The 57,671-nt window shown below is 61.2% G+C and carries 45 protein-coding genes and 7 pseudogenes (1 of these 52 running past the window's edge); 26 read left to right on the top strand and 26 right to left on the bottom strand.

Annotation, left to right across the window (positions count from 1 at the left end; genetic code table 11):
• The 4 genes and pseudogenes from BB934_RS02195 to BB934_RS02180 form a co-directional block, all read left to right on the top strand.
• Positions 1–592 carry the 3' portion of a CoA transferase subunit A gene (locus BB934_RS02195; protein ID WP_099508169.1) on the top strand. The gene continues 143 nt to the left of window position 1, outside the view, so only the last 592 of its 735 coding nucleotides appear in the window; its start codon lies beyond the left edge, outside the window; it ends in the stop codon at positions 590–592.
• A complete protein-coding gene (locus BB934_RS02190) occupies positions 592–1,284 on the top strand; it encodes a 3-oxoacid CoA-transferase subunit B (protein WP_099508168.1) in 693 nt (230 codons plus the stop codon). Before BB934_RS02195 ends, BB934_RS02190 begins: the two co-directional genes overlap by 1 nt.
• Before the next feature lie 47 nt (positions 1,285–1,331).
• Positions 1,332–2,051, top strand: a pseudogene (locus BB934_RS02185) (SDR family NAD(P)-dependent oxidoreductase).
• Between the two features lie 161 nt (positions 2,052–2,212).
• A complete protein-coding gene (locus BB934_RS02180) occupies positions 2,213–2,518 on the top strand; it encodes a Dabb family protein (RefSeq protein ID WP_099508167.1) in 306 nt (101 codons plus the stop codon).
• A 404-nt stretch (positions 2,519–2,922) separates the two neighbouring features.
• Here BB934_RS02180 and BB934_RS48915 read toward each other — a convergent pair whose 3' ends face one another.
• Together BB934_RS48915 and BB934_RS02175 are read right to left on the bottom strand one after the other, a co-directional pair.
• Positions 2,923–3,078 carry a hypothetical protein gene (locus BB934_RS48915; protein ID WP_237050143.1) on the bottom strand — a complete coding sequence of 52 codons (156 nt, stop codon included), beginning with the start codon at positions 3,076–3,078 and terminating at the stop codon, positions 2,923–2,925.
• A pseudogene (locus BB934_RS02175) lies at positions 3,075–3,550 on the bottom strand (SDR family NAD(P)-dependent oxidoreductase). Before BB934_RS02175 ends, BB934_RS48915 begins: the two are co-directional and overlap by 4 nt.
• Positions 3,551–3,924: 374 nt before the next feature.
• Here BB934_RS02175 and BB934_RS02170 point away from each other — a divergent pair.
• Both BB934_RS02170 and BB934_RS02160 read left to right on the top strand, forming a co-directional pair.
• Positions 3,925–4,221: a putative quinol monooxygenase gene (locus BB934_RS02170; protein WP_099508166.1), complete on the top strand. Its 297-nt coding sequence runs from the start codon at positions 3,925–3,927 to the stop codon at positions 4,219–4,221.
• Between the two features lie 1,124 nt (positions 4,222–5,345).
• On the top strand, positions 5,346–6,833 hold the full coding sequence (locus BB934_RS02160; RefSeq protein ID WP_099508164.1) for a DUF1254 domain-containing protein: 1,488 nt from the start codon (positions 5,346–5,348) through the stop codon (positions 6,831–6,833).
• Positions 6,834–7,427: 594 nt separating this feature from the next.
• On the opposite strand, the gene BB934_RS02155 is transcribed toward BB934_RS02160, so the two are convergent.
• Positions 7,428–8,624 carry an IS91 family transposase gene (locus tag BB934_RS02155; RefSeq protein WP_099512589.1) on the bottom strand — a complete coding sequence of 399 codons (1,197 nt, stop codon included), beginning with the start codon at positions 8,622–8,624 and terminating at the stop codon, positions 7,428–7,430.
• Positions 8,625–8,634: 10 nt separating this feature from the next.
• Positions 8,635–9,543 (bottom strand): tyrosine-type recombinase/integrase, encoded by a 909-nt coding sequence (locus tag BB934_RS02150; protein ID WP_099508163.1) that lies wholly within the window; start codon positions 9,541–9,543, stop codon positions 8,635–8,637.
• Positions 9,544–9,836: 293 nt separating this feature from the next.
• Between BB934_RS02150 and BB934_RS02145 the strand changes: the two genes are divergently transcribed.
• The gene (locus tag BB934_RS02145) at positions 9,837–11,276 is read left to right on the top strand and encodes an IS1182 family transposase (protein ID WP_099508162.1); all 1,440 of its coding nucleotides are present in this window, start codon (positions 9,837–9,839) and stop codon (positions 11,274–11,276) included.
• Between the two features lie 367 nt (positions 11,277–11,643).
• Here BB934_RS02145 and BB934_RS02140 read toward each other — a convergent pair whose 3' ends face one another.
• The gene (locus BB934_RS02140) at positions 11,644–13,125 is read right to left on the bottom strand and encodes an AAA family ATPase (RefSeq protein WP_210422126.1); all 1,482 of its coding nucleotides are present in this window, start codon (positions 13,123–13,125) and stop codon (positions 11,644–11,646) included.
• A 397-nt stretch (positions 13,126–13,522) separates the two neighbouring features.
• Here BB934_RS02140 and BB934_RS46755 point away from each other — a divergent pair, with 397 nt between their 5' ends.
• The 3 genes and pseudogenes from BB934_RS46755 (at position 13,523) to BB934_RS02130 (ending at position 15,710) form a co-directional block, all read left to right on the top strand.
• A complete protein-coding gene (locus tag BB934_RS46755; RefSeq protein ID WP_157933979.1) occupies positions 13,523–13,669 on the top strand; it encodes a hypothetical protein in 147 nt (48 codons plus the stop codon).
• Positions 13,670–13,761: 92 nt separating this feature from the next.
• Positions 13,762–13,852: pseudogene (locus BB934_RS02135) on the top strand (FAD-dependent oxidoreductase); the annotation flags it as partial.
• Positions 13,853–14,057: 205 nt separating this feature from the next.
• Entirely contained in the window at positions 14,058–15,710 is a 1,653-nt protein-coding gene (locus BB934_RS02130; RefSeq protein WP_157933978.1) for a M14 family metallopeptidase, read from the top strand.
• A gap of 105 nt (positions 15,711–15,815) precedes the next feature.
• On the opposite strand, the pseudogene tam reads toward BB934_RS02130, so the two are convergent.
• From tam to BB934_RS02105, 5 genes and pseudogenes are all read right to left on the bottom strand, one after another.
• Positions 15,816–16,583 (bottom strand): annotated as a pseudogene (gene tam, locus BB934_RS02125) (trans-aconitate 2-methyltransferase); the annotation flags it as partial.
• A gap of 127 nt (positions 16,584–16,710) precedes the next feature.
• Complete coding sequence (locus BB934_RS02120; RefSeq protein ID WP_099508160.1) at positions 16,711–17,097, bottom strand: acyl-CoA thioesterase; 387 nt, start codon at positions 17,095–17,097, stop codon at positions 16,711–16,713.
• Positions 17,098–17,106: 9 nt separating this feature from the next.
• Positions 17,107–17,760 (bottom strand): TerC family protein, encoded by a 654-nt coding sequence (locus BB934_RS02115; RefSeq protein ID WP_099508159.1) that lies wholly within the window; start codon positions 17,758–17,760, stop codon positions 17,107–17,109.
• A gap of 33 nt (positions 17,761–17,793) precedes the next feature.
• Complete coding sequence (locus BB934_RS02110) at positions 17,794–20,496, bottom strand: CoA-binding protein (protein WP_099508158.1); 2,703 nt, start codon at positions 20,494–20,496, stop codon at positions 17,794–17,796.
• A 35-nt stretch (positions 20,497–20,531) separates the two neighbouring features.
• Positions 20,532–21,818 (bottom strand): ATP citrate lyase citrate-binding domain-containing protein, encoded by a 1,287-nt coding sequence (locus BB934_RS02105; RefSeq protein WP_099508157.1) that lies wholly within the window; start codon positions 21,816–21,818, stop codon positions 20,532–20,534.
• Between the two features lie 222 nt (positions 21,819–22,040).
• On the opposite strand from BB934_RS02105, the gene BB934_RS02100 reads away from it, so the two are divergent.
• From BB934_RS02100 to BB934_RS02090, 3 genes are read left to right on the top strand one after another with little or no spacing between them, the layout of a single operon-like run.
• Positions 22,041–22,706 (top strand): response regulator transcription factor, encoded by a 666-nt coding sequence (locus BB934_RS02100; protein ID WP_099508156.1) that lies wholly within the window; start codon positions 22,041–22,043, stop codon positions 22,704–22,706.
• Positions 22,703–24,106, top strand: coding sequence for a sensor histidine kinase (locus tag BB934_RS02095; protein ID WP_099508155.1), 1,404 nt, complete (start codon positions 22,703–22,705; stop codon positions 24,104–24,106). Before BB934_RS02100 ends, BB934_RS02095 begins: the two co-directional genes overlap by 4 nt.
• The gene (locus BB934_RS02090; protein ID WP_237050142.1) at positions 24,103–25,194 is read left to right on the top strand and encodes an ABC transporter substrate-binding protein; all 1,092 of its coding nucleotides are present in this window, start codon (positions 24,103–24,105) and stop codon (positions 25,192–25,194) included. Before BB934_RS02095 ends, BB934_RS02090 begins: the two co-directional genes overlap by 4 nt.
• A 169-nt stretch (positions 25,195–25,363) precedes the next feature.
• Here the strand turns inward: BB934_RS02090 and BB934_RS02085 are convergent, their stop codons facing one another.
• From BB934_RS02085 to BB934_RS46750, 3 genes are all read right to left on the bottom strand, one after another.
• The gene (locus BB934_RS02085) at positions 25,364–26,863 is read right to left on the bottom strand and encodes a tripartite tricarboxylate transporter permease (RefSeq protein WP_099508154.1); all 1,500 of its coding nucleotides are present in this window, start codon (positions 26,861–26,863) and stop codon (positions 25,364–25,366) included.
• An 8-nt stretch (positions 26,864–26,871) separates the two neighbouring features.
• The gene (locus BB934_RS02080; RefSeq protein WP_237050141.1) at positions 26,872–27,348 is read right to left on the bottom strand and encodes a tripartite tricarboxylate transporter TctB family protein; all 477 of its coding nucleotides are present in this window, start codon (positions 27,346–27,348) and stop codon (positions 26,872–26,874) included.
• A gap of 80 nt (positions 27,349–27,428) precedes the next feature.
• On the bottom strand, positions 27,429–27,626 hold the full coding sequence (locus BB934_RS46750) for a hypothetical protein (protein ID WP_157933977.1): 198 nt from the start codon (positions 27,624–27,626) through the stop codon (positions 27,429–27,431).
• An 843-nt stretch (positions 27,627–28,469) separates the two neighbouring features.
• Between BB934_RS46750 and BB934_RS02070 the strand changes: the two genes are divergently transcribed.
• The 5 genes from BB934_RS02070 to BB934_RS02045 all read left to right on the top strand — a co-directional run bounded on the left by BB934_RS02070 (position 28,470) and on the right by BB934_RS02045 (position 32,444).
• Positions 28,470–28,796, top strand: a complete 327-nt coding sequence (locus tag BB934_RS02070) for a DUF1476 domain-containing protein (protein ID WP_099508151.1) — start codon at positions 28,470–28,472, stop codon at positions 28,794–28,796.
• 64 nt (positions 28,797–28,860) lie between these two features.
• The gene (locus tag BB934_RS02065; protein ID WP_099508150.1) at positions 28,861–29,832 is read left to right on the top strand and encodes a Bug family tripartite tricarboxylate transporter substrate binding protein; all 972 of its coding nucleotides are present in this window, start codon (positions 28,861–28,863) and stop codon (positions 29,830–29,832) included.
• Positions 29,833–30,156: 324 nt separating this feature from the next.
• Entirely contained in the window at positions 30,157–30,639 is a 483-nt protein-coding gene (locus BB934_RS02060; RefSeq protein ID WP_099508149.1) for a nuclear transport factor 2 family protein, read from the top strand.
• Positions 30,640–30,965: 326 nt separating this feature from the next.
• Positions 30,966–31,613: a hypothetical protein gene (locus BB934_RS46745; RefSeq protein ID WP_157933976.1), complete on the top strand. Its 648-nt coding sequence runs from the start codon at positions 30,966–30,968 to the stop codon at positions 31,611–31,613.
• 168 nt (positions 31,614–31,781) lie between these two features.
• A complete protein-coding gene (locus BB934_RS02045; protein ID WP_099508146.1) occupies positions 31,782–32,444 on the top strand; it encodes an IS6 family transposase in 663 nt (220 codons plus the stop codon).
• Between the two features lie 102 nt (positions 32,445–32,546).
• Here BB934_RS02045 and BB934_RS02040 read toward each other — a convergent pair.
• From BB934_RS02040 to BB934_RS02030, 3 genes and pseudogenes are all read right to left on the bottom strand, one after another.
• Positions 32,547–33,074 (bottom strand): annotated as a pseudogene (locus tag BB934_RS02040) (SDR family NAD(P)-dependent oxidoreductase); the annotation flags it as partial.
• Positions 33,075–33,229: 155 nt separating this feature from the next.
• A pseudogene (locus tag BB934_RS02035) lies at positions 33,230–33,798 on the bottom strand (carboxymuconolactone decarboxylase family protein).
• Positions 33,799–34,321: 523 nt separating this feature from the next.
• Positions 34,322–34,540: a hypothetical protein gene (locus BB934_RS02030; protein WP_099508145.1), complete on the bottom strand. Its 219-nt coding sequence runs from the start codon at positions 34,538–34,540 to the stop codon at positions 34,322–34,324.
• Between the two features lie 405 nt (positions 34,541–34,945).
• Between BB934_RS02030 and BB934_RS02025 the strand changes: the two genes are divergently transcribed.
• Together BB934_RS02025 and BB934_RS02020 are read left to right on the top strand one after the other, a co-directional pair.
• The gene (locus BB934_RS02025; RefSeq protein WP_099508144.1) at positions 34,946–35,413 is read left to right on the top strand and encodes a hypothetical protein; all 468 of its coding nucleotides are present in this window, start codon (positions 34,946–34,948) and stop codon (positions 35,411–35,413) included.
• Positions 35,414–37,330, top strand: a complete 1,917-nt coding sequence (locus BB934_RS02020) for a potassium transporter Kup (RefSeq protein ID WP_099508143.1) — start codon at positions 35,414–35,416, stop codon at positions 37,328–37,330.
• Between the two features lie 501 nt (positions 37,331–37,831).
• On the opposite strand, the gene BB934_RS02015 is transcribed toward BB934_RS02020, so the two are convergent.
• Positions 37,832–38,104, bottom strand: a complete 273-nt coding sequence (locus BB934_RS02015) for a hypothetical protein (RefSeq protein ID WP_175608875.1) — start codon at positions 38,102–38,104, stop codon at positions 37,832–37,834.
• Between the two features lie 119 nt (positions 38,105–38,223).
• Positions 38,224–38,984, bottom strand: a pseudogene (gene lepB / locus BB934_RS02010) (signal peptidase I).
• A 3,503-nt stretch (positions 38,985–42,487) separates the two neighbouring features.
• On the opposite strand from lepB, the gene BB934_RS02005 reads away from it, so the two are divergent.
• Positions 42,488–43,165 carry a hypothetical protein gene (locus BB934_RS02005; RefSeq protein ID WP_099508142.1) on the top strand — a complete coding sequence of 226 codons (678 nt, stop codon included), beginning with the start codon at positions 42,488–42,490 and terminating at the stop codon, positions 43,163–43,165.
• 953 nt (positions 43,166–44,118) lie between these two features.
• On the opposite strand, the gene BB934_RS51440 is transcribed toward BB934_RS02005, so the two are convergent.
• From BB934_RS51440 to BB934_RS48905, 4 genes are all read right to left on the bottom strand, one after another.
• Positions 44,119–44,508: a hypothetical protein gene (locus tag BB934_RS51440; RefSeq protein WP_157933975.1), complete on the bottom strand. Its 390-nt coding sequence runs from the start codon at positions 44,506–44,508 to the stop codon at positions 44,119–44,121.
• Between the two features lie 427 nt (positions 44,509–44,935).
• Positions 44,936–46,345, bottom strand: a complete 1,410-nt coding sequence (locus tag BB934_RS01990) for a virulence factor family protein (protein WP_157933974.1) — start codon at positions 46,343–46,345, stop codon at positions 44,936–44,938.
• Positions 46,342–49,005: a bifunctional lysylphosphatidylglycerol flippase/synthetase MprF gene (gene mprF / locus BB934_RS01985; protein WP_099508140.1), complete on the bottom strand. Its 2,664-nt coding sequence runs from the start codon at positions 49,003–49,005 to the stop codon at positions 46,342–46,344. Before mprF ends, BB934_RS01990 begins: the two co-directional genes overlap by 4 nt.
• A gap of 217 nt (positions 49,006–49,222) precedes the next feature.
• Complete coding sequence (locus BB934_RS48905; RefSeq protein ID WP_237050283.1) at positions 49,223–49,465, bottom strand: BA14K family protein; 243 nt, start codon at positions 49,463–49,465, stop codon at positions 49,223–49,225.
• Positions 49,466–50,625: 1,160 nt separating this feature from the next.
• Between BB934_RS48905 and BB934_RS01975 the strand changes: the two genes are divergently transcribed.
• The 5 genes from BB934_RS01975 to BB934_RS01955 all read left to right on the top strand — a co-directional run bounded on the left by BB934_RS01975 (position 50,626) and on the right by BB934_RS01955 (position 53,384).
• On the top strand, positions 50,626–51,249 hold the full coding sequence (locus tag BB934_RS01975) for a 2OG-Fe(II) oxygenase (protein WP_099508139.1): 624 nt from the start codon (positions 50,626–50,628) through the stop codon (positions 51,247–51,249).
• 159 nt (positions 51,250–51,408) lie between these two features.
• Positions 51,409–51,642, top strand: a complete 234-nt coding sequence (locus BB934_RS01970) for a hypothetical protein (RefSeq protein WP_099508138.1) — start codon at positions 51,409–51,411, stop codon at positions 51,640–51,642.
• A 27-nt stretch (positions 51,643–51,669) separates the two neighbouring features.
• Positions 51,670–52,287 (top strand): hypothetical protein, encoded by a 618-nt coding sequence (locus BB934_RS01965; protein WP_099508137.1) that lies wholly within the window; start codon positions 51,670–51,672, stop codon positions 52,285–52,287.
• A 403-nt stretch (positions 52,288–52,690) separates the two neighbouring features.
• On the top strand, positions 52,691–52,861 hold the full coding sequence (locus BB934_RS01960) for a CsbD family protein (RefSeq protein ID WP_099508136.1): 171 nt from the start codon (positions 52,691–52,693) through the stop codon (positions 52,859–52,861).
• A gap of 160 nt (positions 52,862–53,021) precedes the next feature.
• The gene (locus tag BB934_RS01955; protein WP_099508135.1) at positions 53,022–53,384 is read left to right on the top strand and encodes a response regulator; all 363 of its coding nucleotides are present in this window, start codon (positions 53,022–53,024) and stop codon (positions 53,382–53,384) included.
• Between the two features lie 329 nt (positions 53,385–53,713).
• Here the strand turns inward: BB934_RS01955 and mgtE are convergent, their stop codons facing one another.
• The 4 genes from mgtE to BB934_RS01935 form a co-directional block, all read right to left on the bottom strand.
• Positions 53,714–55,084, bottom strand: coding sequence for a magnesium transporter (mgtE, locus tag BB934_RS01950; protein WP_099508134.1), 1,371 nt, complete (start codon positions 55,082–55,084; stop codon positions 53,714–53,716).
• A 294-nt stretch (positions 55,085–55,378) separates the two neighbouring features.
• Positions 55,379–55,651, bottom strand: coding sequence for a response regulator (locus tag BB934_RS01945; RefSeq protein ID WP_335645597.1), 273 nt, complete (start codon positions 55,649–55,651; stop codon positions 55,379–55,381).
• Between the two features lie 526 nt (positions 55,652–56,177).
• A complete protein-coding gene (locus BB934_RS01940; protein ID WP_237050140.1) occupies positions 56,178–56,621 on the bottom strand; it encodes a transglutaminase-like cysteine peptidase in 444 nt (147 codons plus the stop codon).
• 609 nt (positions 56,622–57,230) lie between these two features.
• Positions 57,231–57,596, bottom strand: a complete 366-nt coding sequence (locus BB934_RS01935) for an SPW repeat protein (RefSeq protein ID WP_099508132.1) — start codon at positions 57,594–57,596, stop codon at positions 57,231–57,233.
• Positions 57,597–57,671: the final 75 nt, after the last annotated feature.

The following is a 57,671-nucleotide window of genomic DNA, read 5'->3' as shown; positions in this document are numbered from 1 at the left end:
CACCTTCATCTCCAACAATGCCGGCGTGGACGGGATCGGCCTCGGCCGGCTGCTGGAGACTCGCCAGATCCGCAAGATGATCAGTTCCTACGTGGGCGAGAACAAGCTCTTCGCCCAACAGTACCTCTCGGGCGAGCTGGAGCTCGAGTTCAACCCTCAAGGCACGCTGGCCGAGCGTATCCGCGCCGGCGGGGCGGGCATCCCGGCCTTCTACACCAAGACCGGCGTGGGCACCCTCATTGCCGAGGGCAAGGAGGTGCGTGAGTTCAATGGTGAGAAATACGTCATGGAGACGGGCCTTTTCGCCGACATTTCCATCGTCCATGCCTGGAAGGGCGACACGGAAGGCAACCTCGTCTACCGCAAGACCGCCCGCAACTTTAACCCGATGATGGCCACCGCCTCGCGGCTGACCATCGCCGAGGTGGAGCACCTGGTGCCGGCGGGCGAAATCGACCCGGACTGCATCCACACCGCAGGCATCTTCGTCAAGCGCATGGTGCATGTGCCGAACCCCGTCAAACACATCGAGCAACGCACGACCCGCAAGCGCGCTGAAGCCGCGCCCGCGGCCGCAGGGGAGGAAGTCTGATGGCCTGGACCCGTGAACAGATGGCTGAGCGCGCCGCCAAGGAACTGCGCGACGGCTTCTACGTGAATCTCGGCATCGGTATCCCGACGCTCGTGTCCAACTTCATCCCCAAGGGCATGCGCGTGCAGCTTCAGTCGGAGAACGGCATGCTGGGCATGGGCCCGTTCCCCTTCGAGGGCGAGGAGGACCCGGACTTGATCAATGCCGGCAAGCAGACGATCACCGAGCTGCCGACCACGAGCTATTTCTCAAGCGCGGATTCCTTCGGCATGATCCGCGGCGGCCATATCGACCTGTCGATCCTCGGCGCCATGCAGGTGGCCCAGAACGGCGATCTCGCCAACTGGATGATCCCGGGCAAGATGGTGAAGGGCATGGGCGGCGCTATGGACCTCGTGGCTGGCGTCAAGCGCGTGGTGGTGGTGATGGAGCACGTGGCCAAGGCCAAGGACGGCTCAGAGGACCCGAAGCTTCTGAAGGAGTGCAACCTGCCGCTGACCGGCACCGGCGTGGTGGATCTGGTGATCACGGATCTCGGCGTCTTCTCCATCGACAAAAAGGGTGGCTCCGGCATGACCCTGATCGAGCTGGCAGACGGCGTGACAGTCGAGGAGATCAAGGCCAAGACCCAGGCTGAGTTCACGGTCGCGTTAGAGACCCGCATTGAGCATTTGAATTTTAAGACGGCATAGGCCGGCCGGGACAAATCTAGATGCTGGTGAGTGGAGGAGATTGAGCAATGACACGTCTCAACGGAAAGGTCATCTTGGTGACCGGTGCAGCGCAAGGAATTGGCCTTGCCATCGCTAGCCTGTTTTCTAGGGAAGGTGGAACAGTCGTCGCCGGAGATGTGAAGGATTTTACCGGCAACAATGACTTCGAGACCGTTCATCTGGATGTATCATCAGAGGACGACTAGACAAGCGTGGTCCAGGGTATTCTCGACAAATATGGACGGATTGATGTCTTGGTCAACAATGCTGGGATTGTTGCCTGTTATGAGCCGGTCCTTGGAACCGACCGCGCAAGTTGGGACCGCGTGATTGCGGTGAACCTCACGGGAAGTTTCCTTGGTATGCAAGCTGTTCTTCCGAGCATGCGAAAGGCAGGCAAGGGCTCCATCATCAACTTCTCATCCATCTGGGGAAACGTGGGCGTTGGCGGAGCGGCCGCCTACAATGCAGCCAAGGGGGGCGTTCGAAATATGACGAAGAACGCTGCCGTTACCTATGCCGCAGAGAATATTCGCGTGAACTCCGTACATCCAGGTCTCATTCGCACGCCTCTTGTTGAAGGGCAGTCCAACGAGATGAATGCCGGAATTATCGCTCAGACTCCCATGCGTCGTATGGGGACACCCGAAGAGGTCGCCTATGGCTGTCTGTTTCTCGCAAGCGATGAGTCGTCGTTCGTAACAGGCAGCGAGCTGATCATTGATGGGGGCTACCTCGCTCAATAACTCTAACGTCGATCAGGTGGACCGGTGTGCTACCGGAAGTCGAACCTTCCGATAGCCTCTGTGATAGCGAGAACCTTTGTCATCGATCATGCCGAGTAGGTTCGTCGGACATGTACCAGTCTCGCAAGCGGCTATGACCTAAAACCCAGCGAGGGGATAACGTGATCAAACATATTGTTATGTGGGATGTCCGAGGTGAGACGTCGGAGCAGAAGCAGGAGGCAGCATCGCTCGTAAAGGCGAGCTTCGAACAGCTACGCGGCCAAGTACCCGGATTGGTCCACCTGGAGGTCGGTATTGATTTCAGCAACGAGTCGCACGCATGTGATGTGGTTCTATACTCGGAATTCAAAGATCGGGCCTCGCTGGATGCATACGCCCGTGATCCTGCTCACCTCAAAGTCCGCAGAGAGTTGGAAGGTGTACGGATCGCTCGTCACCAGGTCGATTATGTTCATGAAAAATGAGTCTGATAAATCTGAAGACTTGCGGGTGTTCGACGCTCCCCATTCCGGTCCGCTCTTACGACTCGCAGTTCCAGCAGCTGCCGTAAGGACGACTTCGGCGTCGTTGCAAGAGAACGCCGTTCTTTTTTACCCGCCCGCTCTTTTGGCAACAAGCCGTGCCAGACGAAGGCCCTATTCGCTGGAATCGCATGCGGCGTCCTGCACCACGTCTGCTACGTAGTTACAGATTTTTGGCCCAAACCCATTTACAGCCTTGCTGGGCCACTTTCTGCTGCAGGTAGGGAAGCATCAGGCGAGCTTAAATTGGGCCTGTCCTGACGGCTCTAACGCGGTCGGTCTTTTGCCAACCCGATTCTCATTTGGGGTGGGAACAAGAACAGCAGTTCTTGTTCCCACCCCTGGCCTCAGCTCATGTACCAGCCGCCATTCACGTTGATGGTCTGGTCGGTCACGTAGCCGTTGCGGGCCAGCATGACCGCCACCTGGGCGACCTCGTCGACGGCCCCAAACCGGCCCACCGGGATCAGGTCCGGGCGAACGTTCGGGTTGTCGCGGATCATGCCGTCTCGACCAGGGCTGGAGCAATGGCGTTGGCCGTGATGCCTTCCTTCGCGAACCGGGATGCATACGAGTGGGTGAGCCCGATCAACCCGGCCTTCGAGGCGGCATAATGCGGGCCGGCCACACCGCCGGTCTGAGCCGCGACGGAGGACAGATTGACGATCCGGCCCCAGCCCGCCGACCGCATCCGCGCAGCACGGCCTGCGTGACCAGAAAGGCGGAGGTGAGGTTGGCGAGCAGGATGTCGTTCCAGTCCGTCTCGGTGACGTCCTCGGTGGCTTGCGGCCGGGTGATCCCGGCGTTGTTGACCAGGATGGCGATGGGACCGAGAGCAGAGGAGCCTTGCTCGATGAGGTGGGTGACCTCTGGGGCCCGGGTCACGTCGGCCCGGATGGCCAGGGCCCGTCGCCCAAGTCCTTCAATCTCGGCGACCACGGCGGTGGCTTCGGCAGCGCTGGCCCGGTAGTTCATCACGACGTTAGAGTTTGACCCCAACCGGACCTTCCGGGATCAGTTCTCCCATTCAAGTCTATGGTCCATAACGTCCTATTATCCGTTTACACGCCTCGCGCACGCATGCGCCAATCAAGCAGCCGCCTGAGATGTCGGGCCGCCTGCGCCGCCGCGCAGTCGCTTGATATGCTCTAAGACCATGGCTTGGTCATAGGCTTTGCGAGATGAGGGCCTTCCTCGCAGAGGTCGCCTGCGGTTCACGCGCTTGTGAATCTGAAGCGGCCAGCCCATATGCCCCTGCGGAACAGGGGTTATCTCGGGTTCCTCCACGTATGTGGACAGGTGGCAGACCGGCGAGAAATTGCCTGCGGGTTTCAAAGGACAAGATTGTTATGAGCAAACAAATCACGACTATTGCTCGGCTCAAAGCTAAGCCGGGAGCCGAAGCGCGGCTTGAAGAAGTGTTAAAAAGCTTGATTGAGCCGACCAGAGCGGAAAGCGGCTGCATTGACTACACCATGCACCGCGATTTGGAAGAGCCGGGCGTTTATTACTTTTATGATAATTGGCACTCACAGGAGGATTTGGATGCACATTTTGAAATGCCGCACATGAAGCGCGTAATTGAAATCGCGCCCGACGTTTTAGCCGAACCGCTCAAACTTATTCGCCTCGAAAAGCTCGGTTAAACTGATCGTCGAAGAATGGGCATAACGACCTGACGTTCAGCTTCCGTTAGATATGTCCGCTATCATATCCCGCTCTGATTAGAAAAAGCCGCTCCCGCAAGGTTGAGCGGCTTTTTCATTTCCGCCCGTAGGCAATCTACGCGACGACCGATATCGGATCGTCGTTCGCGGCCCGCTGCTTCCACTTGTTCCGGTCGCGCTTGGGGACAAAGCCCACGTCGTTCCTTGCGGTGCGTCCAATGGAGGGGCTGACACTTGCCCGCCTGCCCCAGATACGCGTATTATCAGACTAACGCCCTCGCGTTCACAAGAATTCGCTCCCGTCACGCGAGCCATCTCGCATAGGCTTTAACATCGATCATTGCCACAGTGGCTGTCGCTTGGAGTCGGGCAATTAGCTCGCGCAAGAACGCGGTTGCGGGCTCGCCTTCATTCGTGAAGCTGTATTGCTTTCCATCCAAGGCGTAATGCCCGTGCGCTGCCACCTCGTATGCACGGAACGTCTGAAAATGGCACATCTCGGAAGATGCGCTTTGGTCTGCTCATTAGGCGGTGAGCGGACCTTTATTTCAATTGCTGTTCGTTACTCTTTGACCCAAAGGAGACCATCATCGAGGCTATATGAGCCATCATCGCGTCTGATAATGCCTCAGGTTTGAATTCCTCTCGCCCTTGGTGATGGCATGCACTAACCTCGGCATTCGATCACAGGGGCGAGGGGGCGACCCATGAAGCGAGGTCTGGCAGCTCTGGCGGCTCTGGCCCTGTCAGTCCGGGGGCGGAAGTCCAATTCGCGTTGTCCAATAATCCCGACCACGTCTACACGTCGACGGCCAGCGGCATCGTCAGCGGTGTTGGAGAAGGGCAGATTGTGTCTGGCGGAACTCTCACGAGTGTGACGGCGCTGCCGATGATGACGGAGTACCAGCGCTCATCAACACACCGGGAGATATGGATGCGGCTGCCTTGCGTCCCGGCATGTCGGGGACCGCGTCTGCCTATGCTCCAAATTCCGCGCCGTTCGATTTCTTCGGCTGGGTGCTGCTCTACGGAGGGCGCTCGCGCTTTATCTGTAACTCTGAAATCGCAGGAGAAGACCGATGAGAACGTCCTTGAGACCACCCATGGCTGTCGTGATTGCGACCGTGGCAGCTCAATTCGTGGGGTTCGACATGGCTCATGCGCAGCAGTACAAGACCGACATTCCGCCGGCCATCACCATCCCCGACAGCGTCGACACCCGGCTCGGAACGCTGAACTTCAAGGACGGCTTTCCGGACGACACCACGGCCCAGAAGGTCTACGACAATCTCGACTTCCAGCACGGCGTGCAGGCGTTCCTGACGGCGATGCCGGCGGCGTCGCTGGCTGCGCAACGCAAGGCCATACGCGCCTTCGGCCCCGACAACCAGACGGTCCTGATTTTCGAGAAGCTGATGGATTCGCGGTCGCTGTTCCTGACCGCCAACACCGAGAGCATCTACGCCCTCGCCTGGCTCGATCTGAGAAAAGGCCCGGTCGTTGTCGAAAGTCCGCCGAATACGTTGGGACTGGTCGACGACTTCTGGTTTCACTACGTCACCGATCTCGGCAACGCCGGACCGGACAAGGGCAAGGGCGGCAAGTTCCTCTTCCTGCCGCCGGACTATGCGGGGGCGGTGCCCGAGGGCTACCACGTCTTCAAATCGGCCACGTACGGCAATCTCCTGGGGACGCGCGGTTTCCAGGTGAACGGCGATCCGAAACCCGGGGTCGACAACATCAAGCAAAAACTGCGCATTTACCCGTTGGCCGAGGCGTCAAATCCGCCGGCGACACACTTCGTGGATGTCTCCGGCAAGAGCTTCAACACCATCCATGCGATGGACTTCTCCTACTTCGAGGAGGTCAACGAGGTCGTGCAGGAGGAGCCGGGCGCGGCGATCGATCCGGAGACGCTGGGCTTGCTCGCCTCCATCGGCATCGTCAAGGGAAAGCCTTTTGCGCCTGACGCGCGGATGAAGGCGATCCTGACCGAGGCGGCCTCGGTCGGCAACGCGACAGCGCGGACCCTGGCGTACAGGTCCCGCATCCAGGAGGCGCGTCTTTACCCGGACAGCGCCTGGGAGACGCCGTTCATCGGCGGCAGCTACGAATTCCTGAGCGGGGGCGCCAGGCTGCTCGACGCACGCTCGTTCTTCTTCTTCGTGGCCACCGGCATCACGCCGGCGATGTCCATCAAGATGGTCGGCGCGGGTTCGCAATATGCGGCTGCCTTCGCCGATTCCAAGAATCAGCGGCTCGACGGCGGCAAGACGTACCGGCTGCGGCTGCCGCCCAACATCCCGATCAAGGATTTCTGGTCGCTGGTGCTCTACGACAACCAGACCCGTTCGATGCTCCAGACCGACCAGCAGTTCCCGAGCATCGGCAGCCAGAAGAAGGGGGTCGTGGTCAATGCCGATACATCGGTGGACGTGTATTTCGGACCCAAGGCGCCCTCCGGCAAGGAGGCCAACTGGGTGCAGACCTGGCCCGGCAAAGGTTGGTTCGTGATCCTGCGCCTCTACGGCGCATTGGAGCCGTTCTTCGACAAGACCTGGAAGCCCGGCGAGATCGAGGAGGTCAATTGAGCGATCGACTTCCGCGCAGGGAGCAAACTGTTCTGGGGTCAACGCCTTCCGGCGATGGTCGAGTCAGCCCGCATCGGCCTGGTGCAGCAGTCATCGTGCGGTCGCCGGACGGTTACAGCGTCGTCGTTAGGCAGGACTTCAGCGATCTTGAAACCGGCTTCGTCGAGGAGGTCGGCCATTCCGCACACGGCCTTCTGCGCAATTTCGCTCATGTTCTGGGAACGTCTTCAAATGTGATGGGTTTCGGATGCCGGCCACCACAGACGCAGGCATGTGCACCGGGGCCGGCGTCCGAAAGCCTCCAGGGAACGAACCCGCGGGATGACGATCGCAGGTTCCGGGACTATGGGGATTTGACGGCTCCGCCTGGCCCGCTGTGGCCGGATAAACGCGTTTGGCGAGATGGACGTAAGTCTTCGGCCGGTGGCCAGGGCGCGTGAAGCCCGCGCCGTTTGCGATGCGGCCGTCGAAGGCCGGATGATTTCAGCGTTGCGACCTGTAGGACCGCGGTCCGCAGGCTCTGTTGCACGGAGCGATCGGGCTGCCGATGGTGGGCGCCTTCGGTAGCGGTGCAATCCGGTTTGTGGTTCGAGGTCATGGCGTTTGTGTCCAGGGCGGTGCGCGGGCATCGGGGCCGCGCGCGAATGTCTCGAGGACGATCATGCGGCCGCCGCAGCAGGGGCATCGCAACCTCGTGTCCATGGGTGCGGCGGGGCCGGCCTTGTCTGTGTCAGCGCAGTCCGTCTCAGGCTCCGGCACGGTGAGCAGTGCGCGGGCGCGCCTGATGTTCGCCTTGCGGCCGGCGCTGGCGAGAAGCCCGTAATGGCGAATGCGATGGAAGCCCTTGGGCAGCACGTGGAGCAGAAAACGCCGGATGAACTCGCCCGCATCGAGCGTCATGACCTGGTATCGGTCGGCGCCGTTGCGGCGATAGTCCTTGCAGCGGAAGGTGACACCCCTGTCGTCGAGCGAGATCAGCCGAGAGTTGGAGATGGCGACGCGGTGGGTATAGCGCGAGAGGTAGACCAGCACAGCCTCGGGTCCTGCGAAGGGAGGCTTGGCGTAGACGAACCAGTTCTTCCGGCGCAGGGGCGCCAGAACGGCGGCAAAGGCGCGCCGGTCGCTGAGGCCTTCCTGATCGCCGAAGAACTGGAGATGCCCGGCCGCATGGGCGTCGGCGAGCTTTGACAGGAACAGCCGCCGAAACAGCCGCGAGAGAACGCGCACGGGCAGGAGGAAGCCGGGCCGGCACGCCACCCATCGCTTGCCATCAAGCGAGAGGCCGCCACCGGGTACGATCATGTGGACATGCGGGTGGTGGGTCATGGCCGAGCCCCACGTATGGAGCACGGCGGTGAGGCCGATGCGGGCGCCGAGATGGCGCGGATCGGCGGCGATGGTCAGCATCGTCTCGGAGGCGGCGCGCAAGAGCAGATCATAGATCACCGCCTTGTTCTGCCAGGCGATGGCGGCCATCCGGGCCGGCAGCGTGAACACGACGTGGAAATAGCCCACCGGCAGCAGGTCGGCTTGGCGCGCGGCGAGCCAGTCCCGTGCCGCGGCGCCCTGACACTTGGGGCAGTGCCGATTGCGACAGGAATTGTAGGCGATGCGGACCTGGCCGCAATCCTCACAGGCCTCGACATGGCCGCCGAGGGCTGCGGTGCGGCAGGTCTCGATCGCCGCCATCACCTTGAGTTGGCCGAGACTGAGATGGCCGGCATGGGCCGCACGCCAGGCGGCGCCATGACGATGGAAGATATCGGCGACCTCCAGCGACGGACGGCTCACCGCCACCGTGTCACCCGTCCGGCCGCGCCTCGTCCTCCGGCACAAGCCAGATCCGGTCGAGGGGGCTCATGACAGTGCGGATCGTCGTGATGGCGACGCGGGCATAGAGCGCGGTGGTCTCGAGCTTGGCATGGCCGAGCAGGACCTGGATGACGCGAATGTCGATGTCCTGCTCCAGCAGATGCGTGGCGAAGCTGTGGCGCAGCGTGTGCGGCGTCACCCGCTTGCGGATCCCGGCGACTTGGGCCGCGGCGTGGACGGCGCGGTTCATCTGACGGGTGGATAACGGCATGACCGGATTGCGGCCCGGGAACAGCCAGCCCTGCGGCAGCATCAGGCCGCGGCGGCTCCCCTCGCGCCACCAGGCGCGCAGGAGCCCGAGCAGGTGCGGGGACAGCATGGCGTGGCGGTCCTTGCGGCCCTTTCCCTGCTCGACCCGGATCAGCATGCGGGTGCTGTCGATGTCGCTCACCTTGAGCGACACGATCTCGGAAACGCGCAGTCCGGCGCCGTAGGCCGTGCTCAGCGCGGCCCTGTACTTCGGACCCGGCGCCGCTTCGAGCAGCCGCGTCACCTCCTCGACACTCAGCACCAGCGGCAGTTTGCGCAGTTGGCGGACGAGCGCGAGACGGCGGGCGAGATCGGGCCGGTCCAGCGTCACGGTGAAGAAGAAGCGCAGCGCCGCGACGGCGCTGTTGATGCCCGGAGGCTGTAGACCCATCTGCGTCTGATGCAACTGGAACCGGCGCAGGTCCTCGGCTGTGGCCCTGTCGGGGGAGCGGCCGAGGAAGGCGGCGAAGGTCCTCACGTACCGGATGTAGTCGTGCTGCGTCTTCTCGGTGAAGCCGCGCACGGTCATGTCCTCGATCATGCGCTGGCGCAAGGCGCTGCCGGCCGGAGACGACGGGTGGACGATCATGGGGCGCTCCTCTCGAGCTGAAGGTTGACCCTTCATGCTCGGAGGCGGAGCAGCGTCCGTCACCTCTGATCGCTCACAGCCTCACTGACGCCAGAGGCTCAGCTTCAACCTTCAAACGCGCGCCCGCTCGCGCGAGCGGGTTCGTTCTCTGGCACGGGGCGGACCTAAGCCGAACTTCTGCAAAGGGAGAGTGAAGCAGACCTTCACAGGGCTGCGCTTAAAGACTGTACCTGACCCAGGCTGTGTCAAAACGCGGTTGGTGGTAGGATTACCCGCTCTGTTTGGGGGATCCGATGAGACGCTTTGTCGAAGGCGTGGATCGCGGCCAGACCACGCTGTTTCCCGAAAGCCTAGAGGACTGGGTCAGCGACGCTAACCCGGTCCGCGTCATCGATGCGTTTGTCGACGCGCTCGATCTGAGAGGCCTCGGCTTTGACGGTATTATACCCGAAGCCACAGGACGCCCGTCGTACCATCCCGCCATCCTGCTCAAGCTCTACATCTACGGCTACCTCAACCGGGTGCAGTCGAGCCGCAGATTGGAGCGCGAGGCTGGCCGCAATGTCGAGCTGATGTGGCTCACCGGACGCTTGGCTCCCGATCACAAGACCATCGCCAACTTTCGCAAGGATAGCGGTCGGGCCATCCGCCAAGTCTGTGCCCGGTTCGTTACCCTCTGCCGCAAGCTGGGCCTGCTGAATACCGCCAGCGTGGCGATTGACGGCTCCAAGTTCAAAGCCGTGAACAACCGCGATCGCAACTTCACGCGCGCCAAGGTCGAGCGCCGCCGCGCTCAGATTGAGGAGAGCGTGGCACGTTATCTCCAGCAACTCGACACGGCCGACCGGCACGAACCGACAGAGGCGCTCTCCGCCAGGACGACCCGGCTCAAGGAGAAGATCGCCCGGCTCGAACAGGAGATGCAGCGTCTGGCGGAATTGGAAGCCCAGATGCTGGCGTCTCCCGACCAGCAGATCTCGCTCACCGATCCGGATGCGCGCTCAATGGCGACCAGCGGGCGCGGCTCCGGGGTAGTGGGCTACAACGTGCAGGTGGCGGTCGAGACCAAACATCACCTCATCGTGGCGCATGAGGTCACCAACGATGGCTGCGACCTCGCCCAGCTTTCCGCCATGGGCAAGGAGGCGAACGCGGTTCTGGAGGTAGAGGAGCTCGAGGCGGTGGCTGATCGCGGCTACTGGGATAGTGAGGAAATCTTCGCCTGCGGCCAGGCGGGGATTACGGTGACTCTGCCCAAGCCGATGACGTCGAGTGCCAAATCCAAGGGCCGGTTCGGCAAGCAGGACTTCGTCTATCTGCCTGAAGAGGACGCCTATCGCTGCCCGGCCGGCGAGAAGCTCAGGTACTACTACAGCAACGTCGAGCGGGGGCTGACACTACGGCGCTACTGGACCACCGCCTGTCACACCTGCCCGCTGAGGAGCCGCTGCACGACTGCCAAGGAGCGGCGGATCACGCGCTGGGAGCACGAGGATGTGCTGGAGGCGGTGCAGCGCCGGCTTGATCTGAACCCGGGGGCCATGCGTCAGCGGCGCGAGGTGGTCGAGCATCCCTTCGGCACGATCAAGATGCGCATGGGTGCGGTCCACTTCCTGATGAAGCAGCTGCCGAAGGTGAGGGGCGAGATGGCGCTGCACGTGCTCGCCTACAATCTCACCCGGGTGCTGAACATCCTCGGGATCCAGCCCCTCATGGCGGTCCTCCGGGCGTAGGAGCGGGGCTTTGCCCGCGTCATCCACCCTATAAGCGTCGGACACACCGTCTACAGGGTTGAGAGCCTCGTTGTGTCAACAATCAGCCACTATGCGCTCGCCGATGATGGTGAAGGGCTTTGAAGTGTGGAAAGTCGCACTTCGACTTCTGCCGAAGCGTTTTGACACGACCAAGACCCGAAGGCGACCCTCCTGAAGCGCTGACCGAATAGCAGCTTTGCGCCCATCTCAGTCATCCCGATGACCGATCGCTATCACCAAAACCATCCTGTCAGCTCAGTGGAAGATGGTGGGAGGCATTAGGCAGTCGGCACCGGCTGATACGGGAGAGCGGCTAAGGTCGCGGTCTCCCGCTATCCCGCTTTGCTTATGCCGCGTTCCTGAAGATGACGTCGCTGACCATTTCCGCACCGAGGAAAGAAATCAGCATGTTCGAATTCGCGAGATCCTCGTTCCTTAGGGCTCCGATCGCCTGACCAACCACCACCTCCCAAGGCTTCTTGCACTCGAGCACGGCACAGACAAGTTGACGGATTTTTTTGATCTTCTTGTGCCGCAGCCGATCGTCCGATCCGGCAAGTTCCGTAATGAGGGTTCTGTCCGGGTGCTCCGGATTTTCCCCGACCCATTTCATTGCCGCAGCGACAAAACCCTCCCAAGTCGTGCCCATCACAGCAAGGCAGGGATCAGTCAGAAGGACATTTTCGATTGCATAGCATTGCAGGCGGTATCGCTTGATAGGTTGGCGATGTTCGAGCGGCTGATCGACCACGCCGTCGCCGTCACGAAGGGAAAATGCGACCGGGTTGTCGTAGAGCGTACCGAGCAGATCGACGCAGAAGGTCTCTAGTTCGCCCTGCTGGTCTACGCTGCCGGCCAGCACAGGAAAGACCTTGATCCGGCCCTGCGATGTTCGCGCAGCCTGCTGCCAAACGCGTTCGTCGTCCTCGCCTTCGAGGATTAGCGCCGCGTCTTCGCTCAGTGAAAGTGAAAGAGGGTGGCCGAAGAACGGGGCAACCTTGCGAAGCTCTGCGCTGGTCGGTTTGAGTTCAACCGTTTCGACCGCGAAGCTCTTGGTGCCGATCGACACATACTGCGAGTCCGCGAGAGAACAGACCAGCGGGCTGCTATGTGTAGAGAGGCATACAGCGATTCTGTCCGCGAGGTTCTTAAACTCATCGAGCATAGCGATGATCAGCTTACCGAGCCGTGCCTGAAGGTCGGGGTGAAGGTGCACGTCCGGCTCGTCAAGGAGCAGTATGTTGAACTTCGCCGGCTCAATTGTGTCGAAGAAATAGAGAATCTCGCTAGCCAGAGCCACGGCTTCTGATTCGCCGCTGCTGATAGCGTCCGGGCTCAGTGTCTGGCCGTCGGCGAGTGAGCGGAACACGAAATCGGCATTGCCCATCTCTAGCGAAATATTGGTGAGCAACTGATTGACCTTGCTCAGCCGGTCCGTCTCGAAGTTGCGAGTCGGGTCCATCCGGATTTCAGGCGTGCTGGCGAGTCGACGCAGGTAAAGTGTTTCGGCTTCGCGGAATAGCATCGCTGATGCGGCTTTGAAGTTGCTGGCCTGATTGACCGCGCGAGTTTGTCGAAGCCAGTCGGGGTTATCACTCATATTTGTGAGGACGTTACCATCGCGCTTGAACGACCCGGCCCGCTCGGGGCTTACGTACCGGACATAAAAGAGTTGTTTGCTCCGGCTGGCCATTTCCTCGATGTCACGAAGAAAACGGCTCTTTCCCGCGCCGTTGCGGCCCATGTTTATGTTGATGTTGTTCAGGTTGGTGAGGTGGGCGGTTTGCCCCTTCAGTTCGGTTACTTTCAACGTCGCCCCCGTTTTCATCGCCTATATGATATCGGACGCGGCAATGGAATAGGGCAGGCCAGTGGGAGCGGCGTAAACGCCTCTTATGAGGTCGCTCCCGAATTAAGCATCTAGCTGAACGAAGGTCCGCTAACCTAGCTTTGCTGCGTTAAAGTTGTCAGGCCGCTAGCGGCCCCAACTCGGTCGTTCAATGAGACGCGTTCCGATGGCCGCTCATGGCACGGGGCTGACCTTAGCGGTACTTCCGTACTGCGTGGATGAGCGGACTTTTGTTCGAACCCGTGCTCCTACAGAGTTTCACCCGAAGGCGACCTTTGATGTGCTCCGGCAGGCGGAAAGGTATGCTCTCTCTTGCTTGTCTGGGTGTGCAGCGATCAGCGCCCTGGCAGAGCAGCATCCTCAGACCAGGATGCCGATGGCGGCGGATCCGGAGCGACGCGACACCAAGCGCGGCGTTTCGAATGACGAGATCAAGAGCCCCATCCGGCCAGTGGATCACGTCGTCCCGCAACGGCGATACATCGAGATCAGCCCGGGGCATCTGGTCCGGGACGGCGAATGAGCAGCCAAGGCGGCAACCTCTGACGAGGATTCGGCGGGATAAATCCGACGAGGCCTCGCGGCTATCGCGACCTATGGAAGGGGAATGCTGTCATGGCCCGTGTCGCTGTCGTGGGGGCCGGTGTCGTCGGCGTCGCCTCGGCCTACCTGCTCAGCAGGGCCGGGCATGACGTCACGCTGGTGGGCCGCAATGCCGGCCCGGCCATTGGTGCGAGCCCCGCCAAATGTCCTCACCTTCTCAGCTTGGCAGCGCATGGCTTCGGTCAAGCATGCGATCGGCGGAACCGCCCTTGAACAATTCCTGCACTTACCTGTTAGTTTTAACATCGGCTGAGTTTGGCTCATTCGAAGGCAGCGCAAACTGCGTTTCATCTGTATCGGAGACGACAATGCTTGTCCTTTCCTGTCGCCGCACAGTCCTAAGAGGAGAGTCCTGCATCGCCGCCACGCTTGTAAGCTGCCTTGCCTTAGCGGCTCCAGCCTTGGGCCAGTATGATCCGCAAAAGGCCTATAAGGAGAGCGATGCCGTCGCAGCGCGGTATCCTGATCCGGCCGTCGAGTACAAGACCCCGGCTTTCACATTCGGCAAAGCCGATTTCACCGCTCATGCTGAGATGATGAGTTTTCTTACGGCTCTTGACCAGCGCTCCAATACAATGCGCCTGCGCATTGCCGGACAGTCGCAGGAAGGCCGCGACATCCCAGCTCTCCTCTTGACGGCCTCAGGCGGCGATGCCGAATTCAAGGATGCAGCTCGTCCAACCGTGCTTCTGATTGGGCAGCAGCATGGTGATGAGCCTGCTGGGGGTGAAGCGATGCTTGCCCTCGCGCAGCGGTTGGCAGAGGGAGACTTGGCTTATCTTCTTGAAAAGATCAACGTTGTCATCGTGCCCAGGGCCAATCCCGATGGAGCTGAGGCCTTCAAGCGAACCACAAAGAGCGGCATCGACGTGAACCGCGACCATACGCTTCAACGGACCCCGGAAGGGCAGGCACTGGGGGTGCTGTTCCGCGAATATGAACCTAACGTCGTCTTCGATGCTCATGAATTCTCGGTTGCGGGACGCTGGGTGACCGCCTTTGGCGGCTTGCAGCGGATCGACGCCATGATCCAATATGCCACTACAGCCAACATTCCCTCCGACCTGACCGGTCTTCAGGAAGACACATTCCGCCAGCCGCTCACCAAGGCTCTTGATGCCGCTGGCTTGATGCATGACTGGTACTACACCACAGATGCGAGCGGAAAGAGCAAGACCATTTCGATGGGCGGGATCGGCGCCGACACCGGACGCAACGTCGCCAGTCTGCGCAATGCAGTCAGTTTCCTTATGGAAACACGTGGTGTCGGGATGGGCCGACAGCACCTGAAAAGGCGGGTTCACACGCATGTTGTCGCCATTGAAGCGGTTCTGCGCTCCGCCGCCGATCATGCCCCTGAGGTGGTGCAAAGGACGGATGCCTTTGGCAAAATGATCGCCTCAATCCCCGCCGGATCGCCCTTTACAATCCTCTCGGCCCAGACACCTGAGAAGCGTCAGATTACATTCGTTGAACCGAACACAGGTGCGGATGTCGTGGTGGATGCCGATTGGCGCTCCGCGCTGACCATCGCGCCTGAGCTGACACGCCCCCGCCCCGCAGCCTATATACTCCCTCCCAGCGAAGCAGGGATTGCACAACGCCTTCGCGATCTGGGTGTTGAGGTTATCCAGACGACGGCTCAGGCCTCCATTCCTGTCGAGACCTATAAGGTTGTCGCTCTCAAGGAGGAAGCGAAGGCCGATGTGCGTGGTACGGATGAAGGCGCAGGCGACATCCTCAAGGGCCAGTATGCCCTCGAGGTCACCGAGGCAGATATTCCGCTCGGCAGCTATGTCGTACCCCTCGGCCAACCCTTGGCAAACTTGGCAGGGATTGTCATGGAGCCTGAGAGCACGGTCGGTTATATCGCAAACCGACTCATGGCCATTCCTCCATCAGGAGTTCTGCCGATCCTTCGGGTTCGCAACTCAGGAGATATTGCAAAGCTCAAAACGTGATACCGTCCCCTAGACCGTCGTTGGCTCCATTTCGATCGCACGTCCCGTCCGGCGTCCGGTTCCTGGATCCGAGGACCATGGAGCGATCGACTTCCTCGTTCGGCTGCGTTGAACAACGAAGAACACCCGGGGCATGCGCAACAGGACCTTTCCTTCAGTCTGAGCCGGATATGCTTTCGTGAGCGCTGCCTGGTAACGGCTCAAGAACTCCGGTCTTTCCTTGTCAGTGAGGAGTTTCAGGTAGCGCCGCAGATCCGAACCCTTGAACCAATCGACGATGGCACCGGGACCGGCGAGAGGATGAACGTAAGTGGTTTCCCAAAGATCGAATGTACAGCCCGTCTGTTGCAGGCAGGCGTAGTACTCGTCGATCGTTCCGGAGCTGTGCTTGCCAACGGATGCAGCCGACAACTTCCCTGCCCAGGGGCCATCGCTTGCCACCTGTTCCATCAACCGATGGGATGGCTCGTCGACGGTGTTGGGAACCTGAACGGCAAGGCAACCGCCATCATGAAGAAACGAGACAAGACAGGTCAAGATCCGCTGTTGGTCCGGCAGCCATTGCAGGACACCGCTCGCGAAGATCAGGTTGAAGCGCTCGTCCGGCCACCATGTTGTCAGGTCGGTTTCCTCGAAGGTCAGTCCTCCCAACCGTTCCCGCGCCTTGGACAGCATACCAGGAGAGCTGTCGAGGCCGGTGACAATGGCTTCCGGGAAGCGACCGAGGACGAGCTCGGTGCTGTTTCCCGGCCCGCATCCGATGTCGATGCATCGCCGTGCCTCGGTCAACGGCACACGCGCCAGGAGATCAGCCGATGGGCGTGTGCGCTCGGTTTCGAACTTCAGGTATTGATCGGCGTCCCATTCGGACAACGGGATGTCTTCGTTCATTGTGCTGCTGCTTTTCGCCGCCTCGATCACCGCAGCAATCAGGGACCGAGGGCCTCCCCAGGACGACTGACGTGCGCCCACGGCGTGGTGTAATGGCTTTCCCTCGGGTTCATCCGGTCGGCAATGGACGGGGCCGTGACCCGCTGTCGATGGCCACGAACGTGAAGACCGCTTCGGTCACCTTGATCCGCTCGTCTCCGTCGCGAGAGCGGCGCCAGGACTCGACCCGGAACTTCATCGATGTCCGCCCTGTCGAGATTAGCTCGGCATGGACCGAGACCTCATCCCCGACGTGGACAGGGCTGTGAAAGGTCATGCCGTCGACCGCAACGGTCACGCAGCGCCCGCGGGCACGCCGGGCCGCGGCGTTACCGGCGGCCAAGTCCATCTGCGCCATCAGCCATCCGCCGAAAATGTCGCCTGCCGGGTTGGTATCCGACGGCATTGCGATCGTGCGGATAACCGCCTCACGCAGCTCCATCTTACCGGTTTCCATGGTGCTCCCTCACGGCAGTATTGGCCAGACTTCCAACGCCCCGCGGTAGATCATCTCGACGGCCACGTAGAGAATGACGGCGAGGCCCACATAGGCGATCCAGTGGTGCTTCTGGAGCAGCCGGGCGATGAAGCTGGCAGCAATGCCCATCAGGGCGATCGATAGGCCAAGGCCGAAGACAAGGATGACCGGGTGGTCCTGCGCGGCGCCCGCCACGGCCAACACGTTGTCCAGCGACATCGACACGTCGGCGACCACGATCTGCCAGGCCGCCTGGGCGAAGGTCTTGCGCGGGGCATGTTCGGCGATCAGCCCGTCCCCGTCGAGGTCACGATCCTCCAAGGCCTCCTCGGCTTCGAGGTCCTTCTCGGCATGGCCCGCCCGCAGCTCGCGCCACATCTTCCAGCACACCCACAGCAGCAGGATGCCGCCGGCGAGGAGCAGACCAACGATCTGGAGAAGCTGGGTGGTGAGGAGCGCGAACACGATGCGCAACACCGTGGCGGCGATGATGCCGATCAGGATCGCCTTGTTGCGTTGCTCCTTCGGCAGTCCGGCCGCCGCGAGGCCGATCACGACGGCGTTGTCGCCGGCCAGCACCAGGTCGATCATGATCACCTGGAGAAAGGCCGAGAGGGCCTCGGTGGTCAGAAGCTCACTCATCCCGGGGCCTCCCTGTCATCCGCTCAGCTCTGGTCAGGATACGTACTGGCACTTGGACGCTGCCGTCCGCGTATCCATGTTGCGACCCCGGTTGAGGTGGTCGTCGATCTCGGATGCGCATCCGAGCATCCGGGCATAGAGGAAGATCGTGAACGCGCTCGTCTCGAGAGCCTCCTTCGTCAGATCGCCGTCCCGGTAGGGTTGCCACAGCATCTTGAGGAGCAGGGCTGCGATCACCGCATCGATATTAACGCAGTAGACGGTGCGCGAGACGCCGGTCTCGTACAGCGCTCTCACGAGTTCCTGGTAGTACTCATGGAAGACGTTGTATTCCTCGCGGCGCCCGAACAACTCGCGCACGAAGACCTCACGCGGGTCATGGTTCACGGGCTTGTCCTTGAAGACCGGATGGTTCACGCCCGGGATCTTCCGGATGTCCAGGCTGCCGGTTGTCTTCCTGTCAGCCTTGTAGGTCGCGTATTCGGCCGCATATCGGTGGGCGAGGGCCGAGAGGTCGATGCCATGATCCGGATCACCCGGATCGGCCAGATCGATGTCCTGGAACTGCTCGATCAGGAAGGCGATGCCTTCGTAGCCGTTGCCGCCATGGGCGTAACCGGAATGGGTCAGGAAGCCGACCAGCGCCTTGTTGAGCTGCACCCGCTCGGGCGTCTCAGGGCCGTCGGCCGAGACGGCGCCCTTGGCGCCCTGAGCCGAGATTGTGCCCGGTCCGTTCGAGAGCAGCAGGCCCACGAGGGTCTGGAACGCAAACAGGTTGTCTGGAGTGGGTTCGGTGCCGATCAGGGCGGCGAAGGCAATCTCAGTCAGGGACCGCGAGCTGACAATCTCCTCCTTGGGGATGCCGCAGAAGGCATCCTCCTGGTGCCGGCCGGCATCGGCCGATGCGCCGATCAGCACCCCAAAGAGACGAAGCCACCAGGGCAAGGTCTCCACCGTCAGCAATGAGATGCGCTTGCGCATCAGGGGCTCCCACGCCAGTGTCGCCGCCGCCGCGGCCAGGACGGCATCGGCGGTCGGGTGGCCGTTGAGGGTGCGCAGATAGCGCACGAATACCGACTTCACGCCCCGGGTCTGCAATCCGTGCAACAGGGCTTCCGCCTTCGCGTCAGGCCGATCGGACACGAACAGGCTTGCGGTGCCGTCGAACTGCACCAGGCTCAGGTCGAACTCCTCATCAACGGCGCTCCGCAATCCGGCTGCCGTAAAGCCTTCCACGAGTGACCGCACGGCCTGGCGTGCCTGCTGCGCATATCGTGGACCCAGGATGCTGCACGCCGCCGCCAGAACCGTGTTGGGCGCATTGCCGCCCTCCCGCGCCGCCTGGGCCGCCGCCAGGGCCGGCGTGCCGAACAGGTTGATCTCCGCCCCGACGGCGGCATTGATCAGCCTCCGGTCGTTCTCGCTGCCTGGTCCCCGCAGCAGCGACAGACAGATGTTCGACTCCAGCGGGAACTGCGCCGCATCGAGCATGGATGTGCCATGCAGGGCTGTGATCTGGGTCTTGGCATCCATCTGCGAGGCACCCGACGCATCCTTCATCGCCTGACGCGGAAACACCGCCCCGATCTGCCGGTTCAGGTGCTCGATCTGCCTGTCGTACGGGTTGGCAGCAGCGACCACCGGCAGGTCGAGTTCGGGCGGAAGCACGATGCCCTGGCTCGAGCCGAACCAGGGCTTGAGGGCAAGGTTCCCTTCGGGCTCGAAGTCCGGACGGGCCGCATTGGCCTGCATCACCGCGGTGAGGGCCTGCGGGATATGGGCGATGTTGGCGACCACAGCACCCCGGGGCGAGAAGACCGGGTTTTCCGGCGTGAAGATATCGTCAACCCCGAACTTGGCCATGAACCACTGTTCCTTGGCCTCGGCATCGTCGTTGCCGCCGGCCATCGCGCCGGCGTGACCGACCGCGCGGGTCAGCTTCGACTTCCAGCGCCCGACCACGCAGGCCACCACCGGCTTGGTGAAGGTGGCATCGAGCTCGTAGAAACCGCCAGGCTCAGCATAGAGGACGGCGGCCTTGGTGCGGGCGTCATTGGCGAGCGCGAAGGCGAACTCGGGGGCGGCGTAGTGGATGTAGACGTCCTTGCCGCTCGAGATCAGCGTGGTCGTGCCCCAGCCGGCCATGCGGAGATACGTGGCAATGGTCGTGGTGAAGTTGCCGGAGTTCGAGAAGATCGCGATCGAGCCCTTGCGCAGGGCCTCGGCCGGACTATCACCGCCAAGAGCTCCGCCGATGCGGACCTGGTTCCAGGCGTCGGCCACACCGAGGCTGTTGCCGCCGAAGATGTCGATCCCGTTCTGCTGCCCCAGGGCGCGGATCTCGCGCGAGTCGTGCACGGACAGCTTCTCGGTGACGATGAAGATCTTCCTGAGATCGGGATTGACCCGGATCAGCTCGGCGACGCCGTCCCGGGCGCCGGACGGCGGCAGGTAGATCACACCACAGTTGAAGCGGTGCCCCGCCTCGAGGCCCTCTCGGACATTGTTGTAGACCGGGACAGTGCCTACCGGCGTTTCCAGGACCTGGCCACTGCGGCCTGGCGAGGTGCCGAACACCACGTTGCCGCCAGAGTAGGCGTGCCCGACGGGAGTGACGTCACTCGACTCGCCGCCCAGGATGTTGAGAACACAGACCCGATCATCGCGGGTGGCGATCTGGTCGAGCGAGCTGATGCCCACGTGGTACTTGAAACTGCCGACGCCCTGCTTGAACATTGTGTCTTCTCCAATTTCTTCGTGCGTGGGCCGGGTCAGGCGGCAGCCGCCACCGGAATGCGCAGCTTCGCCGCGACCTCGTCGCGACCGCCGGCTTTCATCCAGGCATCTGCGGCACGGGCGTAGTTGATGACCTCGCTCATGTCGGAGTCGAAGCCGAAGAGACGGTACGGCAGGCCGAGCGCCTCGACGGTGTCGCGCAGGGCACCCATGCCGCGCACCAGGTTGGGGCCGCCGCGGCCGGCCACGACATAGAGCGGCGAGGGGCCATGCTGGCCGAAATGCTCCCGCAGGGCATCGGCCATCGCCCGGAAGGTCTCGAAGATGTCGGTGTTGTTGGACTTGCCGCCGATGATGAACAGGACGTTCGACTGCTTGAGCCAATGCTTGAAGCAGATCTGGGCGACCTTCTTCATCTTCTCGTACGGCGGGTTGCCGCCGAAGTCAGACGAGATGATTGCATCGTCGCCCAACATCTGGGTGACGAGGGAGTTGGCGCCGCCACCGAAGGTGGGCGCCAGGATGGTGCCCTGCGGGTTGATGACGTAAACGTCGCTCTGGCCCTGGTAGGTGCGAAGCTGGTTGATCTCCAGCTCGAAGTCCGAATAGTCGACGGCGAACAGGTGGTTGGGCAGGTTGAGCCGCTCCCAGCGGGGGTCGTCACGGTCGAAGCCGCACTTGAAGTCACACGCCACCGGGGTCAGGCGCCCGTTCCGGTCCGGCCGCATGCGGATCGGGTTGAGCTCCAGGGTGGTCATGCCGAAGTTGTGGTAGAGCTCCCACAGCTTGGGCAACTGCTGGACGAGGGGCGAGATGATCTGCTTGGGGGCGTTGAGCTCCGACAGCGCATTGGCGACCACGAAGGCCTTGAGGCCGGTCAGCGCATCGAAGGGAATCTGGGCCACGAGGCTCTTGTCGAGCTCCTCGATGTCCACGCCGCCATGGTGGGTCAGGGTCATGGTCGGGGCCCTGAAGCGGGTCGAGTCGGCAATCGAGAAGTAGACCTCGTGTTCGGCCGGCACGGCGCCCTCGAAGGTGACCCCGTTGGCCTTGGCCGCGGTCGGGCCGACCCGATGCTCGACGAAATAGAGCCGCTCCTTCTCCTTCAGCGCCGTCTTCAGGTCGGAGGCCCGACCGAGGAGGCCGGCCTTGCCCTTCTTGCCGACGCCGCCCTTGAACACCGGCTTGATGAACACGCTGCCATGGCGGTCGATGAGCGCCCGGATCTCCTCCTCGCTGGCGTCGGGGCCAAGGACTTCCGACGTCGGGAAACCGGCGAACTGAAGCAACTTGGCTCCATGAAGCATACCCGTGATCTGCATCTGTATCCTCCCTTTGACAATCGCTCTCGCTGACGGCAGGTGGTCGCAGTTCGACCGCCTCCCTCGTCATCCTGCGACAGCCATGCGTAATGGCTCTTCGTGCGAGCCGCTCAGGAGGCCTGTCGGGTGGAACTCGAACATTCCCTTGGCGGCCTCATGGGAGTTGCGTACCCTGCGAACCTGTCATCAACCTGACAGCGGCCTGTTGATGAGAGGCGGAGGATGCGGATCCTGCTCGTCGAGGACACCGTGGACGTCGGAGAGGCAATCGTCGCCCGGTTCGAGCGGATCGGCCACACGGTCGACTGGGAGAAGGATGGCGGCGTCGCCGACGAGGTCCTGGAGGTCCAGAGCTACGATCTCCTGATCCTCGACGTGAACCTGCCGGCCCTTGACGGCTTTTCCATCCTCAAGCGGCTCAGGCAGCGGAAATCGAAGACCCCCGTCCTCATTCTCACGGCGCGGTCGCAGATCGACGACCGCGTCGACGCACTCGATCTCGGAGCGGACGATTACCTGGTGAAGCCGTTCGATTACCGTGAGCTGGAGGCGCGGGCCCGGGCGCTTCTCCGGCGCAGCGCCGGGGAGTCGACCAACCAACTGGTCTGCGGGCAGGTGACCATTGACCGGGGCTCGCGAGCCGTCGCCGTCAACGGGATCCCGATCGACCTGACCCGGCGGGAACTGACACTGCTCGAGATCCTGACGGCACGGCCAGGGCGGATCTTCGGCAAGGACGAGCTGGTCGACCAGTTGTTCGGGTTCGATGACGAGCCCAGTGCGAACGCCGTGGAACAGTATGTCGCCCGCTTGCGAAAGAAGCTGGCCGGCTCCGGCGCGGAAATCCGAACGCTCCGGGGGCTTGGTTACCAGATCGTGTGCCAATGATCAGGGCGGGTCGCTCCCTCTACTCACGGATTATTCTGATCATCGCTGTCGTCTTCGCCACAGGGTCCGTCGTGCTGGGAATGGCAGCATGGTTCTATGCCCGGGTCGCAGCGGATGATGCCTATGATCGTCTCCTGGTCGGAGCCGCCCTCCAGATCGCGGAGAGCATCTATGCCCAGGAAGGGACGATCTCCGTCGACCCTCCGGTCTCTGCATTCGAGACCCTTTCGCTGTCGACCAACGACCGCATCTTCTACAAGGTTGTCGACCCGCGCGGGGCCGTCCTCACGGGATACGACGACCTGGCCGCTGGCAGGCCGGTTGCCGGAACGCACGCACCACTCATCTCCGACGGCGAGTACCGCGGTTTTCCCGTCAGGATGGCCATCGTCGAACGCCTCGTCTCGGATCCGGTGGCACCGGGATGGGCCCAGGTCGTCGTTGCGCAGACCCGGGAGGCCCGCGTCAGCCTGGCACGGGATCTGACGCTCAAGGCTCTGCTGCTGGTGTTCGCTATGACCAGCCTTGCCTTCATGGCTGTCCTGTTCGCTGTCCGACGGGCTCTGGCTCCCCTGACACGTGTGGAGCGTGAACTGCGGTCACGGGATCCCAAGGACCTGACCCCGCTCGACCTCGAGATCCCTCGCGAGATCCAGATGCTCGTCACCACCATCAATCGCTTCATGGATCGCCTCTCCGGACGCATTGCCCTGATGCAACGGTTCATTGCCGATGCCGCTCACCAGATCCGGACGCCTCTGGCAGGACTGGCATCCCAGGTCGATCTCCTCACGGAGGAGTCAAGGCAAGAGCGGCGGGAGCAACAACTCACCCGGGTCAAGGAGCGAACTGCCGAGTTGGGGCGCCTGACGAACCAGCTTCTCAACCACGCCATGATCATTCATCGTGCGGAGGTTGCGGAGTTCGACACCGTCGATCTGGCTGCCCTTGCCCGCCAGACCCTGATCAGCGCCGTCCCGCTCTCGCTGGATCGCGCCGTGGACATCTCCTTCAGTGATCCACAGGAACCGGTGCTCATGAAGGGGGACGCAGTCAGCTTGCGGGAAGCGCTATCGAACCTGATTCACAACGCCTTGAAGCATGGCGCCGAGACACGTCTGGAGGTTCGGGTTCTTGCGGATGGGGATGCCGCGGTCGTCGAAGTCGTCGACGACGGGCCGGGGGTCCCGGTTTCGGAATGGCAGCGCGTCCGGGAGCCATTCCATACGCAAAGTGCGAGCGGCTCCGGCTTGGGCCTCTCGATCGCAGGGGATGTCGTCCGGGCACACGGAGGCGAGTTTCGCTTCCGCGAGCGGTCCGATGATGGATTTGCGGTCATCATGCGCTTCAAGAGACACCATGAGGCTTCCGTGCCGATCGATGGCGGAGACGCATCGTGATCAGGGGATTCAAGGCGGCGATCGCCGTCGTCGGCTTCCTGGCCGGGCTTGCCATCCACACGGTGACAGCCGCCGAGAGGATCGCATTCCCTGCTCCAGGTGGTCAGCAGACAGTCCTGTCGGTTCATGGTGCGACCGACCTTTCCGCCATGGAACCCTTGATCCGCGACTTCCAGGTGGTCGCACCGAATGTGACGATCGAATACAGTGAGTATGTCACCAACGACCTGTTCGATGAGGCGTCAAGGCAATGCAATGAGAAGCAAGGGACCATGGATCTGGTCCTCTCATCGTCCGTCGATCAATTGGTCAAACTCGTCAATGATGGCTGTGGCACGAGTTATCGCTCCCCCTTGACCCTTCAGCTCCCGTCCTGGACACGCTGGCGCGACGAGATCTTCGGCTTCACGTTCGAACCGGCCGTCATCGTGTTCAACCGTGACCTCGTTCCTCCGGAAGACGTGCCGCGCACACGGGCAGAACTTCTCAACCTCCTGCGATCCAAGCCGGAGAAATACGATGGCAGGATCGGATCCTACGATATTGCCCAGTCGGGGATCGGCTACCTCTTTGCCTCCTATGATGCTCGAGGAACAGCTATCTTCGGGCGCCTTCTTGAGGCATTCGGACGAGCCGACCTGGTTGTGCGGTGCTGTAGCAGCGATCTCCTGACTGATCTCTCCACCGGACGCCTGGCCATCGGTTACAATCTGATCGGGTCCTATGCCGTTGGCGCCCAGAGACGTGGAGCGCGTATCGGGATCGTCATCCCGCGGGACTACACCGTTGTCCTCAGTCGTGCGGCCTTCATCCCGCGCTCGTCCCGGAACACGGCTACTGCCTTTCGGTTCCTGGATTACCTGCTCTCCGAGCGGGGCCAGAAGAAAAGCCGTGAGGCCTCGTTCTTCTTCAGCTTTGAGGGGACGCTTCCCGAGGAGGTGGACGGACCGCTCTGGTTGGGCACATCCGGGCTTCTGCGGCCGATCCCCATCGGGCCGGAACTGCTGGCCGTCCAGGATCGCGCCAAGCGCCAGCGTCTTCTGGGTGAATGGCGCCGTTCGATCCAGCCCGAAGGCAACGTGCCGTAAATCGCCTCTGGCAGGTCTCATTGAGTCGGCGGGACAGGACGTGACGGGAGCCGCTGTCGATCGCCACAAAGAGACCTTCCGCATTTCGATGGAGCGGCGGATGGCTCCGATCGTGCCACGGCCCACACGATATCCCCGGCTCCTTAACGGGGCCGGGGCAACTTTCACATCAATCCTCAGACGCCTTGAAGCGCCCGAGCCCCTTGAGGACGAAGGGGGCCACGAGGGCGATCAGCGCGATGACGAGGAGCGTTGCCGAGATCGGGCTCTGCAGCAGCACCATCGGATCGCCGAGGCTGATCGAGAGTGCACGCCTGAGTTGGCTCTCGGCCACAGGACCCAGAATGAGGCCCACGACCACCGGCGCGATCGGGAAGTCGAACCGCCGCATCAGGAAGCCGAGCACGCCGAAGATCGTCAGCATGACGAGTTCGACCGGCGACGGATTGGCCGCGATGGTGCCCATGGTGGCGAAGACCAGGATGCCGGCATAGAGCCAGGGCTGCGGGATCGCCAGGAGCTTCACCCACAGACCGACCAGCGGCAGGTTGAGCACCAGCAGCATGACATTGGCGATGAACAAGCTGGCGATCAGGCCCCACACCAGGTCCGGCTTTTCGGCAAACAGCAGCGGTCCGGGATTGAGACCGTACTGCTGGAAGCCTGCCAGCATCATGGCGGCCGTGGCCGAGGTCGGCAGGCCGAGCGTCAGCAGGGGAACGAGGGTGCCGGCAGCGGACGCATTGTTGGCAGCTTCGGGACCGGCGACGCCTTCGATGGCGCCCTTGCCGAATTCCTCCGGATACTTGGTCAAGCGCTTCTCGGTCGCGTAGGACAGGAAGGTCGGGATCTCCGCGCCGCCGGCGGGCAGCGCGCCGATGGGGAACCCGAAGGCCGTTCCGCGCAGCCAGGGCTTCCAGGAACGCTTCCAGTCCTCCTTGGTCATCCACAATGAACCGCGGACGGACTCGAGCTTCTCCTCATGGATATGGCGGCGGGAGGCGACGTAGAGCGCCTCGCCGACCGCGAAGAGTCCGACGGCGAGCGTCGTCACCTCGATGTTGTCGTAGAGCTCCGGCACGCCGAAGCTCAGGCGGGATTGCCCGGAGAGGATGTCGATGCCCACGAGGCCGAGCAGAAGGCCGATGAACAGGCTGGTGAGGCCGCGCACGGGGGAATCGCCGAAGGTGGCCGAGACGGTCACGAAGGCCACGACCATCAGGGCGAAGTAATCCTCGGGACCGAAGCTCACGGCGATGTCGACGAGATAGGGGGCGAGCAGCGCCAGACCCAACGTCGCGAAGGTACCGGCGACGAAGGAGCCGATGGCAGCGGTTGCCAGCGCCGGGCCGCCGCGGCCGGCCTTCGCCATCTTGTTGCCTTCGAGCGCCGTCGCCATGGAAGCGCTTTCGCCCGGAGTGTTGATCAGGATCGCGGTGGTCGAGCCGCCATACATGCCGCCGTAATAGATGCCGGCGAACATGATGATCGAGCCTGCTGGATCGAGCTTGAAGGTGATCGGCAGGAGCAGGGCCACGGTGAGCGCCGGGCCGATGCCGGGCAGGACGCCGACGGCGGTGCCGAGCAGGACGCCGATGAGGGCGAAGAGCAGGTTCATCGGCTGGATCGCGACGGACAGGCCGCCGGCCAGTGACAGGAAGGCTTCCATGACAGGCCTCACAACAGGTTTTCAAGCGGCCCAGCCGGCAGGGACAGGGCCAGGAGCTTGGCGAAGAGCAGGTAGACGACGACGGCGATGACCGCGCCGATCAGAAGATCAGTGAAGAATGCCCGGCGTCCGAAGGCTGCCGATGTGGTCGCGAACAGAATGGCCGTGCCGATCATGAAGCCGCCGCCGACGGCGATCAGGGCAATGAGGCAGGCGAGACCGCCGAGGATCAGGATGATCGGCCGCCAGTCGAGGCTGTCGCGGGCGGGGAGATCACCCCGGAAGGCGCTGATCCCGTTGCCGACCGCCAGGAGGGCAAGACCGGCCGAGACGATCACGGGCATGGCTTTCGGGCCGACATCATAGGGGGACAGAAGCTGGAGCTTGGTCATGTCCCACCAGACCAGACCGGCCAGGGCTAGCAGAATAAGAGCGATGGCGAGGCCCGCGATGTCGATGTGCATGCGGGGGTGTACTCTAGGCATCGGCATCTGTTGAACGTTTGACATTGGGATCTCCCTGGCATCATGAGACCGGCGCGAAGACGCGCGCGGGTTGCTGGCGATCAGGACTGTGCCGAGCCCATGGAAGAGGGAATCTCGCGGACCCAGGCCTTCTCTGCCTTCGGAAAGGCTGCGGGTTCATCACCCGGCGCCGCCAGGGCTATGAGTTCCGGTTCGGATTGAGCAAAGGTTGAGGTGGCGAATAGGGCTGTCGTAGCAACGATCGATGCCGGTGGCAGGCTCGGGCGGAAGTGTAACATGGGTCATCCTCCCAGGATGGCTAAGGTGCTCTCCGGCTGCTTTATGCAGTCGCAGGAAATGGCCTATGGGATGAACCTGACAGCAACCTGACTAACTTGCGGGACAGCCTTGGCTGGAAAATGTAGGAAATAAGCAGGCTTGGCAGGACTCTCCTGATGCGAGAGCCGGATCTGTCTTCGCAGGAGGAGCGCGATCACGCGGCGAAGCCGTCCACTGCGCCCTGATCCCTACACGGATCTATCCGCGCAGGTGAATGCGGCCGATGATATGGACGAGGGACTTTATGCCGAGGGCTCTCTTCAGGAAAAGCCAAGGGCTTCCAAGAACCTGTGCAGGCCCTTGGCCATGCCTGAGCGGCCGGGCCTTGATGGACCGTCTTCCACTGTGTTCTGACGGCTTGTCGTCTCCTCGAGCCTTGCAGCGGCGATCGAGTCAAGGAAGCGTTGGATTGGGGCTGCCGTAGTCCGCCTGATGTGGGCGAGGGCCTCGTCCGCCTCGTCGGTCTGTTTCATCGGTTCCCCTGACGATCCTGGATCTAGAAGGGTGCCCGAGCGCTTCCTTGAACGTATGACCCGCGTTTCGGGTTCTCTTGCTGGATAACAAGGCTCAAACCGGACATTGAAGGCTCGGTGACCGGACCCTCAACTGTCTTGAAGCTACGACATATGTGACCTGTCGCCGAAGACAAGCCTGGAAAGGTTGCGTCCATGCATGGCTCACATGCAAGATTCCGTTGTTTTTGTCAGGTTCATGTCAGGTGAAGCGTCTATAGGCTCATTGCATGACGATGACGGTCGTCAGATCCGACAGGCCGGCTGCTGAACCTTTGACGGAGAGCTTCGATGAATGTGACAGGCACAAAGACTTCCAATCAGAACTTGTCATCCTGGTGTCTCGACAATGACACCCGTGACAGCGTGATCGCGCGTCGGAACGTTCTCGCCGGCCTTTGGGCCGGCCGCCTCCTTGGCTTGTCGAACGCCGATCTTTCCTCCTATGCCACCGAGGTCCACCGGGCCGACTTCGAGGTCGACGGCGACGAGGACATCGTCGGAAAGATCACCCGTGATCTTTCGGTTCGCGGCTTGCCGTTTTCCGAACGGCAGGTCCGGGACAAACTCCGCACCTATCACCGTGAAGCCTTTCGTCAGGTGGCAGTGACCGATTGAGTCTCAGGTGCGATCCACGACCAACCAACGTGACGTGTCGAAGAAGAACCATGGGAGACAGGAAATGACCTTAGATCGCCGCAGCTTCAACAAGGCCCTCCTTGCCGCCGCCTCGGCCAGCCTTCTGCCGGCGGTGCCGGCATGGGCGCAAGAGCTCAAGAGCCTCAAGATCGTCGCGCCGGCCGGCCCTGGAGGCGGATACGATCAACTCGCCCGCGCGGTGCAGGATGTGCTGATGAAGGAAAAGATCGCCACCAGCGTGCAGGTTCAGAATGTTCCAGGCGCCGGCGGCACCATCGGCTTGGCCCAGTTCATCAACTCCAAGGATCGTGACCCGTCGCTGATGGTCGCTGGTTTCGGCCTTGTGGGCGCACCCGTCATTAACAAGTCACCGGTGACTCTTGAGCAGACCACCCCGCTCGCCCGTCTCCAGGGCGAGTACCAGCCGCTGTTCGTTGCCGCTGAATCGCCCATCAAGACCGTCACGGATCTGGTCAACAAGTTCAAGCAGGACCCCGGATCGGTCACCTGGGGTGGCTTTGCGCATGGCTCGCCCGACCACGTCCTCTGCGGCCTGGTCGCCAAGGCCGGCGGTGGTGACGTCAAGAAGATGAACTACATTCCCGTCGGAACCGGTGGCGAGATGCTGCCGCTGGTGATGAACGGCAAGATCACCGTTGCAACCGGGGGTCTCAACGAGGTCACGAGCCAATTCAAGGTGGGCAAGCTTCGGCCCATCGGCATCTCATCGCCGGAGCGCCTGCCCGGCATCGACATTTCGACCTTCCGGGAGCAGGGTGTCGATGCGACGCTGGTGAACTGGCGCGGATTGATGGCTCCTCCCAATGTCAGTGCTGAGGACAAGCAAGCGCTCGAAGCGGCGGTCGCCAAGCTGATGCAAAGCGCCTCTTGGAAGCAGCTGCTCCAGGAACGGGAATGGGTCGACCTCTACATGCCGTCCGCCCAGTTCGGGACGTTCATCAAGGAGGAGCAGGCTCGTATCACGGCAATCCTGAAAGAGCTTGGCCTCGGTTAGTCATTGGGTTGAAGCGAACTCATCCAATTGACCAACCAATCACCTCGGACGATGCGACCAGGGTTTGAGGCCACTTGCTGGCCTCATTCCCTTAAGGCCGGTGTCTTCCGCGCTGCTGGTGCCTTTGCCGCGTATGTCCAGGCCCGTCATCCTGCATGCTGACCACTTGGAAACGGCAGTTGCGGACTTTTTCAACGGCATCGACCAGTGTGGACTTTCCAGGTGCTACTTTCCTGGGTTGGGCTTCCATGGCAGTAGCGACCTCAGCCTGCATTGCTGACGTCGGCGCCGACCGCTCTCGTTTCGCCACAGAGGATGACTGGCATGGAATCCTTGGACGCTCTCGACCACATCGCCATCAACGATGTCCTCTGCCGTTTCTTCCTCGCCTTCGACGAGCGGGATTGGACAGCCATGGAAGACTGTCTCGCGACTGAAGTGTTTATTGACTATTCCTCGTCTGGTCGCGAGCAGCCCAGCGTCATGAGTAGTACCGAGTTCGTCAAGCGTCGGCAGGATGCAGTCGATACCCTGGCCAAACATCACAGTTTCTCCAACCTGCTGTTGTCGACGGGGGCGGATGGTGTGCGAGGACGCTGCAACTACCTGATCCTAAGGTTCGACCGTGCGTTCACGGGTGAGGGTGAGGACTTCTATCACTCGTGCAGGGCCTACGAGTTCCTGTTCGGCAGGGCCGAAGGCGCATGGAAGATCACAAACATCACGCAACGGGCGCTCCAGAGTTGGGGCAATCGGCAACTGCACGCCGGCACGCGCAAGCCCGAAGCCCAACACATTAAGGCCTGATGCCAACCTCGTGCGGCGCAACTGGCCGAATGGCTGCAGGAAGCGATGCTCCACGTCGAAGCGGCATGCCCGCCGCAGACGCGCGATGGAAAAGCCGCTTGGATCACTGACGAGGCGCCACCGAGTGCGAGATCGTCCATCAAAGCCTTTCGACCGGCACGGCAGGAGCACGATCTTCCGGCTGGCCTGGAGTTCTTGCGGCGGAGCTAATTCGCCTTCGCCTATTTTCGCGAACGAACCGAACGGCGACGCCGTCATTGTCATCGCGGAGGAACGCTGTTCCTCGGTACGGCCGGCTTGCGGCCCCAGCAGATGAAAGAATGACAATGGCTCGAATAAAAAAGGACGACACCTCCCAACCCAGCAGGAGCCGGAATACGCCGGAGAAGTCCGCGTCGACCTCCGCCTCCCGGTCTGCCACGAAGAAGCAGACTGGCGCCTCCAAGCGTGCCCAGCCTAAAGCGATGGCCGGCTCCCGGTCTGCAACGAAGTCCCAGGCTGTTCCCGCGAAGTCCCGGTCCTCCGCAGGATCGCGCACGGCAGCACGTTCGACCTCCGGCACATCGCGATCGCTTTCCACGACGCAGGCCCGCTCCCGGGCGCAGGGCAGCCTGCTGAACCCGATGGCCTGGCTCTCGACACTTGAGACAACGCTCACCTCCCCACAGGCCCGCACGGTGATGGCAGAAGCCCTCAGGGCGATTGCAAACGTGCTCGAGAAGCCGCAGGGCGGTGAGCAGGGACAGGGCAGCGCAACCCAGGAAGGCAGGGCCGCCGTCTCAGCCGTGGGAAGCCTTGGGGCGGAGATCGTTGCGGCTCCGCTCGAGGTTGCAGCGGCTGCCATCGGAGCCGCAGGGGAGGTCGTGATGGGCGCCCTCAGCGGCTCGTCGGGCGAGGACCGCGGCAACGGCGACAGCCGCAAGGGCGGCAGGCGGTCCTCAGCGCGAAAGAAATCATCGGCCGTCGGTGACTAGCGTATCGTGCGGAAGAGGAGGGCCGCACCGAGCAATGCGCTCGTGAAGATGACCATCGGACTCAGAAGTCGTTCCACTTTTGGGTCCGATGGTCTAGCGTCCTGGCTCGTGTTGGATAGGCACCGTCAATTTAACCCGGAGGTGACGGGATCCTGACATATGTGAGGGATGAAGAAGACCCGTCATCCCCGTTATGCTCGCCACCGCTACCCGGCTGAAGTGATCAGTCATGCCGTCTGGTTGTACTTTCGGTTTCCACTCAGCCTGCGCATGGTTGAGGAGAGGCTAGCGGCCCGAGGCATCCTAGTCAGCCATGAGACGGTCCAGCAATGGGCGCTGAAGTTCGGTCACGGCTTCGCGAACCAGATCCGTCGGCGTGTTCCGGCAGCCGAAGACAAATGGCACTTAGATGAGATGGTGATCAGCATCGGCGGCCGGAAGCACTGGCTCTGGCGAGCCGTGGATCAACATGGGGTCGTGCTGGACATCTTGGTTCAGATCCGCCGGAATGCGCAGGCTGCCAAGCGGCTGCTGCGCAAGTTGCTCAAGAAGCAGGGCAGGGCACCGCGCGTGCTGATCACAGACAAGCTGGCCAGCTATGCTGTCGCGAAAAGAGCGGTGATGCCCGGAGTTGAACACCGACAACATCGGGGCTTGAACAACCGAGCAGAAAACAGCCATCAGCCGACCCGACGACGCGAGCGGATCATGAAGCGCTTCAAGTCAGCTGGGCAGGCGCAATACTTCCTCTCAGTCCACGAGCAGGTTGCCAACCTCTTCCGCCGTCCCGCCAACATCAACGCCGCTGAGCATCGCACGTCTTGGGCTTAAGCCTTTCGGGTTTGGAACGAAGTGACTGGCGTCGCCGCTGGCCTCTGATCCGATGACCGGTGGTAGACCAACCTATCCCGCCTCGTTAAGTTGACGGCGCCCCAGCGCCACCGTCTTGGTCAGACCCGCGATGCCGTGCTTGGCGGCGACATAGGCCGATTTGAATGGTGAGGCCACGAGCGAATGGGCGGAGGCCGTGTTGATGATGCGGCCCCATTTGCGTGCCTTCATGCCCGGCACCGCGGCGCAGATCGCATGGAAGGCGGATGACAGGTTGATGGCGATGATCTGGTCCCATTTCTCGACCGGGAAATTCTCCACCGGCGAGACGAATTGGATGTCCGCATTGTTGACGAGAATGTCGACGCTGCCGAATGTCTTTTCGGCAAGGCGGATCATTTCCTCAATCTCGTGCGGCTTCGACGTGTCGGCCGGCGAATAGATCGCCTTGACGCCCAATTCGCTCTCGATGCCGGCACGCGTCTTCTCGATCTCACCCGCATCGCCGAAGCCGTTGATGACCACATTGGCCCCTTCCTTGGCGAGAGCCCGGGCGATGGCGAGGCCGATGCCCCTGGTCGAGCCTGTCATGACGGCTGTTTTGGAACGAAGCGTCACTGAAGCCTCCATGTCACCGCACGGGCATGCGCATTAGACTTGCAAGGTGGTGTATTGCAGGTAGCTGATCACCCTGGGAGATCTGACAGGAGCGGGGTTGCCTATCCTGGACACAGGCGTCCCTCATCCGGAGACGAGCTTCAATGGCAGGTCCGAATATCCGTTCCTCAATTGCTTTCCGGCACGGGCACGTCGAAGCCGTTCAGGGTCACTGAGACCAAGCAGTAGAGCCCGACCAGATAGATTAGTTCCGCGGTACCATCCTGGCCGAAGGTCGCCATTGCCTGACGATAGAACAGCTCGGCAAGGACGCGCTGCCCGACACCAGCGCCGAAGCAACGTCATATGCGACCGTCTCCTCCCGAGTGAGATCTATCGGGCGCTGCCCAGCCACGACGGTCGCGATCTTTTCGTCTGATAGCCCACGCGCCTCCGCGAGAAGAACGTGGGCGTAAAGCTCGTAGGCTGAGTGGAAATGAGCCCCGGTGACGAGGACGGCGACTTCACGAACCGGTTGCGGCAATGTCGGCGAAGTGGAGAGAGCTTTGACGAGATGCCATATTGGGCGGCCGAACTTCGGAAAATGCGGCCATGGATTCCAAGGACCGATCAATGCGCCCTCGCTGTTGATGGCCTGAAAGCCCTTGAAGTTGTTCTCGATGCCATTTCGCATGTCATCATAGAGTTCGTGCTGTTGAGAGCCGAGATCGGAAGGCGACAGTAGGGCCAGACGCATGGCAGGTTCCTCAAGCTTCGGGTTATCAGGGAGTAGTCTAATAGTGTCCTGTTTCTTTCAAAGCAGTTGTTGTCGTTCTGGCCGTCGCTCCAGTGGAGGTCTATGGCCGCATGGCAGGTCGATGAGACATCAAGCGTCGGCACGCTCCTTACTTTCCGGTTGTGCGCTGCCAAGGGCACAAGCACAGTTTCCTGCCCGCCATTCGCTTCGCCCACGTCGTGCCCATCTGTCGCGGGCATGACAGGCAAAATGCACTGTGGCGCCTCGGGTTCTGCGAAATCTTCTCGCCACGTCAATGATACGCGCGCGGTCCGGGGCCACCATGGCAATAGAGATTGCCGCTGCAAGTGCACTGCTGCACTGCGCCTGATCAGGACCTGTTGCAAACTTGCTTTCCACTTACATGTCGCAACTGCGCTGTGCAGGCGCGCGGCTGGGAAATCAAGCATTCGGCGAGTATGGCGCGGCGCCAAAACAGTATCTGTAGTGGCTATACTTCACATTTGCAACAGGCGGAACTCTGTTAGGCCACTTCCTGGAATAAATAGAAACCGTTGAGGGGGATCACGAGCTTCGCAGCGGCTTTGTCAAATCCGGTTAACACCGGCGACTCTTCGGTATTGATCCCACCCATGAAGTCCCAGATTGTCGCGCTGAGGAAGCCGGGGGTCGGGGAGTGTGCCGGCACCACACAGCAGAGCGCACTATAGCCCTTGCGCCGGAACAAGTTATAGGTATCCATTGCCTTCCCCACTGCTCCCCTGCCAATGAACTGATTTGGCGCTCCTTTTCGAGCGCCCTAGATCTCGTGCATTCCCCTGGTGACGGACGCAACCGCAAGCCGCAAACCTTGCTGACTTCACCCTCACAACCTAGACCAGACGAGCACGCCGATCCCCTGTCAGATCTCGCAGGCTGACGCTCCGGTCGGAAGCACCAAACTGACTTGTCGTGTCTGCGCATACCGCAGACGCAAACTGTTGAGGGCAATATGTTTGCAAAGCAGCAGCCTTTAGATCGAGCCTTTCACCTCCCAATCGATTTTTTATGCGGCCCTGGCCATGTCTGATCTGAAAGGTCAGGAACCGATTGTTGTCCGAGGGGCACCGGTTGTCCGGCCTGGTTCTGACCTGTGTGGATAGCCAAGATGTGGCCGAAACAAAACCTGGAGCGCGATCTCCGCTCGCTTCTGAGGCGGATCGAGACGACCTGCCAGCCGACGGGCAGCCTCGTGGCGGATGTGCTGCAATACGCCTGTCCCCGGCTCAAGTCGGGCATCCAGCCCCACGATCTCGTGCAGCGCCTGATCGGGGCGGAGGCCTGGGTCGACCTGGGCTTCTGGCTGATCGGCTGGGAACTGCCGGACTGGGTGATCCACCGCCTGTCCTGCGATGACAGTCGCTGGAACTGCGCAATCTGCGTCCGCGGGCTGGCGATCAACTGGGTTGAGGACGTGGCCGAGTTCCAGCACGACAACCCGGCGCTCGCGATCTTTGGTGCCCTCGTCCAGGCCCAGCTCCAGAAGGCCCAGGGCCGGGCTCCAAGCAACGTGACGGCGTTCAGGCGGAGGAACAGATCCGGAGCGGCCTCGATGACCCATGGTGTGGAGAGATAAATGACCGCAGCCGCTTCCAGCCAGCCCCGTCCCGCGGAGCCGGCAGTTCAACCGGCCGCTCCACACACGGGCTTTTGGACCCTGACGCTCGGTACACTCGGTGTCGTCTATGGCGACATTGGCACGAGCCCGCTCTATGCCCTCAAGGAGTCGCTCTCGGCAGCCGCGGCGGGCGGTACGGTTACGCGCGAGATGGTGTTCGGAATCGTATCGCTGATCCTGTGGGCCCTGATCTTCATTGTGACGGTCAAGTACGTGCTGTTCATCCTGCGGGCCGACAACAACGGCGAAGGCGGTACGCTCACGCTGATGGCGCTCACCCAGAAGGTCATGGGCCACAACATCCTCGTGATCGCCCTGCTCGGCATGGTCGGCGCCGCCCTGTTCTATGGCGACGCCATCATTACGCCAGCGATCTCGGTGCTCTCGGCCATTGAGGGCCTGACGCTCGTCACGCCTGCCTTCGACCATTACGTCCTGCCGCTCAGCGGCGTTATCATGATTGGCCTGTTTATGGTACAGAGCCATGGCACGGCCCGCGTCGCGGCCTGGTTTGGTCCGATCATGGTGCTGTGGTTCGCCCTCATGGCTCTCGGCGGCCTGCTTCACATTGCCGATGAGCCGAGCATCCTGGCCGCGATCAGCCCCACCTACGGCATCGCGTTTCTCGCCTCCCACGGCACGGCGGGCCTGTTCGCCCTCGGGGCCGTGTTCCTCGCCGTCACTGGAGCCGAGGCTTTGTATGCCGATATGGGCCACTTCGGACGACGCCCGATCCAACTCGCCTGGCTCAGCTTTGTCCTGCCCTGCCTCGCCCTGAACTACTTTGGTCAAGGTGCGCTGCTGCTCGATGATCCCGGCAAGATCGAGAACCCCTTCTTCCTGCTCTATCCCGATTGGGCCCTCCTGCCAATGGTCGGCATGGCGACCGTCGCCACCATCATTGCGAGCCAAGCGGTGATCACAGGAGCGTTCTCCCTGACCCAGCAGGCGATCCAGCTGGGCCTGCTGCCGCGGTTGGAGATCCGCTGGACGTCCGAGACCGAGAAGGGCCAGATCTACGTGCCGAAGGTCAACATTCTGCTCCTGGCGGCCGTGCTGCTCTTGATCATCGCCTTCAAGAGTTCGAGCGCCCTGGCCCACGCCTACGGCATTGCCGTGACCGGCACGATGGTGGTGACGGCCATCATGGCCTTCTTCGTGGTCTGGCGGTGCTGGAAGTGGCCGCTGTGGCTCGCCACGGCGGTCGTGGCGCCCTTCCTGCTTGTCGACGCGATCTTCCTGACGGCGAACGCTCTCAAGATCCCCCAAGGTGGCTGGATGCCGCTGCTGGTTGGCGGCCTGCTGGTTTTGCTCATGATGACGTGGCGGCGCGGCACGCACATCCTGTTTGACAAGACCCGGAAAGTGGACGTGCCGCTGATCGAACTCGTCGGCATCCTGGAGAAGAGCCAGCCGCACCGGGTCAAGGGCACGGCCGTGTTCCTGACGAGCGATCCCGAGACTGCTCCGGCTGCACTGCTGCACAACCTCAAGCACAACAAGATCCTGCACGAGCAGAACGTGGTGCTGACCGTCAGGACTGCGGACACCCCACGGGTCGGGGACGACGAGCGTGTTCGGATCGAGCACCTCGGCGACTCGTTCTGGCGCGTGACCATGACCTTCGGCTACATGGAGGCGCCGAACATCCCGGGTGGACTGGTCCTCCTGCGCAAGCAGGGATTCAAATTCGACATCATGGCGACCTCGTTCTTCGTCTCGCGGCGTTCGATCCGACCCTCGGTCCATGGCGGGATGTCGTTCTGGCAGGACAAGCTGTTCATCAGCCTTGTCAAGTCGGCGAGCGATGCCACGGACTTCTTCCAGATCCCCACCGGTCGCGTCGTTGAGGTCGGCACGCAGGTGACGGTGTGAGTCCGGTAACAAGGAAACCGGATCGGTCCGCCTCCGGTGGATCGGGGACTGGAAGCCAATGGAGTGGCTCCAGCACGACCTCGCATCGATGTAGGCCAGCCATTTACCCCAGAACCGGACGCTGGTGTGCTAGCCACCCTGACCAGCGCTGACGCCTGGTACATGTCAGATAATTACGCAGAGGCGCTGAAACTCAGCCGCCAAGCGCTCACCCGACGCCTCTATTTGCTGGGAGGTGTTGACCAGACCCCTTGCATTACTTTGGCGTGACAGCAGCCGCGCTAAGTGACCGGATTTCCAGCGCCCGGTCGCTGGGCTTCGAGTGCCGTTAACGAGTAAAAAGAGACCTGATCACTCTTGGAAGAGGAGGCATCGCATGATCTTGCGTGTGATCCAATTCTTGGCGTTCCTGCTGACCGCTCTCGTCCTGATCCCGGCCGGGGCTCATCTGTTCGCGTTGCCGAATACGATCGGCCTGTCACATGACGCCTAGTTTACCGTTCAGGGGGTTCGATAGAGGTCGGCGATCGGCACCACGTCGAGAGCTCTCAGCACCCCGAAGGTCTCATCCGGAAAGCTCCAATCATACCGGTTGGGGCTAAGCCACACATGGTGGATCGGCGGTCCGTAACGCAGATAGCGGAAACCAAGTTCCTGCAGGAGATCGAAGTCTTTCCGCCAATGTTCGTAATGTCCGCACTTCTCCATCTCGTCCACACGGACGCTGCCACTCTTGATGGTCGGGTAGCTATTCTCGATACCCTTCGCGAACATGTACCACTATACTGTCATTGCGTGTCTCCGGGCTGGACCAGAACAGCAGCCTGAATGCGAGTCTCGGTGCCGGCCACGATGGTGAGATCGAAGGCCGCGAAGCACATCCTCCGTCGACCTCACGTCACAGGTCGGAGCAGCCAATCCCAGCGCACCGTCCAGGGCAAATCCCAGACCTTCCAGGCGGCGGCATCGTCATCGATCGAGAAGATGATGATTTCGGCGCGACCAACGAGATTCTCGAACGGCACATAGCCGACGTTCGACAGGTCGCGAGAGTCGTCCGAGTTGTCCCGGTTGTCGCCCATCATGAAGATGTGTTCGTCTGGCACAGTGTAGACGAGCGTATTGTCCCATACCCCGTGGCCGCCCTCTATTTCGATGATCCGGTGCTTCACACCATTGGGCAGCATCTCGATGTATTGAGGAACAGCCACGGGGCGGCCATAGAAATCTCTGGTCTTGTAATCCTCGATCCGCTCCCGCTGAAGGACTGGCCGTTGATATGCAAAACGCCGCCGATCATCTGGATCCGGTCGCCCAGCAGGCCGATAACCCGTTTGATGTAGTCGGTGGAGTTGTCCTTGGGCAGCTTGAAGACCACGACATCGCCCCGCTTCGGCTCGGCGCCCCAGATCCGGCCCGGAAAAATAGGTAGACCGAAGGGCACGGAATAGCCGGAAAAGCCGTAGGCATATTTCGAGACGAACAGGTAATCGTCAACAAGCAGTGACGGAGTCAGCGAACCTGAGGGGATGTTGAAGGGCTGAAACAGAAGGGTGCGGATCACAAGTGCGATCAGCAGTGCCCGGAGGACGACTTGAATGGTCTCCCAGAAGCCGCCGTTCCTCTCCGCCTTCTGCTGGCACACTTGATCCATTCACGCAACTCCGTCATGGGGGTACTGCCGCCGGCGATTGCCGAGGTTTCGAGCGGCAAGGTGGCACGCCGCGCCTGTACGTGCAGGCTGACCTTAACCCACTGGCCGGAGCCGGGCTCCCGTAGGATCTCACAGGCAAACGTCGTGGCGTGACCTCGCATCCAACGCCCAGTCATTTGCCATACGAACGGATTGAAGCCCAGATCAAAAGCGCTTTGGCGGAGAACCCATAGGATGATCTCCGCCGTGGATTACCGACCCTTAAACGGGCATTCTTACTCGCTTCTTCGTCAACCCCTCTCAACACCCGCTTGTCGTGGTACCGAGGAAGGGAGCTTCGATGCTTCAGATGATTGCGCTCTAGATTGTTGAGCATCTGCACGAGGCTCCAGTATCGCAGGATCCCACGCACGCGCTGCTTCGATGCGGTGATGCTTGCTGTCGATCGACTTCTCGTCCAAGCCCGCCGCGAGCACCACTGCGCAAGCAATTAGCATTACAAAAAGATCGATAATCCACCAGTCGGAACGGATCACGTGGTCCTGCCAACGGTATTGTTCTGTGTCCATCTTCTAGCCCACAACTAGTGACCATTGCGGAACGATGCGCAAGCGAGAATCAGGCGCTCAGCCGCAAACAGCATCAGAGCCTTCGCCAGGGTCACCATTGCGCTCCCTTGTAGTAGCGAACAGTGTGCGTCAAGACAGAATATAGGATCTATCAACCATGTCAGCCTGTCAGGTCTGCCAGTGGCACTACGGCAACCTGTCTGTCACAGCACCATCATCCTTGAGGCTTTCGACTGAATCCTTCTACCACTCAAGCGCGTCGCTCTTATGTAGTTTGCGGATCACAACAGCAAGTCGTGCACTCGCCATTGCGACGGCCCTGCATTTTAGCTGCGAGCCGCGCAATCCCGACTTCCCCCGAGCCTTTCCGCGGTGCCGTGAGGAACTCCGCTACCATTAGCAGCTAGAAGGGTCACCGCGCCAGATCCCGGTGTGTTAGCTCTTCCGTGCGTTCCGATCGCCCCCGTCGCAACGGGCCAGGCGAGCTGACTGCCTAGGCAGGCGGCCCCGCAGCACTCCAGGAGAGTTTGCCCAGCGGCCGAAACCCGACGGCGCCTGCCTGCGGTACCTTCTTTACCTTCGCGCCGGTGGTGGGTACTGCGCTCTCGACCCTTCTCCAGTGACTGTTGCGTACGGGACCACCGCCACAGGACTGAGCGCACGGATTGGCTGTGGAGCGCGCAGAGCTCACCTCGCGGCCTTGTTTGGGCGCGCGGAAGGACTTCATGCGTCCAAGCTCGTGCATGTTGTTCAAGGCATGAGCTGCTATAGCGGCCTCAGTCGCGCGATACCGTTCCACCCACCAGTGCAACTCGTGATCCATCACACGTTTCCATCAGCTAACAGCCGCCTCCAGCTGGGCTCGTGGAGAGTACCCGGACCTCTTGTGCAAGCCCATGCATCCATGCTCCGCAACGTTTTGGAGAAGTTTGTCGCGCCGGGTCGAAGTGGTCGCCACATCATCACTCGGCGTTGCCGTCAATCGGGGTGGAACGATCACGTGAGCATCCGGATGGCGCTTTGCGATGGTGACGTAGAAGCTAGCTTGCTTGTAGGCTCCATCGCCGACGAATGAGGCGAGTGGAGCCAGGATCTGATCGGGCACCGGCTAACTTGGGAGCCATCATCGATCCCATTGCAGGGCAACTCTGATGCGAGGATCTACCTGGTCCCGGCGTCGACGCAGCGGTGTAATATCCGCTAGGACCCACGCCCTCAGGTGCCGAGATTCACGATTACCACTTCGCCAGGTCCGCACGTCAATGAGCTGGAGGGTGACCGGCCGGGCACTTGCTGCTAGCATCCGGATGTGGACCACGGCCGCTTGAGCTGTTTAAGGCGCAACGGTATCGCTGGCTTGCGGATGATGGCGAGCGCCTCGTAGACGTTGAGACATTGAACGCAGTCCTCTGTGAATTATGCCGCCACAGACGCGGAGCGAACGTGAGCCGCTCCTGTGTTGTTGGGCTTAGTGTCAAAGATTCAGCAGCCAGTGGGCTCTGATATCACGAGACATTCGGGACTGATCGCGCTTCGTGCCGTTACAAGTGCTTGCTCGCAGCTATTCTTGTTTCCGATTCGGTTAGCCTCTCGCGCACGCCCCAGCGCCGCAAGCGCTCTCTCGATGGCAGTTCCCTCACCTAAGCGCCCTTCCGCTTGCGCGATCGAACGAGGCGTCGGCTGTCTGTGCAGCCGTGCGGCTGCGCTTTCAGATGCTGCCGGACCTGCACCAGCGACGGCATCAGCCTTAGCGTCTATCTGACTCTGCACTTGCTCTATCTGGGCTTTGCAAGAGGCGGCGTGCCCCGGCGTGATCGACACCCACAAGAGAGTGATGCAGAAGATCCACGTTTAGATATTGGAACCAGATGCAAGCTTCGACATATGGATCTATCCTCTTCTGGCGAACTACTGCTGCTTCTGAAGATTCTCTTTGCAATTCTGGGTACTATCCTCGCAGGTTCAACCTCTCATAACTGACAGGGCAAATGCGCGGGGGGTGTTGCACCCGCCTGTCAAACCACAGGATGCATTAGCGGCCGTCTGAGGCAAGCACGCTCGTAATTGTGCCCCTTGAGGTTACTGCAACATGTGCGGGCGCCCCTTATGGTGCAAGTGGAATCTTCAGATTTGATGCAGCGCGTGATCAATACGGCCATGTATGTAGCCTTTCACACGCCGCGGACCCAGATGGTAGTACGCGGATCGGGACCAAATCAGAACCATATGCTTGCGACAACTGTCGCGAAGCTGGCTTTTCTGATCCCGCCTTAATGACCCCTGCGTCATTCCACTCCTTCGACCTTACTGCTCGCACCAGCCTCACCGACACGACCGCTTACGCTGCCGCGGGTGGAGCCCGATGAGTCCCGCTTCTGATCGAGTTGATGACCGCAGCCGACAAGCCAAAAAGGGTACGGGCACAATGTGCGAGGTAACAGATTGATGCACCGTTGTTGCTCCTCTCAGCGTAGGGGCTGACTCGGAGGCGCTGGCAATGCCAAGATAGAATAACGGGGTCGAAGTACTGGCGGGACAAACTGGCACGCAAGTACTGGAAGAACCCATATTCGGCCGGCGACGCTTTCGCCACGATTGTTGCGGACGAGCACGCCCGCACGCGAACCTTTGATCGCAGCAGCTCCCGTCGAAATGTAAGTTTCAGTTTACATCAACTGCGGAGGTGCAGCACCCTAGGAGTAGCAATCCTTTTCACATTCGCCGGTAGGGCTTAGCGCACGCTCACTCGTTCCTGTTATCCCACCGAGCCCGTCAGACCTGCGTTCTACGTTTCGACGGGACTGCGGTGCGGCATCGGACCCTGTGAGATGTCACAGGTGGCGCAGGCGCCCGCAATAACAATCTCTCTGGCAGAAACCGAACTGTGAAGGCGGTCTCTCCATCAAGGCGGTTTTCCGGTGAAAGGAAAGATTCATGATCAGGCGCGGTGCATTCGTGGCGACAGTGGCGGTCGGCCTCGCAAACCCGGCTCTGGCGCAAGACTTCGGTGCGGCGAGCGGCGGCTCCACAGCGCACGAGGCGGCACAGCGCGTTCTGCCTGTCTCATCTGCGGCCATCGCGCGCTACTTTGTTGAAGCAAAGGGTTGCGATAAGGCGGTACCCGTCTCAGTGGCGGCACGTGGCCGAGAGGGAATGGGCGTGCCGACGCTCGATGTCACTTCCAGCTGCCGTGCGGCCACAAACCTCCATTTGACCGACGGCCAGGACTACAACACCTGTATGCAGGATGAGCAGCAAGCGCGCAATCAGATTCGCAAGGGTTGGTCGAGCTACTCACCTGCAATCCGCGCACGGTGTACAGGGGAAGCGACAACTGGGGGCAGCCCGAGCTATGTCGACCTGTTCGAGTGCATGGATATGGCCAAGGACGCGGCCCACCTCGAGGCGACTGGCAACGGCCTTGACATGACCACGTCTACGGAAACGACGGGTTCAATCACAGGGCAAGGTTCCGAGGCCCGGGAAAGTGCAAGGATAAAGCAAAATGCTCGGTCAGTCGCGCGGACTATTCGCATTCCAAGCGAGAGTGATTTGGATCACGCCCAGGCGATTGATCCCAACATCTTGCGCGGGGTCTGCCAAGGGTGTTAACGAGTAACCGCGGGTTCTTATACCGGACAAGCGCGGCTTGGCCAGTCATCCGTTGCGCTTCGTGGGAGAGTTTTCCAGCATCGGCACGGTGACAGGAGCGCTACCATTTCAACTGCGCCCGTTGCGAGCCCGCGGAGCACTCGGTCTTTCTCAACAAAGGTGCCGCCTTGTCTCAAAGGGCACTCCTGGGAGCAGGGGTCGTCCACTCCTTCATTTGTGGAATATCGCGGAACCAGAAGATTCTACCACCATCGCCACATCAGGAGCAAGGCGCAAAAATGGGCGCAATCGAAACCGCGACCGATGTCAGGACATACAACAGGGCCGCTCCGGGTTATCCCCGCTTAGGACTCAGACCTGCTACGATGCGACCTTTGCTTTCCCATCATCGAATGTTCAGCACCCAGCCTTGTGGCTGATGTGGGCATTCGGCTTTTGCTTGGATCGAGCGAGGCTCGCGTGATCCACTTACCGTACAAGTGAGAACTGATACCCCTCGGTTTGCGACGATCCGGACCGGAAGTAGCCTATGGCTTTGGGGTTGCTTGAGGTGCGTTAAGCTCATCTTGGAGCACCGTGACATAGGGTGATGTGTCAATGGCTGCAGGGCCCATAGCCCGAATGAAGTAGAGCGCAAGCCCGGTGTAGTCCCATTGGTCGAGAGCGTCGCGACGCCTTCATAGCTCATCTGCTGACCGCCATAAGGTAGACGACCGTGAAGAGGGCAACCCAGATACTATCGAGCACGTGCCAGAACAGGCTGAGGCAAAGGAAGCGCCTGAAGATGTCGCCCGGAATCCCGTTACGCGGATCTACGCCATCATCGTCAGCAGCCACAGCAGGCCCGCGGTCACATGGAGGCGTGGCACCCCACCAGCATGAAGACGGCTGAGAGGAATGCGCTACGAGTCGGCCCTGCCCCGCGGGCGACAAGTTCCGCGAAATCACGCACCTCAAGCAGGATGAACACGGCGCCGATGCAAAATATGCGGAATGACACGTTCGCGAAGAATCTCGTGGTCACACATCTTAACACCCTTGAGGGCAGTCCCGGCGCTGGCCCAGACGAGCCAGCCGGCAGGCTCGGCCGTACCAGCTTCAGGGCAGATGAGCATGTGCAATTGGATGATCGAGGAGTAACCAGAGCAATGGCGGACCTCCAAGCTCAAGGGCTTGGATGTGTACAACCAGAATAATGAGAAGATTGGAGATATCAGAGAGCTGATTGCGGCAGCAGCGGCAAGATCCAGTCCGCGGTTGTTGGCGTCAATGGCGTCCTCGGCATGGATCAGCACGATATGGCGATCCCCATCAACGAGCTTACGTTTATAAACGAACCGCATTCTCCGGCATCGACAGCGAAGCCGAATGCTCCCGCCACCACGGGATCAGCGACGACAAACCGGACCGCCAACGCGGTGAACCGTTCGGCTCCTGATCACGCCGTGCTTACAGTGAATTTGACCAAGGAGCAGGTGAAGGCAGCTCCCGAACAAATTTGCCCGGTGAGATGATCGGCCGTGACGGAAGGGACCGCACAGCCCCTTTCGCGCAGTGTCAGGCAGGAAGCACAGCTGGTGCCGAGCCTACGACCAGGCGAACTGAATGCCTCTCTCATGCGACGGTACCAGCGCGGACGTGGCTAACCCCTCTGCACTAAGCTTCGTCCGCCGCACCGTCTCTCCCTGATCGCCTTTTGTCCATGTAACGGTCCTCTCCCGCTCCTGCCCACCATCGGCGCACTTCGGCATGCGGCTCTTAATGGCCGGTCTAAAGCCTTGGGCTTCCGTTCTGCAGACGTGCCCAAATCGCCTCCGCGGCTTTGGTGTAGTCTCCATCGAAATGGTGCCCGCCCTCAAGGGCGATTCGCTGCGCCTGGCCGAGTTCGGGAGCTGTACACGAGGTCTCGTTGTCCTCCGCGTCCTCCTTGCCGTAGATACACTGTGTCCGGTCAAGCGGCAGCTGACGAAGTAACGGACGCAGAGGTCGGCTTTCGGCTGAGACCGTGCCGATGAAACCTTCCACAGTCACCTCGAAGTCGGCGTTGGTACCCAACGCAAGCAGCGAGACGACGGCCACACGGTCCTTGACGGGCTTCGGCAATTGCGGCCAGACATCCGGCATGATGTCCGAGCCGAATGAGTAGCCAATGATTGCATAGTGGTCCGTGCGGAGTTCAGCGCCATAGTGGTCGAATAACAGGGCGAGATCGGCGGCGACCTCCCCGGGGCTTCTCTTTGACCAGAAGTAGCGCAGCGAGTCCATTCCGACAACAGCGACCCCGTGCTCGGCTAACCATTCGCCGATTGATTTATCGATGTCGCGCCAGCCGCCGTCGCCCGACATGATAATCGCGAGCCCCTTCACCGGGCCGTCCGGCTTGATGACCGACACGGGCAGTTGCGAATAACCGTGCTCGCCGGTCCGGCTGAGCAGGTTCGCGCTCTCGACCAGGGCTTGCCGCGTTAAGCCATCGTCCTGCGCTGGCACGAATTCCGCGTCGTTCTCGGATTCCTGAAAGGCCTCTATCCGCTGACGCTCGCTTTCGGGCGCGATGACGCGCCAGGGCCCCGGCAGGTTTGCCTCGCTGCGAAGGGCGAAGAGGCCATCTCCGGCAGGATCCAGTGGCGGTTCGAAGCAATAGGTTCGGTCGGACCGCAGGACTGGCTGGAAGCCGATGCTGATCGCACCGCCCAAAGTGTTCGCGGGAGCCTGAGCCAGGGCGGCATACGCGAAGGCTGCGCCGTCGCCTCGTCCGGCGATGACCGGAAAGAAGTAGCGTTGGAGGCCGAGCTTGCGCTGCACGGCCTGGGCGAGATCCTTCATGTCATCGGCGATGTAATGGCACTCATCCGAAGGAGGAGACTTGGCGAGCTCTGCACGGAACTTCTCGAAATCGAACGAGACCGCGATCAGCCCGCTCTTCGCGAGGGCGAGCGCATCCTGCTGGCGCGTCTGCGCATGGGACGCATCCTCCGCCAGGATGATAAGACCTAGGGCTGGGCGGTCGGACCGCACCACATCGACGGCGCCGAACTCGTCAACCTCGAGGGAGGTGGTGGAGACGCTCGGCCCCGTCACGGCCGACCGGGCAGTGCGACCCAGCAGAACACTTCCGAGTGTGAGAGCAACCAGCGCCGCCGCGATGATGAGCCCGCGGAATGTGCTTATTGCCTTCATAACCTTACTTCCTTGCTGACGGTTCCGATCGGGCCGCCGGAGATAAGGTTCGTGACGTCGAGCAGGATCTGCGGCAGCGCCCATCCACCCGGGCAGGCGAGATAGCGCGGCTCCCAGACAGGACCGAACTTTTCCTTGTAGGCCCGCAGACCCTTGAAGCCATAGAAGCGCTCGCCGTTGCGGGCCACGAAGGCAGCGACCTTGTGCCAGCTCGGAGCAAGACGATGGTCCGACAGGCCCGAAAGCGGAGCCATGCCAAGATTGAACCAGCGATAGCCGCGTGCCATTCCCTCCTGCATCAGGCTGACGAACAGAAAATCCATAAGGCCGGAGATATGGGGCACGTGGCGCATGAGATCGACCGCGATCTCGCCGCCCGCCTGTCCGTACCAGATGTTGGCGAAGGCGAGGATTCGACCCTTGCGCCGAACCACGGCGACATCGAAGCGGCACAGATACGTCTCAGACCAGAAGCCAATGGAAAATCCCTTCTCCCCAGCGCCTTGCTTCGTAAGCCATGCATCCGACACAGCCTTGAGCTCGGAAAGATGTGTTGGCACCTCGGCAGCCGGAATGATGGTGAATTCAAGGTTCTCGCGCTTGGCGCGGTTGAGGGCGGCACGCCAGTCCTTGCCGGCCTTGCCCTCCGTGGTGAACGTGGTGAGATCGACACGCGCCTCTTCTCCGAGTTTGACGAGAGACAGGCCGCCATCAAGGTAGAGCGGCAGATGGCTCGGGCTCACCTGATAGAACACCGGCCAGCCGTCATGTCGGTCGATCTCCTCCAGGAAACGCCACATGAGGTCGGCCGCGCGCTCGGGATTGCCGACAGGGTCGCCCATGGCAATCCAGCTCTTGCCGCGCACGGCGTACATGAGAAAGGCGTCGCCGGCCTCATGAAAGAAGAAGCGCTTGTCCTCAAGCAGAGCGAGTTGGGCGTCTGCCCGGTCGGCACAGGCCAAGGCAGGCGCGAGGGCATTGAGCTTGAGCGGTTCGGCTTTTTGGGTAGAGGGAGAGCGATGGATCATCGCATAGAGCGACAGGGCAGCGCCGACGATGACCGCGACAAGGCTGCTGCGCAGGAATCGCGATGCATCGTCATGCCAGCTGAATTGCCACCAGAGATCATGGCTGTAGTCGAGATCCTGGAATGCCGTGAGGCCGAGCCAGATGGTGCAGCCGACAACGAACGCGATGGCGATGAGCCAGCGCGGCTCGAGAGGCTCCGCGAAGATGCCGGCCTTGCGGTAGAACGCCCCGCGATAAGCCAGGAGAAGGATCAACACCGAGCTTAGAATCAACGCCTCCTCCCAATCGAAGCCCTTGGCGAGTGACACGATTGCCCCAGCGCCGATGACGACCACGGCGAGGATCCAGGCGCTCGAGAGACGGCGCATCAGGCCACGAGAGAGAATGAGAAGCACCACGCCGGCCGTGCTGCCGACGAGGTGTGACACCTCGGCGAAGGGCAGCGGCACGAGATGCCTCAGCGCCCGGATGCGCGAGTAGTCGTTGGGCAGCGCACCGGAGGTGAGGAGGACGAGACCACCCAGGAATGTCAAAGTGGCGAGCGCTATCGGCACGAAGGGCAGCATCAGCCGCCGGAGGCGTCGGGCCGCCTGGGCCAGCTTCGTGTCTCGATACCGCAACTCGTGCGTGACGACGAGTACTAGGGCGAGCAGGAAGGGGATCAGCGTATAGGTGAGCCGCCAGACGAGAACCGCTGAGAGCAGGTCGGCTGTGGGAACATTCGGAAACGCCAGCAGGATCGCCGCCTCGAACGCTCCAAGACCCGCCGGGACATGGCTGACGACGGCCAACAGGATGGCGCCCGCGAAGACCGTCGCAAAGGCAGGAAAGCCGATGGTGACCTCATGGGGCAGGAGAACCCAGAGAGCCGTGGCAGCGGCGGACACATCGAGGAGGCCAAGACCCATTTGCAGAAGAACGGCTTTGCCGCCCGGGAGGCGAACCCGCACATCCCCCCGGCCGATCTCTTGGCCGCCCTGGCGGTTCCACAGCAGCCAGAGAGCGAGGGCGGCCAGAAGGGCGACGCCAAGGCCCTGGTTGAGGCGGACAGACAGTTGGTCGAGCGCGGCGAGCGCCTGCGGCTCGAGCGCGGCGCTGAGGCCCACAACGGCAGCCATGCCGATCCAGAGCGTGAAGCCCGCGACGGCTGTCAGCCTCGCCACCTCGGCAAGCGACAGGCCGGCCGTGCCATAGACACGCCAGCGCACGGCGCCCGCCGTCATCAGGGGAAAGCCGAGGGTGTGGCCGATGGCATAGCTCGTAAAGGAGCCCATCGCGATCGTTGTGAAGTGAACCCGCTTGTCGGTTATTACTCTCAGTGCCAGGGCATCGTAGCCGATAAGGGCGAGATAGCTGATCGCGCTGAAGAGAAGCGACAGGCCAATCAGCGGGAGCGGCATCTGCGCGGCGCTTGCGGTTACGGCTGCGAAGTCGAGGCCGGAAAGGAGTTCGGCGAGCAGCGCCGTGATGGAGGCAATGACGCCCAAGACGAGCACAGGAGCAGCCCACCTCATGATAGGACGGAGGAGTTCATGCGGCTCTGCCGAAGTGGCCTCGGCCTTGAGGCGGGAGGACTGCAATGTGCTGTCAACCTGATCAGCCGTCGCGGCCTGAAGGACGTGGGGCGACATAAGGGCGATCTCGCAACGTCTTGGAATTGGAATGAATCGGCGTGGATCCGTCGCAAATGCTTCTTACTTATCGAGAGTGGCTTAGTCCCGCGTTCTGCGGACTGTAAAATCGACGCCTTAGGCGCATGAAGGCAAGGTCAATGCGGCGTGTAGAACGCTGTGCTTCAACTGCGCCACGGATCCTTCTCGCGCCATCCATGTCGTGATCCTCGGAAACTCACTGACAGAAGGGCCGCGACCCGTCCTCGACAAGATAGGTCCCGGTCGCTGGATCGAAGGAGCGAGAGCGCTGTGAGCAGTAGGCGAGCCGATAAGGATCTGCTGTGTGAGCAGCCGGGTAGACCGGCACGGCATACAAGGGTGCGGCCTCTTCGGATGCAATTGCCCCGCCGAATAATGGCGCCCGTCGCCAGACCGCCAACCGTCCCAGGATACCAGCCGTCGTGCCACCGGCCGACATAGGGACGGCCATGCAAGTATGAGGAGTGGTCAAAGGAGTGCCAAGCTCCCGGGCCGCCGAGGTGCGTACCAACGTATCGCGCCTGAGCGGATGTCGGCCAAACGCTCGACCCCCTGGTGAGCGCAGCCAGCAGATGGGCTTGTTGCAGTACGAGATGATGAACATCCAAACCTCCTGTCGCTAGCGAACGATGATCTTCGCTCCTCGTTGCTGATGCCTGCCGTCCAAGAAATGGGCACTGTCGACATGGTGTCAGCCTGCGAGATCTGACAGGATCTTGGTTGCGCCTATAGGGTTAGGACTGACTTGAGTGATTAAAACTCGACGTGAAACAACAGTTTGGATACGTAAGCGGCCTATGCGGGAGAACAGCGGGATCCCATGCCGCCCGGGCCCGCAACATCATCTACAAGCATCCAATTCAACTGGCGATCGGGTCTCCTGCCAGATCTTGCAGGCTGACGCACAGCCGACAATTGACCATTTCAATCGAAGGACATGAATGGCGAAGGGTGGCCTGCCCCGAGTGGGTGATCCGGGTGTGATGTTAATTCAGCGTTGATCTGAAGCGCATGGGTTTGGCGGCCCAGGCTAAAGGCCCGGGCCATGAACTTGGCCCGACGGCGCGGTTTGCAAAAGGCAATCGTGGCTCTGGCGCGTCGCTTGGCCGTAATCATGCCCGGCCTCTGAAGCGATGGCGCCGAATTCCGCTGGACGAAGGTGAGTGCCATGGCGGCCGCCGGATCACTCACCGGAACAGCCTGTCACCCGAATAGGAGGAGATCCGAGATCCGCCAGTCGGTGGAGAGACGTCCCTCGCGGGACGATGATGAGGTAAGTTCGCGCGGGCTCTGGTGTCGGTCGCCTCTGGCACGGCCAGAACGCGCAACAGATTGGGCTGCCTCATTCTTCTGATCCTATGCTGGGAGCGCCCAAAAGCTGATCCGAAGAGAAACAAGGGCCCGCGAGTGACATCAAACATCGGGAAGATGGAAGGCCTGAAGGCGCTTGACCTCAAACCGCAGAATAGAGAAGAGCCGTGGGCATCGCCTAATCGTACTCAGATCTGCGACTCAGCCGCCCATTATCCGAAAGGAGGATCGCCACTCACGCGCTGCTGAATGTAGCCTCGGTTGACTTCAACTGCTTTGGAAGACTCGATGAAGACCATCAACCTTGATGCCGTTCGCAACGCGGAACGGTCCAGCGAGCCGTATGATTACGTCCTCGCCTCGAACCTCCTGAAGCAGGACGCCATCGACGAGTTGCGGCGGGACTTTCCCGCCATCATCAAGCCGGGCTATCTGACCGTGGACGAGGTCAAGCTTCAGGGCTGCTTCAAGCAGCTCATCGACGAGCTCGAAGGCCCCGAGCTAACCGAGGAGCTGTCGAAGAAGTTCGGTTTGGATCTCCACCAATATCCGCGCCTGACCACCATCATGAAGCAGTCGCAGCCCAAATATGGCGCGATCCACACGGACGGCCCGTCCAAGGTCATGACCATGCTGGTCTATATGAACGACGAGTGGCAGCAGGACGAGGGTGGACGCCTGCGTGTGCTCTACGACCAGAAGAACTACGACCGTTACAAGCTCGAAGTGCCGCCGGTCATGGGCACCATGTTCGCCTTCCTGCGCTCAGACCATTCCTGGCACGGCCATCTACCCTTCGCCGGCGAGCGCCGCGTGGTGCAGATCGCCTGGGTGAAGAGCCAGGCCGACATCGACCGCAAGAAGAAGCACAACAAGCTGGCTCAGGTCCTCAAGGGCATCTTCGGGCGGTAGGCGGGATCTGGCCCCTCCGAGGGCTGGTCAAGTGATGCAAGTCCAAACCCGTCAGCACCTGGGCCTTCCTGAAGCTCGGTCTGCTGGTCATGCCATCCGCGCTCCTCCTTGCGCTCGCGGCCTTGTTGTCGACCTCCGGATCCTGACTGGGGGAAGGCCATGGCCGATGCCGTCATCCATCCTGAACTGAGCAACGCAGCGCAGACCAGCGCTGAGCGACACGGCGGCGATGCTGGATCGATCCATGACAAGGCCGATGAAGCGGGCATGACGCGGGCGGTCGAGGCCGGGTTCAAGCCACTGTCGCACGACGCGATCAACCTGCTGCTCGCCGATGTCCGCGGTGCGCTCGGGCCCGATCTCAACGTGTTCCTGGTGACCGACCAGCATTAGAGCCAATCCGAGGTTGGATTGATAACCATGGTTGGTGGCATCTTCGGGCTGATGATACCGGCGCTCGCGGTGCTCGGCGTGAGTGGGATCGTGTTGGCTGCATTCCCGGCATTCTGGCCGGTGATGGTGGCCAACACGCTGATAGCCATGGTCAGCGACGTGTTCGGTCCGGCCGTCGCGGCGCTGACGCTCGGGCTCTACGCCCACCGCGCGCTTGCCCGCCGCATGGGCCGCAACGCCGCCTTCGATCACGCGGGCAACGTCGCCATTGCCGTCGTGGCGGGTGCGGTGGGCTGGGCGTTCTCGCAGCGCGCCGTGTTGCTGCCGGTGCCTCTGTCTGCGGTTCTGGCAGCAATCGCAAACCTGTTCATTCCGGCACAAGCCATCGACTATGAGAGTGCCCGCGGGGCGACGGAAGAAGCCTCCCGGGAAGGTCACGGAGGACTGAAGAGGCTCAAGGTACTGGTCTCATGCCGGCCCCTACTCGTTTTCGCCTTGTGTGTGCTGCTGTGTCACGTTGCCAACGCGCCCCTGCTGCCGCTGGTCGGTCCGAAGCTTGCCCAGGCCAACAGGGAATGGGCGGCCACCCTGATGTGGCCCGCATCGTGGCGGCTCAACTGGTCATGCTGCCGCTCGCGGTGCTGATTGCCAGAGCTGACACAGCAAGTCCGACGTAAGCACGCAGAAGCCACTTTCGTCAAGATCTTCTGCATCACGACCGCTTATTGCCGGCGACTGAGAGAAATGTCTTCTTGAATGAGACGGTGAGGAAGAGGCGCGTTTACTATTATGCGCCGCAGGTTGAAGTGCTGGCATTGAAGCGTTGAGGAACCCGTGGGCCGTTCTCAGTCCTCAAGCTGTAAAATTTGACAGGCTGACACCGCGGGCATGCGACCTCACCTTTACCCAGTGGTCATGAAACAACCGAGAGCAGAGGTTGGAATACTGCAATCATGCTGTCGCGGATGTGACCTCATCGAAGATAGCCTGCATGATCAGTCACACATCCTGTCACGCAGGTAGGCATCTACTGTTCCAGGAGGATATCATGGACAAAGACCGGATCAAAGGTTCCGCCACCCGAACTGGAGGCAAGATCAAGCAAGCCGCAGGCCACCTGACCGGCGACACCAAGATGCAGACTGAGGGCAAGATGGATCAGGCCAAGGGCAAGGCCCAGAATGCCGTAGGCAGCATCAAGGACGCGCTCAAGAAGTAAAAACCTCAAGAGGGGCCAATCGGCCCCTCTCTGATGATTTGCGGCAGAGCCGGGGCGCATACCCGAACCAGAGAGTGTCTCGACGGAGCAGTTCGTCAGAACTGCTTCAGCATCCCTGTGCCGCTGATCGACCTATCCATATCCAATGCAGAGGTGAGGCGTGTCATCACTGCAACGTACGAGATTTTGCCTCATCATCGAAGAAGATCCGAAAGCTGGTCTCGACCTTGCTGACGCCTTGGACCCCCACGGCTTCTTTGTGGCTGGCCCGCTCACTTCAGGTCAGGCGGCGCTGGATTGGCTTGGCCGGTTCACCCCGGATGTCGCGGTGATCGATCCTGTTCTGCGGGACGGCGCATATCCTGACCTTCTTAACAAACTTCATGATTTAGGCGTTCCTGTTATCATCTACTCCGCAAAGGGTGTCAGTGAGGGCTTGCTACCGCTCGTTAATGAAATCGGGATCCAAAGAGCATGCGGGGCTGCCGACCTGGTCAATATGCTGTTGGGTCTATTCTCATGACTACAACAGCACCCGGAGCGCATCTGCTCGGAATGTGCGATGATCGGCGGCGCTGCAGTTGCCGAGGTCGCGTAAGAGAATTCCGACCACATTGTGGACTGAGAGAACGTTGCACCTGTCCGGCTGACTTGATGCGCCCTCCCGTCCGCTGCAGCCAGAAAAGGCTGATCACCCTGGCACGAGGAGTCGGTCTTGGGCGAAGGGCGGAGCTCCTTCTCCACCTTTCGTACAGCGATACCTATGCATATGTCGCTCATGGGACGAAAACATGCCATGAAGTGCGCGATCCAGGCGATCGTGATGAAGCCTTGTTCGGGAACTCCCAGCATTCAGAGCAGGGTCCCCCTCAGGAGTACGAGCGCGACCGTGAAGTAGATGATCAGCCCTGCCACATCGACCAGGGTTGCAACGAACGGAGCCGAAGCACTGGCCGGATCAAAGCCGATCCGCTGGAGCAAAAAGGGAAGCATCGACCCAGCAAACGAGCCAAAGGTCACGATCCCGACAAGCGCTACTCCAACCGTGAAGGCGATGACCAGCCAGCGCTCGTTATAGTCATAGAACCCGAGCTGCTGCCACAGGGTGATGCGGATCATGCCGATCAGGCCCAAGACCGCACCCAGGGTGATGCCCGTGGGCAGTTTCCGTAGAGCGACACGCCACCAGTCCCGCAGCCTCACCTCCCGAAGGGCGAGCGCCCGGATGAGCAATGAGGTTGCCTGGGATCCGGAGCTCCCACCTGAACTCATGATCAAGGGAATAAACAGGCTCAGGACGAGAGCCTTCTCCAATTCGCCCTCGAAATACTGCATGGCGCTGGCGGTTAGCATCTCACTCAGGAACAGAGCGCAGAGCCACCCGGCGCGCTTGCGGATCATCTCGACAAAGCTGATCTGCATATAGGGCTCGGCTAGGGCCTCCACACCGCCGAATTTCTGCACGTCCTCCGTGCTCTCCTGGACGATCGCGTCGATCACATCGTCCACGGTCACGATCCCAATAATCTGCCCCCGGTCCACAACCGGAACGGCCAGAAGATTGTACTCCGAGATGATCCGCGCGACCTCTTCCCGGTCAGTAAGTGGCGAGACGGTAACGGGCCGACGGGGGCGGGCGACAGACAGGATCGGGGCGTGAGGTTCGCCCGAGATGAGCCGCTGCAACGACACGGCTTGGACGAGCCTCTTCGTCCGGGGATCGAGCACGTAGATCGTGTAGACGGTCTCGCGCGTCCGCTCGACGCGGCGAATATGATCGAGCGCTTGCACAACCGACCATGTGGTCGGCACGCTGACGAACTCGGTGGTCATCATGCCGCCTGCTGTGTTTGGCAGATAGGACAGGAGCCGTAGAACCGAAAGCCGCGTCTCGTCGTCAAGGCGCTCCAGCAGGACCGAGCGGCGGGGCTCTTCAAGCTCACGGAACACCTCCGCGACTTGGTCGGCCGACATACCGGAGAGGAGCGCTATCGCCCGCTCATCCGGCAGGGCGGCAAGCAGATTGGCAGACGTTTCCAGTTCCGGCTGGTCAAGCACTCCGACTGCCACATCGAGCAGCAAATGTGCGAGAACCTCCGACGCAACTGCGGTGGGCTGCTCGTTCAGGATTTCAGCGATGTCGGCAACGTGCTCGGTCTCCAACTCCGTCGCCAAGACAGAAGGATCGCAAACAACCTCGGCTGACTTGGTGTTGTGTTGCATGGCACACCTCGTTCTCAACCAGCGGTCCCGCGCCAGTCGTACGCGAGCCGATCAATCGATCAGATATCCACGCTCATCGGTGACGGCGGGTCGATCGGCTGTGACTGTGCTGTCGCGGGTGAAACGCTAACAGCGTCAGTAGCGATCCACTGCCTGCTAGATCTGTCAGGGGATATCGCGGCAGAACACCCGAGTTCCCCGATCGCGGCGGGCGCGCTGCGGCGACCCCATCGAAGGCTTAATGGGCAAGCACGGGGTGCACTGTTCAGGTTGCGACGAAGATCCTGTTGGAGTTTAGCTTTCGATGGCCCCGTCATGGTTCTCCTTGAGAGCCTTGTCGAGACTGTAAATCAGAGCTTGCTCATCGAATGGCTTGCTCAGAAATCCGGCCGCTCCGGCCTCCAGCGCACGGGCCCGGGTTGCCTCCTCAGAATACGCTGTGGTGAAGATCATGGGTGTGCGCCGACCTTCCTCCATCAGACGGCGTTGCAGTTCAATGCCTTTCATTCCCGACATTTGAACATCCGTGATCAGGCACGCCGTATCGTTCACGCGGGGCGAGCACAAGTAGTCCTCTGTTGACGCAAACGTGTAAGCGACATATCCGAGTGAGTTCAGGAGGCTCTACATCGCGATCCGGACGGCCTCGTTGTCATCAATGATCGTGATAACTGGAACTTTGTGCACGCAGCCCGTCCTCATTCATACGATGGATTCAAGGCCAGGCGAAGGGTGACCTGACAGGAGATATGTATGATCCGATTGCACAGAACTCGAACCATACATAGGTTTAAGCAGGCCATCGGCTCTGCAGATTTCGAGAGACGCCGACATCCCGAAAATTGGGCTCCTTGGCGGCCTTGTCACGGGAACCGGTGACAGGAATAGGAAATCGACTGCATCGCCTAGTAAACGACAAACTCGGCTTGGCCGCCATGCCTATGATCGGGCCAAGCCGCAACGCGTAGTGGTGGTCACGCCGAGGAAGCCGCGATGGGTCGGCCTTCAACAGATACGGCAACAGAGCAAAGCGGGTGTCCGGCACTAGGCGTTTCCCGGATGCCAGCGAACCCATCATGACGGGTAGTCCGTCTCAGCGGCTCGCGTGGGCAGCCGGCAAGGGCGGCTCAATCAGACTGACCCAGCCGAACCCGTTTTGACCCTCCCGCTTGACAAAGCGGTAGCCCGTCAGACGCCAAGGCAGGACCGCCGAGGTCTTGTTATCGAGAACGAGATCACCCGCCGTGGTGCGCACCATCAAGACCGCATGACCCTCGTCATTCTGACCGATAACCACTGCCATCAGCAGGGCGCGGCGGGGTAGCCCCGCTTCGATGAGCCGCTTGCGCTTGGGGAGTTGGATGTCTTTGCAGTCCCCGTAGCTGCCCTTCGGGTAATCCCAGCGGTCCTCGACGCCCCAGTGTGTGCGATCGGTCATCGGCACGACAGCGAGGTTGACCTCCTTCGTGACTTTCCGCAGTAGGACCAGAACTTCGGTCTTGAGCGAGACATCGACTGGCTCAGAGAGGTCAATCATGCATTCAGCAGGCGCCCGTTCGCACAAGTTCAGCCAGGCCGGAGTGGGCTCGGCAGGGCCTTGGTCATCACAGGATAGGTGATGGATGACACAGTCCGGGAGTTCCGAACCGATCAGCCAGAAGCCTAGATCAATCCAGGCCTCTGCCTCGGTCAGTTTCCGCACGCAGGTATTGGGCGGCAGGCCGCATTGAGCCCGGGGCAGGCGTATTGCAACACACTCGCTACGAGTCTTTCCGTCAGTTCCGAGGTTGCCCCAATCCGCGTTAGAAGGGTGCGGAGATCCCGTTCGACATTCTGCTTAGGCCACATCTTGGCTATCCAAATGCGTCGTGCAACCCGTTGAAAACCTTGAGCCGACTCCAGTGAGTCAGATAACAGGCGAGGGGCCGCTCGGTGCTAAGGCGCCCCTTAGGCCCATAATCAGCCCATCAACCGAGCACTGAATTTGGCGCCATTTCAGGTGAGATGCAGCCAGCAAGATCTAACAGGGCGGCTGGGGCTCCTGCGTGATCTTAATGAGCTAATCCCTGCTTGAGCAGAGCCCTTCAGGATCGGATCAGGTCTAGACACCACAGATACGTCTGCCACTTGCCCCTTCACGCCCTCCTCACGCGGGCTTGTTAGGCGGCAATCCGTGAAGACGCCGAAGCTCGATGGACGCCAATACTGTGACCACCAGCCCAATAGTCACATGGACCCATGTGGCGGATGCATTCCGCGCGAAGCCGAGAAGCCAAGGTGAGACGATGAGGAACAGCCCCGTCATCAGACAAACCCATTCTTTCCATTCCCGCAGGTAGATAAAGGCCGCAAACGACATCACAGTAACGGTGATCCCGCCAATCCCGGCCGTCCAAGCAGCGGCTTCAACGGTCGCGAAGCCCAGCGCCCAAGGGGATAGCTGGAGAAGCAGGCCCAGGGTCGCAGTAAGTCGATTGATCATTGCGTCGTTGGGCACAATCAGACGGGTCATAGCAGCACTCCGTGCAAGTTCAACCCACGATCCAACAGCTGATCAATATATGGCAATTCAACCCCGACAATCCAA

This window comes from Microvirga ossetica, assembly GCF_002741015.1.
Taxonomy (GTDB): Bacteria; Pseudomonadota; Alphaproteobacteria; order Rhizobiales; family Beijerinckiaceae; genus Microvirga; species Microvirga ossetica.
The sequence above is the reverse complement of the archived record's forward strand: the minus strand, read 5'-3'. Positions and strand labels throughout refer to the sequence as shown.

What these genes read in the sequence shown, in the direction of transcription:
- BB934_RS46755 (WP_157933979.1), top strand. Translation starts at nt 13,523, where the DNA reads ATGGCGGCGGATCCGGAGCGACGCGACACCAAGCGCGGCGTTTCGAAT.
- BB934_RS02045 (WP_099508146.1), top strand. Translation starts at nt 31,782, where the DNA reads ATGAAGAAGACCCGTCATCCCCGTTATGCTCGCCACCGCTACCCGGCT.
- BB934_RS02170 (WP_099508166.1), top strand. Translation starts at nt 3,925, where the DNA reads ATGAGCAAACAAATCACGACTATTGCTCGGCTCAAAGCTAAGCCGGGA.
- BB934_RS02110 (WP_099508158.1), bottom strand. Translation starts at nt 20,496, where the DNA reads ATGTTCAAGCAGGGCGTCGGCAGTTTCAAGTACCACGTGGGCATCAGC.
- BB934_RS46745 (WP_157933976.1), top strand. Translation starts at nt 30,966, where the DNA reads ATGGCTCGAATAAAAAAGGACGACACCTCCCAACCCAGCAGGAGCCGG.
- BB934_RS02030 (WP_099508145.1), bottom strand. Translation starts at nt 34,540, where the DNA reads ATGGATACCTATAACTTGTTCCGGCGCAAGGGCTATAGTGCGCTCTGC.
- BB934_RS01970 (WP_099508138.1), top strand. Translation starts at nt 51,409, where the DNA reads ATGGCCGATGCCGTCATCCATCCTGAACTGAGCAACGCAGCGCAGACC.
- BB934_RS02190 (WP_099508168.1), top strand. Translation starts at nt 592, where the DNA reads ATGGCCTGGACCCGTGAACAGATGGCTGAGCGCGCCGCCAAGGAACTG.
- BB934_RS02130 (WP_157933978.1), top strand. Translation starts at nt 14,058, where the DNA reads ATGCTTGTCCTTTCCTGTCGCCGCACAGTCCTAAGAGGAGAGTCCTGC.
- BB934_RS02140 (WP_210422126.1), bottom strand. Translation starts at nt 13,125, where the DNA reads ATGAAAACGGGGGCGACGTTGAAAGTAACCGAACTGAAGGGGCAAACC.
- BB934_RS02060 (WP_099508149.1), top strand. Translation starts at nt 30,157, where the DNA reads ATGGAATCCTTGGACGCTCTCGACCACATCGCCATCAACGATGTCCTC.
- BB934_RS02070 (WP_099508151.1), top strand. Translation starts at nt 28,470, where the DNA reads ATGAATGTGACAGGCACAAAGACTTCCAATCAGAACTTGTCATCCTGG.
- BB934_RS02150 (WP_099508163.1), bottom strand. Translation starts at nt 9,543, where the DNA reads ATGATCGTCCACCCGTCGTCTCCGGCCGGCAGCGCCTTGCGCCAGCGC.
- BB934_RS48905 (WP_237050283.1), bottom strand. Translation starts at nt 49,465, where the DNA reads ATGTCGGCCGGTGGCACGACGGCTGGTATCCTGGGACGGTTGGCGGTC.
- BB934_RS02105 (WP_099508157.1), bottom strand. Translation starts at nt 21,818, where the DNA reads ATGCAGATCACGGGTATGCTTCATGGAGCCAAGTTGCTTCAGTTCGCC.
- BB934_RS02085 (WP_099508154.1), bottom strand. Translation starts at nt 26,863, where the DNA reads ATGGAAGCCTTCCTGTCACTGGCCGGCGGCCTGTCCGTCGCGATCCAG.
- mgtE (WP_099508134.1), bottom strand. Translation starts at nt 55,084, where the DNA reads ATGCAACACAACACCAAGTCAGCCGAGGTTGTTTGCGATCCTTCTGTC.
- BB934_RS02100 (WP_099508156.1), top strand. Translation starts at nt 22,041, where the DNA reads ATGCGGATCCTGCTCGTCGAGGACACCGTGGACGTCGGAGAGGCAATC.
- BB934_RS02115 (WP_099508159.1), bottom strand. Translation starts at nt 17,760, where the DNA reads ATGAGTGAGCTTCTGACCACCGAGGCCCTCTCGGCCTTTCTCCAGGTG.
- BB934_RS01935 (WP_099508132.1), bottom strand. Translation starts at nt 57,596, where the DNA reads ATGACCCGTCTGATTGTGCCCAACGACGCAATGATCAATCGACTTACT.
- BB934_RS02020 (WP_099508143.1), top strand. Translation starts at nt 35,414, where the DNA reads ATGACCGCAGCCGCTTCCAGCCAGCCCCGTCCCGCGGAGCCGGCAGTT.
- BB934_RS01990 (WP_157933974.1), bottom strand. Translation starts at nt 46,345, where the DNA reads ATGAAGGCAATAAGCACATTCCGCGGGCTCATCATCGCGGCGGCGCTG.
- BB934_RS02120 (WP_099508160.1), bottom strand. Translation starts at nt 17,097, where the DNA reads ATGGAAACCGGTAAGATGGAGCTGCGTGAGGCGGTTATCCGCACGATC.
- BB934_RS02080 (WP_237050141.1), bottom strand. Translation starts at nt 27,348, where the DNA reads ATGCCTAGAGTACACCCCCGCATGCACATCGACATCGCGGGCCTCGCC.
- BB934_RS01940 (WP_237050140.1), bottom strand. Translation starts at nt 56,621, where the DNA reads ATGATTGACCTCTCTGAGCCAGTCGATGTCTCGCTCAAGACCGAAGTT.
- BB934_RS01960 (WP_099508136.1), top strand. Translation starts at nt 52,691, where the DNA reads ATGGACAAAGACCGGATCAAAGGTTCCGCCACCCGAACTGGAGGCAAG.
- BB934_RS51440 (WP_157933975.1), bottom strand. Translation starts at nt 44,508, where the DNA reads ATGCGGTTCGTTTATAAACGTAAGCTCGTTGATGGGGATCGCCATATC.
- BB934_RS02025 (WP_099508144.1), top strand. Translation starts at nt 34,946, where the DNA reads ATGTGGCCGAAACAAAACCTGGAGCGCGATCTCCGCTCGCTTCTGAGG.
- BB934_RS02015 (WP_175608875.1), bottom strand. Translation starts at nt 38,104, where the DNA reads ATGTTCGCGAAGGGTATCGAGAATAGCTACCCGACCATCAAGAGTGGC.
- BB934_RS01965 (WP_099508137.1), top strand. Translation starts at nt 51,670, where the DNA reads ATGGTTGGTGGCATCTTCGGGCTGATGATACCGGCGCTCGCGGTGCTC.
- BB934_RS02160 (WP_099508164.1), top strand. Translation starts at nt 5,346, where the DNA reads ATGGCTGTCGTGATTGCGACCGTGGCAGCTCAATTCGTGGGGTTCGAC.
- BB934_RS48915 (WP_237050143.1), bottom strand. Translation starts at nt 3,078, where the DNA reads ATGATCCGCGACAACCCGAACGTTCGCCCGGACCTGATCCCGGTGGGC.
- mprF (WP_099508140.1), bottom strand. Translation starts at nt 49,005, where the DNA reads ATGTCGCCCCACGTCCTTCAGGCCGCGACGGCTGATCAGGTTGACAGC.
- BB934_RS02005 (WP_099508142.1), top strand. Translation starts at nt 42,488, where the DNA reads ATGATCAGGCGCGGTGCATTCGTGGCGACAGTGGCGGTCGGCCTCGCA.
- BB934_RS01975 (WP_099508139.1), top strand. Translation starts at nt 50,626, where the DNA reads ATGAAGACCATCAACCTTGATGCCGTTCGCAACGCGGAACGGTCCAGC.
- BB934_RS02095 (WP_099508155.1), top strand. Translation starts at nt 22,703, where the DNA reads ATGATCAGGGCGGGTCGCTCCCTCTACTCACGGATTATTCTGATCATC.
- BB934_RS02145 (WP_099508162.1), top strand. Translation starts at nt 9,837, where the DNA reads ATGAGACGCTTTGTCGAAGGCGTGGATCGCGGCCAGACCACGCTGTTT.
- BB934_RS02065 (WP_099508150.1), top strand. Translation starts at nt 28,861, where the DNA reads ATGACCTTAGATCGCCGCAGCTTCAACAAGGCCCTCCTTGCCGCCGCC.
- BB934_RS46750 (WP_157933977.1), bottom strand. Translation starts at nt 27,626, where the DNA reads ATGTTACACTTCCGCCCGAGCCTGCCACCGGCATCGATCGTTGCTACG.